The sequence below is a fragment of the uncultured Enterovirga sp. genome (genome assembly GCF_964242715.1).
Lineage (GTDB): Bacteria > Pseudomonadota > Alphaproteobacteria > Rhizobiales > Beijerinckiaceae > Enterovirga.
Genome location: NZ_CAXTAZ010000028.1, coordinates 1 through 57,495 on the forward strand (window position 1 = coordinate 1; position 57,495 = coordinate 57,495).

At 67.2% G+C, this 57,495-nt stretch carries 48 protein-coding genes and 1 pseudogene (1 of these 49 only partly in view); 15 read left to right on the forward strand and 34 right to left on the reverse strand.

What is annotated here, in order from left to right; all coding sequences use genetic code 11:
• The 3 genes from ACFE87_RS14470 to ACFE87_RS14480 form a co-directional block, all read right to left on the reverse strand.
• Positions 1–556, reverse strand: a 556-nt coding sequence (locus tag ACFE87_RS14470) for an alcohol dehydrogenase catalytic domain-containing protein (protein WP_375460351.1), incomplete at its 3' end; no start/stop codon positions are given.
• Between the two features lie 106 nt (positions 557–662).
• Positions 663–1,733 carry a polysaccharide biosynthesis/export family protein gene (locus tag ACFE87_RS14475; RefSeq protein ID WP_375460352.1) on the reverse strand — a complete coding sequence of 357 codons (1,071 nt, stop codon included), beginning with the start codon at positions 1,731–1,733 and terminating at the stop codon, positions 663–665.
• Between the two features lie 295 nt (positions 1,734–2,028).
• Positions 2,029–3,306, reverse strand: coding sequence for a glycosyltransferase family 4 protein (locus ACFE87_RS14480; protein ID WP_375460353.1), 1,278 nt, complete (start codon positions 3,304–3,306; stop codon positions 2,029–2,031).
• A 302-nt stretch (positions 3,307–3,608) separates the two neighbouring features.
• Between ACFE87_RS14480 and ACFE87_RS14485 the strand changes: the two genes are divergently transcribed.
• On the forward strand, positions 3,609–4,385 hold the full coding sequence (locus ACFE87_RS14485; protein WP_375460398.1) for an SDR family NAD(P)-dependent oxidoreductase: 777 nt from the start codon (positions 3,609–3,611) through the stop codon (positions 4,383–4,385).
• A gap of 6 nt (positions 4,386–4,391) precedes the next feature.
• Here ACFE87_RS14485 and rfbD read toward each other — a convergent pair whose 3' ends face one another.
• From rfbD to ACFE87_RS14545, 12 genes are all read right to left on the reverse strand, one after another.
• A complete protein-coding gene (gene rfbD / locus ACFE87_RS14490) occupies positions 4,392–5,264 on the reverse strand; it encodes a dTDP-4-dehydrorhamnose reductase (RefSeq protein WP_375460354.1) in 873 nt (290 codons plus the stop codon).
• Between the two features lie 6 nt (positions 5,265–5,270).
• The gene (gene rfbB, locus ACFE87_RS14495) at positions 5,271–6,338 is read right to left on the reverse strand and encodes a dTDP-glucose 4,6-dehydratase (RefSeq protein WP_375460399.1); all 1,068 of its coding nucleotides are present in this window, start codon (positions 6,336–6,338) and stop codon (positions 5,271–5,273) included.
• Positions 6,335–6,910, reverse strand: a complete 576-nt coding sequence (gene rfbC, locus ACFE87_RS14500; RefSeq protein ID WP_375460355.1) for a dTDP-4-dehydrorhamnose 3,5-epimerase — start codon at positions 6,908–6,910, stop codon at positions 6,335–6,337. Before rfbC ends, rfbB begins: the two co-directional genes overlap by 4 nt.
• A 67-nt stretch (positions 6,911–6,977) precedes the next feature.
• Positions 6,978–7,856 carry a glucose-1-phosphate thymidylyltransferase RfbA gene (gene rfbA / locus ACFE87_RS14505; protein WP_375460356.1) on the reverse strand — a complete coding sequence of 293 codons (879 nt, stop codon included), beginning with the start codon at positions 7,854–7,856 and terminating at the stop codon, positions 6,978–6,980.
• 67 nt (positions 7,857–7,923) lie between these two features.
• On the reverse strand, positions 7,924–9,210 hold the full coding sequence (locus tag ACFE87_RS14510; protein ID WP_375460357.1) for a TRAP transporter large permease: 1,287 nt from the start codon (positions 9,208–9,210) through the stop codon (positions 7,924–7,926).
• Positions 9,211–9,219: 9 nt separating this feature from the next.
• The gene (locus ACFE87_RS14515; RefSeq protein WP_375460358.1) at positions 9,220–9,807 is read right to left on the reverse strand and encodes a TRAP transporter small permease; all 588 of its coding nucleotides are present in this window, start codon (positions 9,805–9,807) and stop codon (positions 9,220–9,222) included.
• Complete coding sequence (locus ACFE87_RS14520; RefSeq protein ID WP_375460359.1) at positions 9,804–10,799, reverse strand: TRAP transporter substrate-binding protein; 996 nt, start codon at positions 10,797–10,799, stop codon at positions 9,804–9,806. Before ACFE87_RS14520 ends, ACFE87_RS14515 begins: the two co-directional genes overlap by 4 nt.
• Before the next feature lie 69 nt (positions 10,800–10,868).
• Positions 10,869–12,230, reverse strand: coding sequence for an NAD(P)H-dependent oxidoreductase (locus ACFE87_RS14525; protein ID WP_375460360.1), 1,362 nt, complete (start codon positions 12,228–12,230; stop codon positions 10,869–10,871).
• A 129-nt stretch (positions 12,231–12,359) separates the two neighbouring features.
• Complete coding sequence (locus ACFE87_RS14530; RefSeq protein ID WP_375460361.1) at positions 12,360–13,352, reverse strand: NAD(P)-dependent oxidoreductase; 993 nt, start codon at positions 13,350–13,352, stop codon at positions 12,360–12,362.
• A gap of 194 nt (positions 13,353–13,546) precedes the next feature.
• A complete protein-coding gene (locus tag ACFE87_RS14535; protein WP_375460362.1) occupies positions 13,547–14,008 on the reverse strand; it encodes a GNAT family N-acetyltransferase in 462 nt (153 codons plus the stop codon).
• Positions 14,009–14,085: 77 nt separating this feature from the next.
• Entirely contained in the window at positions 14,086–15,150 is a 1,065-nt protein-coding gene (uvsE, locus tag ACFE87_RS14540) for a UV DNA damage repair endonuclease UvsE (protein ID WP_375460363.1), read from the reverse strand.
• 25 nt (positions 15,151–15,175) lie between these two features.
• The gene (locus ACFE87_RS14545; RefSeq protein WP_375460364.1) at positions 15,176–15,385 is read right to left on the reverse strand and encodes a DUF2945 domain-containing protein; all 210 of its coding nucleotides are present in this window, start codon (positions 15,383–15,385) and stop codon (positions 15,176–15,178) included.
• 190 nt (positions 15,386–15,575) lie between these two features.
• On the opposite strand from ACFE87_RS14545, the gene ACFE87_RS14550 reads away from it, so the two are divergent.
• The 3 genes from ACFE87_RS14550 to ACFE87_RS14560 all read left to right on the forward strand — a co-directional run bounded on the left by ACFE87_RS14550 (position 15,576) and on the right by ACFE87_RS14560 (position 20,490).
• A complete protein-coding gene (locus ACFE87_RS14550) occupies positions 15,576–17,645 on the forward strand; it encodes a hydantoinase/oxoprolinase family protein (protein WP_375460365.1) in 2,070 nt (689 codons plus the stop codon).
• A gap of 130 nt (positions 17,646–17,775) precedes the next feature.
• Positions 17,776–19,392 (forward strand): hydantoinase B/oxoprolinase family protein, encoded by a 1,617-nt coding sequence (locus tag ACFE87_RS14555; protein ID WP_375460366.1) that lies wholly within the window; start codon positions 17,776–17,778, stop codon positions 19,390–19,392.
• A gap of 138 nt (positions 19,393–19,530) precedes the next feature.
• Complete coding sequence (locus tag ACFE87_RS14560) at positions 19,531–20,490, forward strand: TAXI family TRAP transporter solute-binding subunit (protein WP_375460367.1); 960 nt, start codon at positions 19,531–19,533, stop codon at positions 20,488–20,490.
• Positions 20,491–20,497: 7 nt separating this feature from the next.
• Here ACFE87_RS14560 and ACFE87_RS14565 read toward each other — a convergent pair whose 3' ends face one another.
• From ACFE87_RS14565 to ACFE87_RS14595, 7 genes are all read right to left on the reverse strand, one after another.
• Complete coding sequence (locus tag ACFE87_RS14565) at positions 20,498–22,138, reverse strand: ABC transporter ATP-binding protein (RefSeq protein ID WP_375460368.1); 1,641 nt, start codon at positions 22,136–22,138, stop codon at positions 20,498–20,500.
• Positions 22,135–23,025, reverse strand: a complete 891-nt coding sequence (locus ACFE87_RS14570) for an ABC transporter permease (RefSeq protein WP_375460369.1) — start codon at positions 23,023–23,025, stop codon at positions 22,135–22,137. Before ACFE87_RS14570 ends, ACFE87_RS14565 begins: the two co-directional genes overlap by 4 nt.
• Positions 23,022–23,963 (reverse strand): ABC transporter permease, encoded by a 942-nt coding sequence (locus ACFE87_RS14575; RefSeq protein ID WP_375460370.1) that lies wholly within the window; start codon positions 23,961–23,963, stop codon positions 23,022–23,024. Before ACFE87_RS14575 ends, ACFE87_RS14570 begins: the two co-directional genes overlap by 4 nt.
• A 13-nt stretch (positions 23,964–23,976) precedes the next feature.
• Complete coding sequence (locus ACFE87_RS14580; RefSeq protein WP_375460371.1) at positions 23,977–25,566, reverse strand: ABC transporter substrate-binding protein; 1,590 nt, start codon at positions 25,564–25,566, stop codon at positions 23,977–23,979.
• Positions 25,567–25,651: 85 nt separating this feature from the next.
• Positions 25,652–26,782, reverse strand: coding sequence for a M20/M25/M40 family metallo-hydrolase (locus tag ACFE87_RS14585; protein WP_375460372.1), 1,131 nt, complete (start codon positions 26,780–26,782; stop codon positions 25,652–25,654).
• Between the two features lie 10 nt (positions 26,783–26,792).
• A complete protein-coding gene (locus ACFE87_RS14590; RefSeq protein ID WP_375460373.1) occupies positions 26,793–28,268 on the reverse strand; it encodes a M81 family metallopeptidase in 1,476 nt (491 codons plus the stop codon).
• 133 nt (positions 28,269–28,401) lie between these two features.
• Positions 28,402–30,564 (reverse strand): CHASE2 domain-containing protein, encoded by a 2,163-nt coding sequence (locus ACFE87_RS14595; protein ID WP_375460400.1) that lies wholly within the window; start codon positions 30,562–30,564, stop codon positions 28,402–28,404.
• A gap of 636 nt (positions 30,565–31,200) precedes the next feature.
• On the opposite strand from ACFE87_RS14595, the gene ACFE87_RS14600 reads away from it, so the two are divergent.
• Together ACFE87_RS14600 and ACFE87_RS14605 are read left to right on the forward strand one after the other, a co-directional pair.
• The gene (locus tag ACFE87_RS14600; protein WP_375460374.1) at positions 31,201–32,973 is read left to right on the forward strand and encodes a type I secretion system permease/ATPase; all 1,773 of its coding nucleotides are present in this window, start codon (positions 31,201–31,203) and stop codon (positions 32,971–32,973) included.
• Positions 32,970–34,295 carry an HlyD family type I secretion periplasmic adaptor subunit gene (locus tag ACFE87_RS14605; RefSeq protein ID WP_375460375.1) on the forward strand — a complete coding sequence of 442 codons (1,326 nt, stop codon included), beginning with the start codon at positions 32,970–32,972 and terminating at the stop codon, positions 34,293–34,295. The genes ACFE87_RS14600 and ACFE87_RS14605 overlap by 4 nt, the downstream gene beginning before the upstream one ends.
• A 23-nt stretch (positions 34,296–34,318) precedes the next feature.
• On the opposite strand, the gene ACFE87_RS14610 is transcribed toward ACFE87_RS14605, so the two are convergent.
• Positions 34,319–35,704, reverse strand: a complete 1,386-nt coding sequence (locus ACFE87_RS14610; protein ID WP_375460376.1) for an MATE family efflux transporter — start codon at positions 35,702–35,704, stop codon at positions 34,319–34,321.
• Between the two features lie 69 nt (positions 35,705–35,773).
• On the opposite strand from ACFE87_RS14610, the gene ACFE87_RS14615 reads away from it, so the two are divergent.
• The gene (locus ACFE87_RS14615; RefSeq protein WP_375460377.1) at positions 35,774–36,211 is read left to right on the forward strand and encodes a MarR family winged helix-turn-helix transcriptional regulator; all 438 of its coding nucleotides are present in this window, start codon (positions 35,774–35,776) and stop codon (positions 36,209–36,211) included.
• Positions 36,212–36,219: 8 nt separating this feature from the next.
• On the opposite strand, the gene ACFE87_RS14620 is transcribed toward ACFE87_RS14615, so the two are convergent.
• From ACFE87_RS14620 to ACFE87_RS14630, 3 genes are all read right to left on the reverse strand, one after another.
• Entirely contained in the window at positions 36,220–36,840 is a 621-nt protein-coding gene (locus tag ACFE87_RS14620; RefSeq protein WP_375460378.1) for a glutathione S-transferase family protein, read from the reverse strand.
• A gap of 99 nt (positions 36,841–36,939) precedes the next feature.
• Entirely contained in the window at positions 36,940–37,221 is a 282-nt protein-coding gene (locus ACFE87_RS14625) for a DUF3072 domain-containing protein (protein ID WP_375460379.1), read from the reverse strand.
• A gap of 85 nt (positions 37,222–37,306) precedes the next feature.
• Entirely contained in the window at positions 37,307–38,194 is an 888-nt protein-coding gene (locus ACFE87_RS14630) for a branched-chain amino acid aminotransferase (protein ID WP_375460380.1), read from the reverse strand.
• A gap of 126 nt (positions 38,195–38,320) precedes the next feature.
• On the opposite strand from ACFE87_RS14630, the gene ACFE87_RS14635 reads away from it, so the two are divergent.
• Genes ACFE87_RS14635 through ACFE87_RS14645 form a run of 3 tightly spaced genes read left to right on the forward strand, consistent with a single transcriptional unit; the run spans position 38,321 to position 40,958 of the window.
• Complete coding sequence (locus tag ACFE87_RS14635) at positions 38,321–38,839, forward strand: MarR family winged helix-turn-helix transcriptional regulator (protein WP_375460381.1); 519 nt, start codon at positions 38,321–38,323, stop codon at positions 38,837–38,839.
• Positions 38,836–39,585 (forward strand): response regulator, encoded by a 750-nt coding sequence (locus tag ACFE87_RS14640; RefSeq protein WP_375460382.1) that lies wholly within the window; start codon positions 38,836–38,838, stop codon positions 39,583–39,585. The genes ACFE87_RS14635 and ACFE87_RS14640 overlap by 4 nt, the downstream gene beginning before the upstream one ends.
• Complete coding sequence (locus ACFE87_RS14645; protein WP_375460383.1) at positions 39,585–40,958, forward strand: ATP-binding protein; 1,374 nt, start codon at positions 39,585–39,587, stop codon at positions 40,956–40,958. Before ACFE87_RS14640 ends, ACFE87_RS14645 begins: the two co-directional genes overlap by 1 nt.
• 30 nt (positions 40,959–40,988) lie before the next feature.
• On the opposite strand, the gene ACFE87_RS14650 is transcribed toward ACFE87_RS14645, so the two are convergent.
• The 3 genes from ACFE87_RS14650 to ACFE87_RS14660 form a co-directional block, all read right to left on the reverse strand.
• Positions 40,989–42,965: a glycosyltransferase family 2 protein gene (locus ACFE87_RS14650; RefSeq protein ID WP_375460384.1), complete on the reverse strand. Its 1,977-nt coding sequence runs from the start codon at positions 42,963–42,965 to the stop codon at positions 40,989–40,991.
• 3 nt (positions 42,966–42,968) lie between these two features.
• Entirely contained in the window at positions 42,969–44,165 is a 1,197-nt protein-coding gene (locus ACFE87_RS14655) for a hypothetical protein (RefSeq protein ID WP_375460401.1), read from the reverse strand.
• 322 nt (positions 44,166–44,487) lie between these two features.
• Entirely contained in the window at positions 44,488–45,876 is a 1,389-nt protein-coding gene (locus tag ACFE87_RS14660; protein WP_375460385.1) for an HlyD family efflux transporter periplasmic adaptor subunit, read from the reverse strand.
• 377 nt (positions 45,877–46,253) lie between these two features.
• Here ACFE87_RS14660 and ACFE87_RS14665 point away from each other — a divergent pair.
• Positions 46,254–46,585 (forward strand): annotated as a pseudogene (locus tag ACFE87_RS14665) (arsenical resistance protein ArsH); the annotation flags it as partial.
• 152 nt (positions 46,586–46,737) lie between these two features.
• Here the strand turns inward: ACFE87_RS14665 and ACFE87_RS14670 are convergent.
• From ACFE87_RS14670 to ACFE87_RS14680, 3 genes are read right to left on the reverse strand one after another with little or no spacing between them, the layout of a single operon-like run.
• Positions 46,738–47,385, reverse strand: a complete 648-nt coding sequence (locus ACFE87_RS14670) for an ABC transporter ATP-binding protein (RefSeq protein ID WP_375460386.1) — start codon at positions 47,383–47,385, stop codon at positions 46,738–46,740.
• Positions 47,382–48,218: an ABC transporter permease gene (locus ACFE87_RS14675; protein WP_375460402.1), complete on the reverse strand. Its 837-nt coding sequence runs from the start codon at positions 48,216–48,218 to the stop codon at positions 47,382–47,384. The genes ACFE87_RS14670 and ACFE87_RS14675 overlap by 4 nt, the downstream gene beginning before the upstream one ends.
• Positions 48,208–49,362, reverse strand: coding sequence for a capsule biosynthesis protein (locus tag ACFE87_RS14680; protein ID WP_375460387.1), 1,155 nt, complete (start codon positions 49,360–49,362; stop codon positions 48,208–48,210). Before ACFE87_RS14680 ends, ACFE87_RS14675 begins: the two co-directional genes overlap by 11 nt.
• Before the next feature lie 533 nt (positions 49,363–49,895).
• On the opposite strand from ACFE87_RS14680, the gene ACFE87_RS14685 reads away from it, so the two are divergent.
• Both ACFE87_RS14685 and ACFE87_RS14690 read left to right on the forward strand, forming a co-directional pair.
• Positions 49,896–50,303 (forward strand): hypothetical protein, encoded by a 408-nt coding sequence (locus tag ACFE87_RS14685; protein ID WP_375460388.1) that lies wholly within the window; start codon positions 49,896–49,898, stop codon positions 50,301–50,303.
• A complete protein-coding gene (locus ACFE87_RS14690) occupies positions 50,300–51,913 on the forward strand; it encodes a hypothetical protein (RefSeq protein WP_375460389.1) in 1,614 nt (537 codons plus the stop codon). The genes ACFE87_RS14685 and ACFE87_RS14690 overlap by 4 nt, the downstream gene beginning before the upstream one ends.
• 19 nt (positions 51,914–51,932) lie before the next feature.
• Here the strand turns inward: ACFE87_RS14690 and ACFE87_RS14695 are convergent, their stop codons facing one another.
• Positions 51,933–53,267, reverse strand: a complete 1,335-nt coding sequence (locus ACFE87_RS14695) for a WavE lipopolysaccharide synthesis family protein (RefSeq protein WP_375460390.1) — start codon at positions 53,265–53,267, stop codon at positions 51,933–51,935.
• A 234-nt stretch (positions 53,268–53,501) separates the two neighbouring features.
• Entirely contained in the window at positions 53,502–54,545 is a 1,044-nt protein-coding gene (locus ACFE87_RS14700; protein ID WP_375460391.1) for a hypothetical protein, read from the reverse strand.
• A gap of 337 nt (positions 54,546–54,882) precedes the next feature.
• On the opposite strand from ACFE87_RS14700, the gene ACFE87_RS14705 reads away from it, so the two are divergent.
• The gene (locus tag ACFE87_RS14705; protein WP_375460392.1) at positions 54,883–55,857 is read left to right on the forward strand and encodes a TylF/MycF/NovP-related O-methyltransferase; all 975 of its coding nucleotides are present in this window, start codon (positions 54,883–54,885) and stop codon (positions 55,855–55,857) included.
• Positions 55,858–56,037: 180 nt separating this feature from the next.
• Positions 56,038–57,495, forward strand: partial view of a hypothetical protein gene (locus ACFE87_RS14710; protein WP_375460393.1) — the 5' end (the start) only. Its footprint extends 1,473 nt past the window's final position; the window shows 1,458 of its 2,931 coding nt (coding positions 1–1,458); its start codon is at positions 56,038–56,040; the stop codon falls past the right edge of the window.

Here is a 57,495-nt window from a genome sequence, read left to right on the forward strand (position 1 = left end):
TGTCGATCACCGCGCCGATACCCGTGGTCACGCCGCAGCCGATGTAGCAGATCTTGTCGAAGGGCGCGTCCTCGCGGACCTTCGCGACCGCGATCTCGGGCAGGACGGTGAAGTTCGAGAAGGTCGAGCAGCCCATATAGTGGAACACGGTTTCAATTGACCGGCCGACCGGCTCGCAGCGAAAGCGGCTCGTGCCGTCCGGCATCAAGCCCTGGCCCTGCGTCGACCGGATCGCCGTGCAGAGATTGGTGCGCCGCGAGAGGCAGCTTTTGCAGTTGCGGCATTCCGGCGTGTAGAGCGGGATGACGTGGTCGCCGGGCCGGACCGAGAGGACACCCGCGCCGACCTCGCGCACGATGCCCGCGCCTTCATGGCCGAGGATCGCCGGGAACTTGCCCTCGGAATCCAGGCCGGACAACGTGTAGGCATCGGTATGGCAGATGCCGGTCGCCATCACCTCGACGAGGACTTCGCCCGCTTTCGGGCCGTCGATCTCGATCGTCTCGATCGTGAGCGGCTTTCCGGCCTCCCAGGCGACGGCCGCGCGCGACTTCATGCTGCTCTCCGACTTCGAACCGCGCCTGTATCCGCGCGGACGCGCCAGCGATCAAGACGGATGACGTGACCGACGATGGGGCGGCACCCGGCCGCCCGTCGAGCCGTCAGCGAGCGACGGCGACGCCCGTGAGCACCGGTGAGGCGACGGTGCTGACCAGGGTCAGGAACTTCTGCAGCTCGGCGCCCGAGGCATTCGCCACGTAGAGCACGTCCTTGTCGCGCATGCGGAAGCTGCGGGCGAGGAAGTAGCTCTTCGTGTCGCGCAGGCTCAGCCGGTAGACGACCGGGATGAGCTGCTCGCGCCGGTCGATGGGACGGCCCGGAGAGATCGCCGCCACCGTCGTCGGCGGCTCGAAGCGCAGCAGGAAGACGCCGTCGGGGTCCGACTTCGAGTCGATGAGGCCGCCAGCCTTCGCGACGGCTTCCTCGAGCGACAGCGTGATGCGGCCGAAGGTCACGACCGTGTTCTGCCCGACGGCCCCGAAGGTCGTGAAGGTCTGCGGCTCCCGTACCAGGGTCAGGACGTCGCCGCCGCGCAGGAAAACGTTCTCCTGGGGCGTATCCAGGATGGTCTCCATCGGCACGGTCGCCGTGGTGCGACCGCGCGTCAGCCGGACGAAAGTCTCGTGAATGGCCCCGCGAACGCCGCCGGCCGCCGCCACGGCGTCGAGGACGCGGTCGCCGCGCGTGCTCAGCGGAACGCGGGCGCCGTTCGTGACCTCGCCCGTGATGGTGACGCTGTTCGAGATGTTGCGCGAGACGGTGACCAGCACCTGCGGCTCGATCGCCTTGCCGACCAGGCGCTGCAGGATCGTCTGCTCGACGTCGGGCGGAGACTGGCCGGCCACGACGATGCGTCCGGCATAGGGAACCGTGATCGCGCCGTCCCGGGCCACGACCTGTTCGGGAATGAGGGCCGACCGGGAGCCCGTCGTGATCGGACCGGTCGCGGGCGACGAGAACAATCCGCCGGCCGCGGCTTCCCAGATCGTGACGCGGACCTCGTCGCCGACGCCGATCTTGTTCTCCGGCGGCGGACGGTAATCGCCGAACCGCGCTCGCAGGGAGGGGCCGGGCAGGCGCGACAGGATCGAGACCGTCCGCTCGTCCACGTCGGTCACGACGTAGCGGCGCTCGAACTCGTTGTCCCCGTTCTTGAGGACCTCTTCCGTCATCGGTCCGGTGGTCGGCAGGCTCGAGCAGCCAGCGCTTCCCAGAAGGGCCGCGAGGATTCCAAGACCGAGGGTGGCGTTACGAGAGAATTCCACTACGCACCATGCTGAACGCGTCGGGAGGCATGCCACCGATGCGGCGGGCGTGATAGCCCCGACGCGGTCGCGCAGCGATTCCTCGAGACCCTGTCGCCTGCGCGACACACCCGCTCGGGGCGGCAGCCAGGCGCGCGTGACCTCAACAAAAGCGCAGGGATCGACGAAGGAAGCCTTAAGCCTACCCGTACGGTCGTGCCGGTCAGAGACGGTCGAGAACGTCGTCGGCTATCGCGAAATGGTGATCCCAGCTTGGCGCGGCGAAGCTGGTCCGGCGCGGCTCTTCCAGTCGGGCTGCAGCGGTGGCCAGGATCAGGTCGCGCCAGCCCGTCCCGTCCAGCGGATCCAGGAGGGTCGCGGCTCCGGAGGCGATTTCGCGATGGGCCGGAATGTCCGAGGCGATCACGGGCGTGCCGAGGCTCAGCGCCTCGACAACCGGGATGCCGTAGCCTTCCGCGAAGGACGGCATCAGCAGGGCGCGGGCCCCGGCCATCAATTCCGCCAGGCCCGAGGTCGGCAGCCCGGGCGCCTCGATGACATGGGGCCGGATGGCGGCGCAGCGATCAAGAAGGTCGCGCGCCGCCTCCGCTTCCCAGCCGCGCCGGCCGACGAGGACCAGCGCCGGCGTTTCGGGCCCGAGCGACGCGGCGAGGTCGCGCCAGATCTGGAGCAGGAGGAGATGGTTCTTGCGTGCCTCGATCGTCCCGCACACGACGAAATAGGGCCGGCGCCGTCCTGCGCGGGGCCGCATTCCTGGCGCGAAGGCGGCTTCGACCCCGAGCGGCGCCGCCCTGACGGGCACGATCGGAAGTCCCTCTTCCGCGCAGTGGCGACGGAAGCGGTCGGCCACGTCCTCGGAATTGACGATCACGGCCGCGGCCCGGCCGGCGATGGCGGACATGCGGCGCCGGTGGCGCTCGGCCTCGCCGGGAACGCCGTATTCCGGAAAGTCGATCGGGATCAGGTCGTGGACGAAGAAGACGGCCCGGATATCCGGGCGTCCGCCGAGCCAGCTCAAATAGTCGGGTCGATCCAGCCGGATGTGCGAGGTGTGAAGGTAGATCGCGTTCCGCGGGGCCTCGGTGGCGCGCCGCCACGCTGCCCCGCGCAGCGAGCGCAGCATGCGTCCCGCCGCGGGCGGGAGCGAACGGCTCGTCTCCGTCTCGGTCGGGGCGAGGGGTGGCGGCTCGGCGGGCTCGGCCTCGAGCCAGGCATGGACCCGCGCGAGCGCCGCACCATCCGCCGCGCTCGCGCCGCCGCCGCGCCAGCGCTCGGCCAGCATCCCGACCGTGGTGGCGGCCTCTCCGGCGGGCATGATCCGGACACCGAAGGGCGTTCCGGCCAGCGCCAGGTTCTGGCCCGCCCCCGGCCGCACATGCTCGGCATAGGCGATGTCGACGCGGTCGATGCCGGTCGGGGCCTTGTGCGCGATCCTGGTCAGGAGCCGGGTCGCATCGAACAGGATGGGGCGTCTCGCCATGGCGTGGGGTTGCCACGTCGGTGCCCTGCCGTAAATCGCGGCCAACGTCGTGGGCGGGGCTGGCGCGCTGCCGTTACGCGACCCCGTCAGGCCCTCTCACCGTCATTCCGGGGCTCGCCGAAGCGAGAGCCCGGACCCATAAAGGCTGGCGTTGCAAGCACATCCACCTTCGTCGGCACGTCGGGACCCGCGTGTTTATGGGTTCCGGGCTCGCCTGCGGCGCCCCGGAATGACGGGGGAGAGGTTCCGTGCAGAATCCCCTCCATGTTGCGGCAGCGGCCGCGGGCCGGCACAACGCCCGGATGAGCTTTCGACCAGTCCGGATCGTGATCACCGGCGCCTCCCGCGGGATCGGGGCGGCCCTGGCCGAGAACTATGCCGGTCCGGGCGTGAGCCTGGCCCTGATCGGCCGGCACGCGGAGGGGCTGGAGGGGATAGCCGCAGGCTGCCGGGCCCGGGGTGCGGCGGTCGAGACGATCCTGCTTGACGTCCGCCAGCGCGAGGCGCTGGCCCAAAGACTTCTCGGCCTGGACGACGCCGCGCCGGTCGACCTCGTCGTTGCCAATGCCGGCGTGGCATTGCCGACCGGCAATGGGGCCGTGGACCTGACTGTGTATGGCGAGATCGACGTGAACCTCGTCGGCGCGCTGAACACGATCCTGCCGCTCGCGCCCCGGATGGCGGCGCGGGGCCGAGGCCAGATCGCCCTGATGAGCTCGCTCGCGGCCTTCGCGCCGCTGCCGAGTTCGCCCGGTTACGGCGCCACCAAGGCCGCGCTCCTCGTCTACGGCCTCGCCTTGCGCGAGCGCCTGCGGGGTGCGGGGGTGCGGGTCAGCGTGATCTGCCCGGGCTATATCGATACGGAGATGGGGGAGCGCTACCGCGGCTGGCGGCCGCTCCACATGTCGGCCGGGGATGCTGCGCGTCGCATCCGGCGCGGCCTCGAACGGGACCGGGGCGTCATCGCCTTCCCGAGGCGTCTTGCCCTGGTCGCCCGGCTCGCCCCGCTGGTTCCGGAAAGGCTGCGCCGCATCGGGCTCGGCGCCTTCCGGTTCCGGCTCGACCCGACGGAAGGCTGAGCGCTCTCAGACGAGGACCGCGACGGCCTCGTCCAGCGCGGCCTGCCAGGGGCGTGGTTCGATGCCGAAATCGGCCCGGATCCGATCGGTCGCGAGGCGCGAATTGGCCGGCCGCCGCGCCGGTGTCGGGTAGTCCGCCGTCGTGATCGGGACGACGCGGCAGGACGGGCCACCCCGGCGCGCGGACGCCTCGAAGATCGCGGCCGCGAAATCGGCCCAGCTCGCCTCGCCGGCATTGACGAAATGATAGGTGCCGGTCGGCGCCGTTTCGTCCCGGGCCAGCCGCAGCACCATGTTCTGGAGCGCGTTCGCGAGGTCGCCCGCGAAGGTCGGGCAGCCGAACTGGTCGGCCACGACCCGGAGCTCGTCCCGGTCGGCCGCGAGCCGCAGCATGGTCCGCAGGAAGTTTGCCCGGTGGGGCGAGACCACCCAGGCGGTCCGGACGATGGCGTGGCGGGGATTGGCCGTCCTGACCGCCTGTTCGCCGCCCTCCTTCGAGGCCCCGTAGATCCCGACCGGCCCGACCGGGTCGTCCTCGCGGTAGAACCCGTCCTTGGTGCCGGCGAAGACGTAGTCGGTCGAGACATGCACGATCGGGATGCCGGCCCGGGCCGCGCCGTGCGCCAGGATCGCGGGCGCGAGCGCGTTCGCGGCCCAGGCCTGGCCGACCTCGCTCTCGGCCTTGTCGACGGCCGTATAGGCCCCGGACGAGATGATCGCGGACCAGGGTCGTGCGTCGACCGCTCGCTGGACGGAGGCGGGGTCGCCGAGGTCGAGCTCTGACCGCGCCGGGGCGTGAAGGCGGATGCCGTCCGGCCAGCCGAGCTGCTGGAGCGAGATGCCGACCTGTCCGGTCCCGCCGGTGAGGAGGATGTCCATCGGCGCTCAGCCGGCCTGTTTCAGGCCGAGGCGCTCGCCGCCATACTGGCCGGCCTGGATGGCGCGCCACCACGGCTCGTTCGCGAGATACCAGCCGACGGTCTTCCGCAGGCCGGTGTCGAAACTCTCCTGCGGAACCCAGCCGAGCTCGCCTTCGAGTTTCGAGGCGTCGATGGCATAGCGGAGGTCATGTCCCGGCCGGTCCGCCACGAAGGCGATCCCATCCGTGTAAGGCCGTCCGTCAGCACGCGGCCGCAACTCGTCCAGGATCGCGCAGATGGCCCGCACGACCTCGAGGTTCGTGCGCTCGGCCCGCCCGCCGACATTGTAGGTCTCGCCGGGCCGGCCTGCCTCGAAGACCCGCCGGATGGCCCGGACATGGTCCTCGACGAAGAGCCAGTCGCGGACATTGTCGCCGCGCCCGTAGACCGGAAGCGGCTCGCCGGCGAGCGCCTTCAGGATCATCAGCGGCACGAGCTTTTCGGGAAAGTGATAGGGCCCGTAATTGTTCGAGCAGTTGGTGACGAGGGTGGGCAGGCCGTAAGTGTGGTGCCAAGCCCGCACGATGTGGTCCGACCCGGCCTTCGAGGCCGAATAGGGCGAGCGCGGATCGTAGGGCGTCTCCTCGGTGAAGAAGCCGTCCGGTCCGAGCGAGCCGAAGACCTCGTCGGTCGAGACATGGTGGAAGCGGAAGCGCTCGCGCCGGGCCGGCTCCAGTCCCTTCCAATGCTGCGTCGCGGCGCGCAGCATCCGGTAGGTGCCGACGATATTCGTCTCGATGAAGGCGTCGGGCCCGTCGATCGAGCGGTCGACATGGCTCTCGGCCGCGAGATGCACGACGATGTCGGGGTCGAAACGGGCGAAGATCGCAGCAATGGCTGGGCCGTCGCAGATATCCGCCTGCACGAACTCATAGGTCGGCGCATCGGCAATGGGCTCCACCGAGGAGAGCGAGCCAGCATAGGTCAGCTTGTCGAGATTCAGGACCCGGTAGTCGCTCTCCGCCCCGAGGTGGCGGACGAGAGCGGAGCCGATGAAACCGGCGCCGCCGGTGACGAGAACGCGCGCGTTCAGGGAAGCCTCCCGCTCAGCCGAGATCGGGGGAGCGGCTCCCCGTCATAGGGGAAGGGACTGTCGAAATCGGCGAGCGCCGGGAGGCGGCGGTCCTTGTCGGACAGGACGGCGCCGCCGGGCGGCAAGGGCCAATCGATTCCGGCGCTGTCCCAGCGGATGCCACCGTCGCATTCGGGCGCGTAATAGTCCGTCACCTTATAGACGACCTCGCAATCCGGCTCGAGCGTCACGAAGGCGTGGGCGAAGCCGACCGGGACCCAGAGCTGCCACCCGTTCGCGGCCGTGAGCTCGGCCGAGACGTGCCGGCCGTAGGTCGGCGACCCGCGCCGCACGTCGACCGCGTAATCCATGATCCGCCCCGTCGTGCAGCGGACGAGCTTGCCCTGGCCGTGCGGCGGAACCTGGAAATGCAGACCCCGCAGGGTGCCGACGGGCCGGGACAGCGAATGGTTGTCCTGCACGAACGCGTCCGCGATCCCGAGCGCGGCCATGGCGCGATGGCTGTAGGTCTCGGAGAACCAGCCGCGCTCGTCCGCGAATCGGCGTGGCTTGATGAGGGTGACGCGGCTCATGGAGGTCCTGCGAGGCGGCGCTGGGTCTTAGCCGAACGAGGCCGTCCGGCCAATCCGCTGCCCGGGCTCAATGCTGCGGCGAGACCGCGATGCGCCTGAGATACTGGCCGTACTCGTTCCGCAGGCTCGAGGCGACCTCGAGCAGGTTGTCGGTCGAGATATAGCCCTGCCGCCAGGCGACCTCCTCCGGGCAGGCGATCTTGAGGCCCTGGCGATGCTCGATCGCCCGAACGAAAGCGCCGGCCTCGTGCATGGCGTCGACCGTGCCGGTGTCGAGCCAGGCCGTGCCGCGGGGCAGGATCTCGACATGCAGCTTGCGGCGTTCGAGGTAATGGGCGTTCACGGAGGTGATCTCGACCTCGCCGCGAGGTGAGGGCTTCACCGCTCGTGCGATCTCGACGACATCCTCGTCGTAGAAATAGAGGCCGGTCACGGCGAGGTCGCTCTTCGGGATCTCCGGCTTCTCCTCGATCGAGAGCGCGGTGCCTTGGCGGTCGACCTCGACGACGCCGAAGGCCCTCGCATCGGCGACCGGGTAGGCGAAGACGACGGCACCGCTCTTCAGCGCAGCCGCCCGCTCGAGCTGGCTCGTGAGGCCTGCCCCATAGAAGACGTTGTCGCCGAGTGCGAGGGCGCAGGGCCGGCCCGCGACAAAACTCTCTCCGATCAGGAAGGCCTGGGCGAGGCCCTTCGGCTCGGGCTGTTCCGCGTATTCGATCTGGATGCCCCACTGCGCGCCAGACCCGAGCAGCTCGCGAAACAACGGCAGATGAGCAGGCGTCGAGATGACCAGGATCTCCCGGATCCCGGCCAGCATCAGCGTCGTCAGGGGATAGTAGATCAGCGGCTTGTCGAAGATCGGCAGAAGCTGCTTCGAGACGGCGCGGGTGACCGGATAAAGCCTGGACCCGAGGCCTCCGGCCAGAATGATGCCCTTCTCGACCATGATCTCCTGCCGTGACCGCGACCGCCGCTTCTTCCACACTCACTCCAGACCGGCAAGCGCGGGTCGATCAGGGCCCGAGCAGCACCCGCGGTAGCCAGAGCACCGTGTCCGGCCACGCGGTGATGATGAGGAGCACCGCGACCCCGGCCGCGAAGAACGGCCCGAGTTCCTTCACCTCCTCCTCGATCTTGATGCCTGCGAAATTGGCGCAGATGTAGAGCAGGATGCCGACCGGCGGCGTGAGCAGGCCGAGGCAGAGATTGAACACCATCACGAGCCCGAAATGGACGAGGTCGATCCCGACCGCGGAGACCACCGGCACGAGGACCGGGATCAGGATCAGCATCGCGGGCAACGGCTCCATGAAGATGCCGATGACGAGAAGCAGGACGTTGATCAGCATCAGGATGGTGAGGGGGTCGCTCGACACGGCCGCGATCGCGGAGGCGAGCTGACGGGTGAGGCCCGAGACGGCGAGAAGCCAGCCGAATCCGGACGAGAGCGCGATGATGAACATGACGAGCGCGGTATCGAGCGCCGTCTGGACGAGGATCGGCCAGAGATCCGAGACCTTGAGCTGCCGGTAGACGAAGAAGCCGACGAGAAGGGCGTACATGACGGCGACCGTGGCGCTCTCCGTCACGGTCACGACGCCGCCGACCACGCCGAACAGGATAATGACCGGCATCAGGAGGGCCGGGATCGCCGGGACGGCAAGGCCCGGAAGTTCGCGCAGGGGCACGGCGCGCGTGGTCGGGTAGTTGCGCTTCACCGAGAGGATGTAGGCGGCCACCATCAGGGCGAGTCCGAGCAGGACACCGGGGATGATGCCCCCGATGAAGAGGGCGATGATCGACACGCCCTTGCCGACAGAAAGGCCGTAGATCACGAGCGGGATCGAAGGCGGAATGATCGGCCCGTTGACGCAGGCCGACGCCATCAGGGCCGCCGCGAAGCCCGGGCTGTATCCCTGCCGCTTCATCGCCGGGATCAGCACCTTGCCGAGCGCCGAGGCATCGGCCGCGGCCGAGCCCGACAGCCCGGAGAAGATCATGGCGGCCGTGACTGACGTCAGCGCGAGGCCGCCCCGGAACCGGCCGACCATGGCCATCGCGAGATCGATGATCCGGTGGGTGATGCCGCCGACATTCATCAGGTTGCCGGCCAGGATAAAGAACGGGATGGCGAGAAGCGCGTAGCTGTCCGCTCCGACGAGCGTGCGCTGCGCCATCAGGCTCATCGGCAGCGAGCCCTGCCACCAGATCGCGGCCACGACCGAAAGACCCATCGCGAAGGCGATCGGGACGGAGATCAGGACGAGCAGGAAAAAGCCGCCGATGAGGATCGTGCTCATGCGCCCTCCTCAGAAGTCGCCCGCGATGCCGGTCGGCTCGCGTTTCGTCGGATCGAGGATCTTCTCGACGAAGTAGAGCATCATCATCGCGCATGAGACCGGCGCGGAGAAATAGTACCAAGCCGGCGTAATATCGAGCGCACCGGTGGTGTTCGGCAGAACGTCGATGGTCAATTTCAGGCTGTAGATGAACAGGATGACGATGAAGGTGAGGTTGAGGAGTTCGATCACCCAATAGGATGCGGTCTTGAAACGACTCGGAAGCATGCCGACGAACATGTCGACCGCGATGTGGAGTTGCTGGCGATAGAGGATCGCGGCCCCGACGAAGGTGATCCAGATGAAGAGCATGTTCGAGACTTGCTCGATCCAGGCGATCGGCGCGTTCAGGAAATAGCGCCACCAGATCGCCGCCAGCGTGATGAGCACGATGGCAGCCATGGCGGTGCCGACCACCACCTTGCCGGCCTCGGTGACGAGGTCGCACAGGCGAAGGAACGAGCCGACCCGCGGACCGGGCTCGGCCGATCTGTCGCCTGTCGTCGGAGGGGCAGGCGGCCCGGCGAAACCGGGCCGGAATTGGGGGCCCGTGCTCACCCGACCTGCGCGAAGCGCTCGACCCACTTCTTGCCGGCGGGGAATTCGTCGACGAGCTTCTTCACCGAGGCCGCGAAGGCGCCCTTGTCGACTTCGGAGATGACGATCTTCTTGGCCTTGATCTTCTCGAGAATCTCCTTGTCGTCGGCCACGACCTTGGGGCGGAGCTCGGCCTCGCTGTCGCGCGCCGCCTGATCGACGGCCGCCTTCAACTCGGGCGTGAGCCGCTGGTAGGCCGCCTCCGACATGACGAGGCAATTGTCCTGCATCATGTGCTCGGTCATCGACAGATGCGTGTTGGCGTCGAAGATGCCCGAATTCCAGGTCAGGGCGATCGGATTCTCCTGGCCGTCGATGATGCTGGACTTCAGCGCCGCGAACACCTCCGGGAAGGGGAGGGGCGTCGGCGAGGCGCCGAACAGCTCGAAGGTGCGGCGCCAGAGCGCCGTCTCCGGAACCCGGATCTTCAGCCCCTTCATGTCGGCCGGGGTCTTGACGACCTTGTTGCAGCTGAGCTGCCGCGGCATGCGCGGGATCGCGGCGATGGGCCGGAGCTTCGCCACGGCAGCGACGTCCTTGATGTATTCGTCCCGCACCGTGTCCCAGACGCGGTCCTTATGCGGCACGTCCTTGAACAGGTAGGGGTGCGTCCAGACCTCGGCCGGACGGTACCAGCCGGCCAGGATGCCCTGGCCGGGGGTCGCCATGTGGACGGCACCCTGCAGCATGGCCTCGATATGCTCGCGCTCGCCGCCGAGCGCGCCGCCGTGGTGGTTGGTGAGCGTGATCTGGCCCTTCGACAATTCGCCGACACGCTTGGCGAAGAAGTCGATCGATTGGGCGATGAAATCCGTCGGCGCGACCGCCGTCGCCCCGATCCAGCTCATCTTCTGGGCCCGGACGAGGGATGGCATCGCGACGAGCGTGCCTGCCCCGGCGGCGGCGCCCAAGGCATGCCGACGCGTCAGTCCGCCGCTTCGCTGATCTGTCATGTTCCACTCCCGTTCGTCATGTCCGGCCCGTTCGGGCTCTGCATTAAAAAGTCCCGCGTTTCCTCACGCCTAGGCGTTCGGGCGCGCGAAGGCGGCCTCCATCTCGCGCCGCGTCCGGACGGCGAGGTCGTTCTCGTCGAACTCGACATCGTCCCACAGCAGGCGCTGACCCTCGGCGATGTCGCGCTTCAGCTTGACGTTGTGCGAGAGCCCGAGCGGCAGGTAGCCGTGTTCCAGCGAGGCCTCGGCAGGGGTCTGCTTGCCCCAGACGCAGAAGCCGCCTTCGCCGTCCAGCATCTCGCCGGCCTTGAGGCCCCGTTTCGCGGTCGCGACCACGTCGGAGTTGAAGCAGATCGGCGCGCCGGTCGCCTCCTTTCGGAGCGCGGCGGAGGCGACCGAGATGCCGAGTTCGAGCCCGATCATGTGGATCGGCCGGTACAGGGCCGCATACTGGCCGGTCTTGTCCGGCAGCATCGAATATTCGACGAAGCAGCGCCGCGAATAGTCGTTGTCCTGCGTCGCCTCGAAGACGACGTAGGTGCCCATGACGAGGTTGTGCGGCACGTCGGAGCCGTCGCGGTTCAGCGAGGATGTCACCTCGGTCACCCCGGAGCGCTCCAGAACGCCGCCGGCGCTCTTCGGCTTGCAGATCTCGGCCACGTCGAAACGGGAAGCCGGCGGGAAGCTCAGCCCTTCGGTTTGCGAATGCAGGCCCGTGGCGTTGCAGATCGCGGTCATCTCGATGCCGGACTTGGTGCCGTCGACGAAGGAGTTGAACATCTTCGGGTTGATCGAGGCGCGGTCCTCGTCACGGAACTTCATGTAGCGGTCGAGAATGCTCCAGACGGTGTCCGGCGTGGATTGATGATAGGTCGGGTGGTATCGCGTGCCCTTCCCGGCCGAGACGATCCGGAAGCCGGCGGCTTTCGCCCAATCCACATGCTCGCAGACGAGGGCGGGCTGGTCGCCCCAGGCGAGGGAATAGACCACCCCAGCGGCCTCGGCCTTGCGGGCGAGGATGGGTCCGGCGAGCGCATCGGCTTCGACATTGACCATGACGATATGCTTGCCGTTGTCGATCGCGGCCATGCAGAGCCGGATCCCGGTCCGCGGGTCGCCGGTCGCCTCCACGATCACCTCGATCGCCGGATGGGCGATCATCGCCTCGGTGTCGTTCGTCAGGAAGGTGCGGCCGCTCTTCACGGCGTCGTCGAGCGAGGTCGCGGCCGATTGCTCGTCGGGCCAGGAGGCCATGCGGAGCTGCGACTTCGCACGCTCGACATTCAGGTCGGCGATGGCGACGACATGCATGCCGTCCGTGGTCCGGGCCTGAGCCAGGAACATCGTCCCGAACTTACCGGCGCCGACGACTCCGACCGTCACCGGACGCCCGTCGGCCTGCCGCTTCAGCAGCATCTTATGAAGATTCACTCTGGCCTCGTTCTGCGTTTCGTCCCGCCCGGATCGGACCACGTTTGCCACGGGCCTTCAAGCGCGATTGTCCGACAACGGGCCAGTACGGCGTGCCTCGGCTCGAGTCGGCGGAAGACGACCGAGACGCTACCGCCTGAGCCGCTCGAGTCTCGTCGCGAGATCCGCGTTGACGGCGCCCGGTGGGATCTCTCCCGCAACCAGGGCCTTGACCTGGGCGACGGTGTCGAAGGCTTGGTGCTCGATCGCGGCCGTGGTCAGGCCCGCGGTATGAGGCGTCGCGATCACGTCAGCGCGGCGGGCGAGGGCCAGAGACGGACGCTGGTCCGGCGCGCGGCCGACATCCATCGCGGCGCCGGCGATGCGGCGCTCGTCCAGCGCCCGCTCGAGAGCGTCCTCATCGACGAGGTTGCCGCGCGACAGGTTCAGGAAAAAGGCGTCCGGTTTCATCTGCCCGAAGGCCGCCTCGTCGAACAGGTTCTCGGTCGCCTCGCTCGCGACCACGAGGCAGACGACGAAGTCGGACTGGGCAAGGAGGGCCGCCATCTCGACCTGTTCGACACCGGCCTCCTGCACCCTCGTGAAAGGATCGCTTGCCAGAACCCGCATGCCGAGCGCCACGCCGAGCGGCGCGAGTTCCCGGGCGATGGCGCCGTAACCGACGAGGCCCAGCGTCGAGCCCTTGAGCTGGCGGCCACGACGGACCGAAGCATCCCGGCCGCTCCGATATTCCACCACCGAATCGGAGATGTTGCGGGCGAGGTCGATCATGTAGCCGATCGCCATCTCGGCGACGGACACGGTGAAGCCGGGCGTCGCTCGCGTGCACAGGATGCCGAACCGGCTCGCCGTCTCGACCTCGACATTCCGGATGTCGACGGCGCAGCGCAGGAAGGCGACGAGGTCCGGCGCCTGTTCGAAGAAGCCGCCGAAGCCGGGCGTCTGCCGGTCCGAGACCACGATGGCGCAACCGGCCGCATGTTCGGCGAGGCCGGCTGCGTCGAGGACGCGTCCGGTCGGGTTCAGCCGCACCTCCGCGATCTCCTGCAGCGCCCTGACGGCGCGGGCGCCGTAATAATGCTCCAGCATCTCGGGGTCGTGCGTCAGGAAGACGGTCGGCATCGGGGCTCCGCAGGCAAGGCCGAAGCGTCCGGCGGGATGCCCGACCGCGTTCGGCAGCCCCATCGTCGGCGCTGGAAGGCGGCGGCCGTGTCGACGGGGCAGACGAGAAAGGGCCGGGATAGCCCAAGACGGGCCGCGCTGTCGCCTGGAATGGACGGTTTCACACGGCGTCGCTACACGGCGCCGCCGACCGGTCAGCGAGTCGGAAGCGCCTTGCCGAAATAGAGGGTGCCGGGAAGAGGGCTGTTCCAGTAGGGCGGGATCTCGGCGAAGCCAAGAGCGCGGTACAGGCGGATCGCAGCATCCATCTGCGGCAGCGTATCGAGGAGGATCTCGCGGTACCCCGCCGTCGCGGCGAAGCCTATGACGGCACGGGCCAGGCTCCGACCCGCTCCGGTGCCACGACCCTCAAGGCGCACGTAGAGCCGCTTGATCTCGCAGGCCCCGGGCCGATCGAGTGGCCGAAGGCCAATGCAGCCGAGAACCGTACCCTTCTCGTCGCGCGCCAAGAGGATCGTCCCCCGCGGTGGCGCATACTTTCCGGGTAGCGTCGCGAGTTCCGCGTCGAACCCTTGCAGCGCGAGATCGACCTCGAGAGAGCCGGCATAGTCGCGGAACAGGGCGCGAACCTGATCGAGGTCGCTATCCGTCTCCACAGGAGTGATCGCCAGGGCCACGAAACAACACCGGAACGTTTGCTGCCGGAGCCGTGTGGCCCGGGATTCCCAAACGATCAAGCGGCGACGTCCTGGGACTCCCCATTCCCATCGGCCGGTACCTCGAGCTCCGCTTCTTCCGCGACCAGGGCCTCGGCCAGATCGGCGCTGAGGCCGAACCGCGCCGCGACGTCCGGGGCGTAGCGCAGGAGGTCGGACCTGAGCTTGATCAGGCTCACGTCCTTGGCCTTACCCTCCAGCATCACGTCGAAGTCGAAGCCGGCGACGTCCCGCATGAAGCGCGCGAACTCGAAGGGGTTCGTGAAATCCGCATGACCCGTCCAGACCGGAGGGAGCTGGACGCTCTTCTTGCGTTTCGTCTTCGGGTCGATCCGTTGCAATTGCCGGAACTCGGTCCGGGGCGAGGAGAAATGCAGCTTCGGCATCACCCTCTCGGGCCAGGTCCTGAGGATGCGACCGACGGTCTCCACCATGTCGAGCCCTTCGGGGTTCAGGCACCAGTGATGCTGGTAGTCGAAGATCAGCCGGACGCCGGTCCGCTCGTGGATCCACAGGACATCGGCAGCGCTGAAGCGGAGATCGTCGTGCTCGAGCACGAGCCGCCGCCGGACATGCTCGGGCAGCGTGGACCAGGTCTCCACCCAACGGGCGCGGCTCGTTTCGAGATCGCCATAGACGCCCCCGACATGGGTGACGACGACCGCCTCTGGGCCGAGCTCCATCCGGTCGAGCATCTCGGATTGCGACGCGAGGTCGGCGATGCTCCTCCGGGTGAGATCCGGATCGGGGCTGTTCAGGAGCACATATTGCGAAGGATGGAAGGAGAGGCGGATGTCGAGGCGCCGCGCTTTCGCACCAATGGCTCTCAGTTCGGCATCGCTCTCCCGGACCATGCCATGGAATTGCGGCATGTCCGGGTGCGTCGCGTAGGGCGCGAGGTCGGAGGCCATCCGGTACATCCGGATCGCGTGCCGATCGAGATGGTCGAGGATCGCGTCCACCAATTCGAGCGACGTCCTGAGGTGCGGGCCCTTCTGCCAGCGCCGCGTGTCGTTGCTCTTGAGATCCGGGCGACGCATCACCTTGACGGGAAAGCCGAGCCGGAGCGGGCGCGGCGTCACGAAGAAGGGCTCCTGCGGATGGAACTCATCCTTTCTTCAGCGCATCCGGCTTGTGCACGGCCTCCTTGCCGGACTTGTCGCTCTTCACCCGGTATTGCGGCTCCTCCTTGCTGGCCTTGGCCGTATGGCCGCCCGCCTTCGTCGTGCCGGTCTCCTTCTTGACGACCTTGCCGTGGGTTTCGCCCTGAGGCGTGTCCCACGTCACCTTGTCTCCCACCTTGAGCGTCGTTGCCATGGATCGACCTCCTGCAGATGCACGACAACGCCGCGGCAAAGCGGGGTTCCGGGACCGCGGCCTCACGATCCCGTGCCGTCCGGACCCCGCACTTCACGCAAGACCGGAACCGGGTACGCGGCTTGCACCCGGCCGTGCTTCTCCGTCAGAAGCTGGCCGGGATTCTGAGCGTGAGGGGTATTGGGCGACGATGACGCGCTTATCGGTCGACATCGGCGGGACATTCACCGACCTCGTCCTCGAGACGGAGGGGCGCCGGCACGCCCGCAAGGTGCTGACCACGCCGCGCGCGCCGGAAGAGGCCGTGCTGGCCGGGACGCGGGCGCTCCTCGGCGATGCAGGCCGTGCCTTCGGCGATATCGCGGTCTTCGTCCACGGGACCACGCTCGCCACGAATGCCATCATCGAGCGGAAGGGCGCGCTGACGGCGCTCGTCGCGACGGAAGGATTCCGCGACGTCGTCGAGATCGCCGACGAGGGCCGCTACGATCAATACGACGTCTTCATCGACAAGCCGGTGCCGCTCGTGCCCCGGCGGCTCCGCTTCACCGTGCCGGAGCGCATCGACGTCGAGGGCCGGGTTCGGCTGCCGCTCGACGAGAGCGCGGTGCGTGCGGTCGCCGCGCAGCTCCGCGAGGCAGGCGTGCAGTCCGTCGCTGTTGCTTTGCTGCACGCCTATCGCAACGGCGATCACGAGCGCCGGATCCGCGACATCCTCCAGGCGGAATGTCCCGACCTCGCCGTGACGCTCGCCTCCGAGGTCGCCCCCGAGATCCGCGAATACGAGCGCACCTCCACGGCCATCGCGAACGCCTATGTCCAGCCCATGATGGCCGGCTATCTCGGCCGTCTTGCAAAGGCGTTCGCAGCCGAGGGTTCGCGCGCGCCGATCCACCTCATGACGTCCGGCGGCTCGCTCGCGAGCCTTGAGACGGCGCGGCGTTTCCCGATCCGGCTGGTCGAATCCGGCCCTGCCGGAGGCGCCATTCTGGCGGCCGGGATCGCGGCCGAGCGCGGGCTCGCGAAGGTGCTGTCCTTCGACATGGGCGGGACCACCGCGAAGATCTGCCTGATCGAGGATGCGAAGCCGCTGACGTCGCGCAGCTTCGAGGTCGACCGTGCCGCGCGCTTCCTCAAAGGCAGCGGATTGCCGGTCCGCATTCCGGTGATCGAGATGGTCGAGATCGGAGCGGGCGGCGGTTCGCTCGCCAGGCTCGACGCGCTCCGTCGGATCACCGTCGGGCCGGATTCTGCCGGCTCGGAGCCCGGGCCGGCCTGCTACGGCCGGGGCGGCACCATCCCGACGGTCACGGATGCCGATCTCGCCCTCGGCCGCATCGATCCGGGGCGATTTGCCGGTGGCTCGATCGCCCTTTCGCCGGCGGCCGCGGAAGCCGCTATCCATGCCGCGATCGGTGCTCCGCTCTCGCTCGACCTCCCGGCCGCTGCGTATGGCATCGTCGAGATCGTCGACGAGAACATGGCCAATGCCGCCCGGGTGCACGCGGTCGAGCGCGGTCTCGTCGCGGCCGACCACGTCCTCGTCGCCTTCGGCGGCGCGGCGCCGCTCCATGCCTCGCGGCTCGCCGAGAAGCTCGGTATCCGGCGCGTCGTGGTGCCGGCCGATGCCGGCGTGGGTTCCGCGATCGGTTTCCTCCGGGCGCCCGCCGCCTACGATCTCGTCCGCAGCCGCTACATGCGGCTCGACCGCTTCGATCTCGCGGCCGCGAACGATCTCCTGGCCGCCATGGCGGCAGAGGCCGGTGCGCTCGCAGCGAGCGCGGCGGGCTCTCGCCCGCTCACGGAGCGCCGGCTCTGCTTCATGCGCTATCTCGGTCAGGGCCACGAGATCCCGGTCGCTTTGCCCGGGCGCGACCTTACCGAGGCCGATATCGACGGCCTCAGGGCCTCGTTCGAAGCGGAATACGGGCAGCTATTCCAGCGGCCCATTCCCGGAGCGACGATCGAGGTCCTGAGCTGGGCCGTCCGGATCGGCACGGAAGAGGAGGCCGCCGACATCTTGCCCGACGCGGCGCCGTGTGCCGGCCCCGACGCGATCGGCCGGCGGCGCGTGATCCTCGATGGTGGTGGCGCGGCGACTGAGGTCGCGGTCTATGCCCGTTCCGACTTCGCGCCGGGCGGCACGATCCGGGGACCGGCGCTCATCGTGGAAGAGGGCACCTCCACCTTCGTGGGTGCCTTGTTCCGCGCCCAGATGGATGGGGGCGGGGCGCTTGTGCTGGAGCGCGTCTTGTCATGAGCGGTGCCTGCCTGATCCAGAATCCGCTCACCCCGGCGAAAGCCGGGGTCCAGCGCGCACGACACAGCTGGGTGCCGGCTTTCGCCGGCATGAGCGGCAGGGTGCGCTCATCCCGCGGAGGAGACCTCGCATGACAGCACAGCCCGGCGAGATCGAACTCCAGGTGATGTGGAGCCGCCTGATCTCGGTCGTCGAGGAACAGGCCCAGGTGCTGATCCGCACCGCCTTCAGCCCGATCGTGCGGGAATCCGGCGACCTCTCGGCCGGCATCTTCGACCGGCAGGGCCGGATGCTAGCCCAGGCCGTCACCGGCACGCCCGGCCACGTGAACTCGATGGCGGAGGCCGTCCACCATTTCATCGCCCGCTTCCCGCTCCACACGATGCGGGAGGGCGACATCTACATCACGAACGATCCCTGGATGGGGACGGGCCACCTCAACGATTTCGTCCTGACGACGCCCTGCTTCCATCGCGGCCGGCTCGTCGGGCTGTTCGCCTGCACGAGCCACCTCATGGATATCGGCGGGCTCGGCGTCGGCCCGGACGCGACCGACGTGTTCATGGAGGGGCTCTACATCCCCCACCTCAAGCTCGCCGAGGAGGGCCGCCTCAACGAGACCCTGATGGCGATGATCCGGGCCAATACTCGCCTGCCGGTCGATACGGAGGGCGACACCTATTCGCTCGCCGCCTGCAACGACATCGGCTGCCGCCGGCTCGTCGAGATGATGGAGGAGTTCGGGCTCGATGATCTCGACACGCTCGCCGACCATATCTGCAGCCGCTCCGAAACTGCGGTCAGGGAGGAGATCGCCCGGCTGCCGCGCGGGCGCTGGTCCTACGAGATGACGATCGACGGCTACGACGAGCCGGTCACGCTCCGGGCGACGACCACCGTCTCGAACGACGGCATCCACGTGGATTACGCCGGCACGAGCCCGGTGTCCGGGCGCGGCATCAACGTGCCCCACGCCTACACGACGGCCTACACGGTCTTCGGCCTCGGCTGCATCGTGGCCGCCCGCATTCCGAACAATGCCGGATCGCTGAAACCGCTCACGGTCTCCGCACCCGCCGGCTCGATCCTGCATGCCGAGAAGCCGGCTCCGGTCTCGGTGCGGCACATCACCGGGCAGATGCTGCCCGACATGGTCTTCGGCTGCCTGCGCCAGGCCGTGCCGGACCGCGTGCCGGCCGAGGGCACGTCCTGCCTCTGGAACCTGAACCTGCGCGGCCGCACCGCCGATGCGAACGGCAATTTCGGCTTCTCGACGACCTTCGTGTCGAATGGCGGCACCGGCGCCCGGCCCACCAAGGACGGGCTCTCGGCCACGGCCTACCCGTCCGGCGTGAAGGGGACGCCGGTCGAGATCGCCGAATCCCTCGTGCCGCTGATCTGGTGGCGGAAGGAGTTGCGGCCGGATTCCGGCGGAGCCGGGCGCCATCGCGGCGGGCACGGTCAGGTGATCGAGATCGGAAGCGCCATCGACGAGCCTTTCGAGCTTCTTGCCGCGCTCGACCGGATCGACCATCCCGCCCGCGGCCGTGACGGCGGCGGCGACGGCGCGCGCGGCACCATCCGGCTCGCATCGGGCCAGGGTCTTCGCGGAAAAGGCCTGCAGCGCATCCCGCCCGGCGATTGCCTGGTGCTGGAGACGCCGGGCGGCGGCGGATTCGGCGATCCGGCTGAGCGTGCGGCCGAGCGCGTCGCGCGGGATGCCGAGGATGGGCTGTCGCGGCCCTGATAGAGCGGGCGCGCTCCGTCTCCCGCAAGGGGGAAGCGGGCGGGCTTGAATGTCGCTCCTGCCCGGCGCTTGCCGCAAGGAAACCGCCGGTCCAGTCTCCCTCGCCCGACCGAGACGCGGGAACCGGAGAAGTCTGTCGTGGCCGCCAATGTCCTCGTCCCCCTGCTTCTCCTCGCCATGATCCTTCCCGCCTCGGCCCAGACGAGCGATCCCCCCGCGACCGTGATCCTCGGCACCGCAACGCCGGGTGGCGGGTTCCCGGTCTATGGCGCGGCCTTTGTCGAGACCGTTCGGGAGTTCGATCCGACGCTGATGGTCGAGCCCCGCAACACCAAGGGGTCGACCGAGAACATCCCGCTCCTCGAAGCCGGCGCAATCGATATCGGGCTGGTCCAGGGCGAGCCGGCCTACGAGGCCCTGTCCGGCAGCGGCGGTCGGCCCCCGTCGAGCCTCAAGGTCCTGGCGGCGATGTATTCGACGCCCGGGATGTTCGTCGTGCGGGCGGACAGCCCGGTTCGGACCATTGAGGATTTGCGCGGCAAGCGGGTCGCGCTCGGGGCCAAAGGCTCCGGGCTGACCATCCTCGGCCGTCTCGTGCTCGAGGCGCTTGGCCTCGATCCCGATCGGGACGTCGAGCCCGTCTATCTCGACCGGGCCGGCGACGGGCCGGCCATGGTGCTGGACGGTCGGGTCGCCGCGCTCTGGGGCGGCGGGATCGGCTGGCCGGGCTTCACGGCCCTCGCGGCCTCGCCGGGCGGGGCCCGCTTCGTTCCGCCCTCCGAGGACGGCATCGCCCGCATCCTTGCCAGGCACCCGACCATGCGGAGGCTGACCGTACCGGCAGGCATCTATCGCGGGCAGGACGCGCCGATCGCGTCCGTCGGTTCCTGGAGCCTCGTCCTGGTGCGGCCCGGTCTGGATGAGCTGGTGGCGTTCCGCCTCGCGCGCGCACTCGACCAGGGGCAGGCTGCGATCGCCCGCCGCCTGCCGCAAGCCTCCGAGACGACGCCGGCGAACACCGTCGCGGCCGTGCCGGCTGGGTGGCTGCATCCCGGCGTGGCGCGCTATCTCGCGGGCGCGGGGCACGGCCCGAGATAGGGCGGCTTTACGCCGGCACGCGCGCGGTCGGGAGTTCGGCGAAGCGGCCCTGGCCCGGCGCCGCGGCGAAAAGGGCCTGCGTGTAGCTGTGCTGCGGATCGCCGAAGATCGCCGCAGACGGTCCTATCTCGACGACCTTGCCGTTCAGCATCACGGCGACGCTGTCGCAGATCCGGGCCGCGACCCTGAGGTCGTGGGTGATGAAGAGGATCGCGAGACCGAATTTCTCCCGCACCGACTCGAGGAGGTCGAGCACCTGGCCCTGCACCGAGACGTCGAGGGCCGAGACGGCCTCGTCGGCGATCAGCAGCTCGGGTTCCATGGCGAGGGCGCGGGCGATCGCGATGCGCTGGCGCTGCCCGCCTGAGAATTCGTGCGGGAAGCGGTCGAGGCTTGCGGAATCCAGCCCGACGAGCTGCAAGAGGGAGCGGGCCCGCTCGTAGGCTTCGACACGGCCCGTGCCGTAATTCATGGGCCCCTCGACGATCGATTTCCCGATCGTCCGGCGCGGGTTCAGCGACCTGTACGGGTCCTGGAAAATTACCTGGATGCGGCGGCGGTAGGGGCGGAGGGCCCGGACTGGCTTCATGCCGATCTCTTCGCCGTCGAGCCGGATCTCGCCGCCGGACGGATCGACGAAGCGGGCGATGCAGCGGGCGAGGGTCGACTTGCCGGAGCCGGATTCGCCGACGATGCCCAGCGTCTCGCCGCGTCGGAGCGCGATCGTAACCTCGTCCAGCGCCTTGATCACGCGTTTCGGGCCGCGGCTGAAGAGGCCGTCGCCATAGACCTTCACGAGGTCCTGCGTGACGAGGATCGGCGCGGAATCGGTGATCGCGCGGGCGGGACCCGGTATCGCCTTCGGCACCGCGTTGATCAGCATCCGGGTATAGGCTTCCTGCGGCCGGGTCAGGATCTCGTCGGTCGAGCCTTCTTCCACGACGCGGCCGGCCCGCATGACGACCACCCGGTCCGCGATTTCGGCCACGACCCCGAAATCGTGGGTGATGAACAGGATGCCGGACGAGTGCCGCGCCTGGAGTTCGCGCATCAGCTTCAGGATCTGGGCCTGGGTGGTCACGTCGAGCGCGGTGGTGGGTTCGTCCGCGATGATGAGCGCGGGCTCGTTCGCGAGCGCCATCGCGATCATCACACGCTGGCGCTGGCCGCCGGAGAGCTGGTGCGGATAGGCCCGGGCGAGCGTGGCCGGGTCCGGCAGCCGGACGTCGTCCATCAGTTCGCGCACGCGCGCTGCCTTGTCGGCCCGGGACAGCTTCGTCGTGTGCCATTCCAGGGCCTCGGCGATCTGGTCTCCGACCGGGATGACGGGGTTCAGGGCCGTCATCGGCTCCTGGAAGATCATCGCCATGCGGCTGCCGCGCAGCTCGCGGAGCCGTCCCTTGCCGATCGCGAGCACATCCTCGCCCTGGAGCAGGATCCTGCCGCCGGTCGGTTTCAGGGCATTCGGCAGGAGGCCCATGATCGAAAAGGCCGTCACGGACTTCCCGGAGCCGGATTCACCCACGACGCAGACGATCTCGCGCGGGCGTACCGTGAGGCGGATGTCCTCGATCGCGTTCGGGCGCTCCGCTCCGCGAGGGAGCGCCACGGTGAGACGCTGGATGTCGAGAACCGGGGCTTCGCTCACCGCATGTTCCCCACGCGGCGGGCGAGACGGGGATCGAGCGTGTCGCGGAGACCGTCGCCCAGGATGTTGATCGCCAGCACGGTCGCGGCGACGCAGAGGCCCGGGAAGAGGATGATCCAGGGCGCGATCTGGAAGCTCTGGCGGCCCTCGGCCATGATGTTGCCCCAGCTCGGGATCTCGGTCGGGATGCCGGCGCCCAGGAAGGACAGGATCGCCTCGGTCAGGATCGCGGCGCCGCAGATATAGGTCGCCTGCACGATCAAGGGCGCGATCGTGTTCGGCAGAACGTGGCGCCAGAGCACGAGCGGCAGCGGCGTGCCGACGCCGATCGCGGCCTCGACATAGGGTTCCTCCCGGACCGTCAGTACGACCGAGCGGACGAGGCGGGCGACACGCGGGATCTCCGGGATGGTGATGGCCACGATGACGGTCCCGATCCCGGCGCCCGACAGCGTCACCATGGCGATGGCGAGCAGGATGGACGGGATCGCCATCACGCCGTCCATGATCCGCATGATGATCGCGTCGAGGATGCGGGTGTAGCCGGCGACGAGCCCGATCAGCGTGCCGATCGTGACCGAGACGGTCGCGACCGCGAAGCCGATCAGGAGAGACACGCGGGCCCCGTAGATGACGCGGCTGTAGACGTCGCGGCCGAACTGGTCGGTGCCGAGCCAAGCGACGCCTGACGGCGCCCGCAGGCGGAACCGAGGCCGGAGCAGGATGGGGTCGCCCGTCCCGAGAAGCGGGGCGGCGAGTGCCGCGAGGAGGACGATCGCGACGACGGCGAGGCCGATCAAGATGCCGGGATTGCGCAGGACGCGCGGCAGGCCGCGGGCGCGTCGCACGGGTGCCGGGGCGGCGAGGATGGGTTCGGCGGCAGTCAATACCGGATCCTCGGATCGAGGAAGGTGTAGGCGACGTCGATGCCGAGATTGATCAGCACGTAGAGGGCCGAGAAGAGGAGGATCACGCCCTGGATCACCGGGTAGTCCCGCGCCAGCACCGAATCCACCGTGAGGCGCCCGAGGCCCGGCAGGTTGAACACGCTCTCGGTGATGACCACCCCCGAGATCAGGAGCGCGATGCCGATGCCGATGACCGAGATGATCGGCACCGCGGCATTGCGGAGCGCGTGGTGGCTGAGGACCGAGCGCTCCCCGACGCCCTTGGCGCGGGCGGTCCGGACGTAATCCTCGCCCAGCGTCTCCAGCACGCTGGCCCGTGTGATGCGGGCGATGAGCGCGATGTAGATGACGGAGAGCGTCAGGGTCGGCAGGACCAGCCGCGAGATGAAAGGGCCGAAGCCTTGCGAGAGGCTGGAATAGCCCTGGACCGGGAAGAGGCGGAGCTCCATCGCTAGGCCGAAGATCCAGAGATAGCCGAGCACGAAGACCGGGATCGAGAACCCAATCACCGAGAGCGCCATCACGCTCCGGTCGATCCAGGTATTGTGCCGCCAGGCGGCCAGCACCCCGAGCGGCACGGCGACCACGATCGCGAACAGGATCGTCGTCGTGGCCAGCGCGAGGGTGGGCTCGATCCGCTCGCCGATCAGTTTCGCGACCGGCTGGTTCGAGATGATCGAGGTCCCGAGATCGCCGCGGAGGAGCCGCCAGATCCAGTCGGCGAACTGGATGAGGATCGGCTGGTCGAGCCCGAGCCGGGTGCGGATCGCCGCGATCTGCTCGGGCGTCGCGACGTCGCCGGCCAGGATCGCGGCCGGGTCGCCGGGCGCGAGTCTGAGAAGCAGGAAGACCACGGTCGCCACGACCCCCATGACCGGGATCGTGGCGAGGATACGGCCGGTGAGAAAGCGGCCCACGAGCTGACCCTGGCTATTTCTTCTCGATATTCCAGAAGACCGGCGCGGCCGCAGACAGAATGCCGGTGATGTTCTGCCGCGAGGCGATCGGGCTCGTATACATGCCGGTCGGGTAGTAGAAGCCGAGCTCGTAGGCGCGCTTCTGGACCTCGGCCGCGATCTGCTTCTGCTTCGCAGGGTCGCTTTCGCGGGCATAGCTGTCGCGCATCTTCTCGATCTGGGCATCCTCGGGCCAGCCGAAGAAGCCGCCGACCTTGCCGCGCGCATTCGTGCCGACATTGGCGACCGGGTTCAGCATGTCGGCATTGACCCAGGTCGTGTGGAAGACGTTCCAGCCGCCCTGGGCGACAGGGTCCTGCTTCGCGCGCCGGCCGACGAGCGTCTGCCAGTCCATCGATTGCAGGTCGACATTCATGCCGATCGCTCGCAGCGCCTGGGCGGTGACGGGTGCGAGCGGCGCGACGATGGCGAGGTCGGTCGGCTGCATCATGACGATGGGCTTCCCGTCATAGCCGCCCTCCTTCAGGAGCGCCTTCGCCTTGGCGACATCCTGTTTCGGGAAGCCGGCATCGGTCTCGTTCGGGGTGCCGCAGATGAACATGCCGGGGCAGGTCCGCATGTAGTCCGGCTGGCCGATCTGGGCGTCGAGGTAATCGTCCTGCTTGAGGGCCAGCATGACGGCCTGCCGGATCTTGACGTTGTCGAAGGGCGGCTGCGTCCAGTTCATCCGCATCATGCCGGAGAAGCCGAGCTTGTTGTAGTCCGTCAGGACGATGCCCTTCTCCTTCTTCAGGATCGGAATGAAATCGTGCGGCGGCTGCTCGATATAGTCGATCTCGCCATTGATGAGGGCGTTCACGGCCGACTGGTAGTCCGGGATGTTGATCCACTCGACCCGGTCGAGCTTCGCGACCTTGCCGCCCGCCATGAAATCGGCCGGCTCGGAACGCGGCACGTAGTCGGTGTTCTTCTCGTAGACGACCTTGAGGCCCGGCTGGAATTCGGCGGCCACGAAACGGAACGGCCCGGAGCCGATCTCCTCCTTCACGTTCTGGTCGGCCGGCGTCTCGGCCATGCGCTTCGGCATCATGAAGGGCACGTTCGAGGACGGCTTGCCGAGCGAGGCGAGGACGAGGCCGTAGGGCTCCTTCAGGACGAGCTTGAACGTCTTGTCGTCGGTCGCGACCATCTCCTTGGTGAAGTCCATGAGCTTCTGGCCCATGCCGTCGCGCTTGCCCCAGCGCTGGATGGACGCGATGCAATCCGCCGAGGTGACGGGCGCACCGTCATGCCATTTCAGCCCGTCCCGGAGGGTGAAGGTGTAGGTCAGCTTGTCGTCGGAGACGGTGAAATCCTTCACCATCTGCGGCTTGATCTCGAATTTCGAGTCCGTGGCAAACAGTGTGTCGTAGATCATGTAGCCGTGATTACGGGCGATATAGGCGGTCGTGATGATCGGGTCGGTGATCCGCAGGCCGGAATGCATCACGACCTTCAGGGCCGTCTTGCCCTGGGCAACGGCGGCGCCGGCGCCCAAGGCGACAGCCGCGGCGAGGGTCCAACCGAGAACGCGCGCGAGACGCGGGCCCCTACCTGATCTCATGACGTGCACTCCTCCGACCGCAGGCGACCTGATCGCCTCCCCGCATCATGCACGAGGCGGGCCAGAGGGCCAGATGCCTTCGTCCTCAGCGAAGCGTCGCGAGCAGCCCGGCGAAGAGCCTGGCCCGGTCGACCAGGCTCCGCACGTCGATATTCTCCTCGAGCGTATGGTGCTTCTCGCCGACGGGCCCGAGCCCATCGAGGGTCGGGATGCCCATCGCGCCCGTGAAATTGCCGTCGGAGCCGCCGCCGGCCGAGCCATGCGGCAGGTCCTGGCCGAGGGATTGGGCGATGGCCTTCGCGGTCTCGTAGAGGGCCATCGTGCCGGAATCCGGCTCCCAGACCGGGCGGGTCACGCCGCGGGTGACCGTGAAGGTGACGTCGTCCTGCGACCCGGAGAGGGCGAGCATGCGCTCGACGCCCCGATCGAGGTCGGCCTGCCGCTTCGCCATGGAGAGCGCCTGCCCGGTGCAGGTCGTCGGCACGCAATTCACCCAGGTGCCGCCCTGCACGACCCCGACCGAGAAGGTGCAATCCTCCGAGGTCATGGCCTCGATGTCGAGGAGCCGCCGCGCCATGGTCCGGATCGCCGAGCGGCCCTGGGCGAGGGTCGCGCCCGCGTGGCTCGGCCGGCCCGTGGCCTCGAGATCGAAGCGCGCGATCGCGTAGCGGCCGGTCACGACGCCGTTTTCGGCCCGGCCCGGCTCCGGCACGAGGATGTAGCGATGCCGCGCGGCTTCCGCCTCGATCAGGTCGCGGGTCGCAGGCGAGCCGATCTCCTCGTCCGAGGTGAACAGCACCGTGACGGGCAGGGGCGTGGCCTGCCCGGCGCGGGCGAGCTGCCGGATGGCTTCGAGGGCAAGGTAGTTCCCGCCTTTCATGTCTCCGATGGCGGGTCCGTAGCAGCGCTCGCCCTCACGCCGGAAGGGGAGCCGGGCGAGGGTGCCGACCGGATGGACCGTGTCCATGTGGCCGAGGACCAGGATGCCGGCCTCGTCCCGCCGGGGATGCGGGAAGTGGGCCCGCACGCAATCGCCGAGCCCCATCCGGCCCGGGATCGTCTCGACGCTGGCGCCCATGATGGCGAGGTCGCGGGCGGCGAGCGCCATCATCCGGTTCACGGCGGCGGCGTCATAGGTGGGGCTCTCGCATTCCACCCACAGCCGGAGTCCCGCCAGCATCGTGGCGGCGTCGAAGGGAAGCTCGCCTGGGTTCATGAAGGGTCTCTCATGGCTCGTTCGCGCCGGCGAAGGGGTCGGCCTGCCTAGGCCAGAAGGGCGTGACCCGCTTCGTATATGGTATGGAGGCGTAATCCGGCGGGACGGCGCCCGGGGCCGAGACGTAGCGGATCTCGCGGGCGATCGGCGCGAAGGCGGCGTGGAAATGCTGCATCGACTTCACGACGACGAGGCGCTTGTCGGCGAGGGTCAGCCCGAGGCCCGTGAAGGCGTCCGGAGCGAAGGTCTGCTGCCGGTTGGTGGTGAGGACGATGTGGATCCCGTCCGCCTCGACCCAGGCCGACGGGCCGAGTAGCGCGCGCCCGCCGCTCAGGCCGAACTGGCTGTGGTCGTCGGAGAGCGCCCGGACCGTGACCCTGAGATCGACCGGATGGCCGGAGGCGGGCCCGCATTTGCCGCCGATCCGAAGGTCGAAGGTCGCTCCGAGGCCCGCCTCGCGGCAGATCGCGACCGCAGTCGGATCCCAGTAGAGGCCGGTCGCGACATCGCGGATGCCGCGCTCGACGAGCCGGCGCAGGATCGCGGTCGAGTCCGAGGAGGCTCCGGCGCCGGCATTGTCCGCAACGTCGGCCAGCACGATCGGGCCTTCGCCTCCCGCGGCGAGACCGCGATCGATGCCCTGGTCGATGGTGTCGTAGGGTGTGTCCGTCGCGAGCCTGAGGTCGAAGAACTCGCCAGCCAGCGTCCGGGCGAGGGTCTCGGCTTTCCACTGGTCGCCGTCCGCCACGACCACGACCTTCGCGCCGACATCGGCGACGTCGGCCCAGGGGAATCCGTGGCCGAGCGAGACGGACAGGATGCCGTCCCGGCCCTCGAGCGCGCTCATGTGCTCGACGAAGGCCCGCATGGGCGGGAAGGAAGTCCGCCACATGCTGATCATCCGGCAATCGGCGAAGGCCGTGACCGGCCGGATCTCGCCCCGGGCCGTCGCCATGCAGATCCGGTAGAGTTCGGGCGCCCGCAGCCCGATGTCGGTGTGCGGGTATTCCTTGAAGAGGACCGTCGCGTCGGCATTCGTCCGCATGATCTCGGTCAGGTGGCAATGGAGGTCGAGCTCGATCCCGACCACAGCCTTCGGGCCGACGATGGCCCGGACGCGGGCGAGCGTGTCGCCCTCGCAATCGTCGTAGCCGTCCGCCACCATGGCCCCGTGCATGAAGAGAAGCACGACATCGACCGGCATCGCGGCTTCGAGGTCGGCCAGCAGCGTATCCCGCAGGTCCTCGTAGACCGACCGGAGCGTGGTGCCGCCCGGCTGCGCGAAGGTCGAGAGGCTCTCGGCCACCTCGTGCCCGTCGCGCTCGGCGAGCTCGCGCCAGGCGATCAACGGGATATTGCCGATCCGGGGCGGGTGCCGGCTGCCGTCGTCGCGAAAATACTCCCGCTCGAAGAAGGCCTTCCGGCCGGTCGGAAGCGGCGCGAAGGTGTTCGTCTCGGTCGCGAGCGTGGCGATGAAGAGCTTCACGGGAGGGTCCGGTTGGCGACAAAGGGCGAGCTTGCCCCGGGCCCGAAGGCGCGACAACCCGGCGCCAGCTGCGCTGCGTCATTCCAGAGCCGCATGGCAAAGCGCGAACGTGGGTTCGGGGAACCGGGTCCCGCTACTTCGTCTCCGCCACATAGACGCCCGCCCAGCCGGCCGGCGGCGGTTCCAGGTCGTAGGCGGCGATGCGCTCCATGTAGAGGTCGTAGAGGCCGTCGATGTCGAGCCCGGCCGCGAGTGCCTTGCAGGCGATTGCAAGGGAGAGCGCCTGGTCCCAATCCCGCGCCCGGTAGGCCGCGATCATCTCGGCATGGCCATTCGCGAGCGATGCGAAGGCGGGCTGCTCCCGGACGGAGGCGTCCCCGACGAGGGTCGAGATGATCTCCGGCTCGGTCTTGCCCTTGACCCGGATCAGGTCGACCTCGAGCACGGCGAACCGGTCCCGGATCGCGTCGGCCGTGGACGAGCCGAGGATGATGCGGATGCCGTAATTCTTCGACTGGCCCTCCAGCCGGGAGGCGAGATTCACGGTGTCGCCGAGGACGGAATAGTCGAAGCGCAAGTCGGAGCCCATATTGCCGACCACGCAGCGGCCCGTATTCAGCCCGATGCCCACATTGATCGGGACGAAGGCATGCCCGCCGACTTGCGTTGCTTCGGCCTCGCGCTCGGCATTGACCCGCCTCATCCGGGCGAGCATCTCGAGCGCGGCCCAGGCCGCATTCGCCTCCTGGTCGGGATCGTCGAGCGGCGCGTTCCAGAACGCCATGATGGCGTCGCCCATATACTTGTCGATCGTTCCCTTGCGGTTGAGGATCGCGTTCGTGAGCGGCGTGAGGAAGCGGTTCATCAGGGAGGTGAGCCCCTGGGGATCGTGCTTGAAGCTCTCCGAGATGCCCGTGAAGCCGCGCACGTCCGAAAACATGATGGTGAGGACGCGCTCCTCGCCGCCAAGCTTCAGCTTCTCCGGCGATTGGGCGAGCTGCTCGACGAGGGCGGGGGAGAGATACTGGCCGAAGGCGGACCGTATGCGGGCCCGTCCGAGCTGCTCGCGAAAGTAGTTCGTGAAGACGAGCGTCAGGTAGACGAGGAAGCTCGAGGCGAGCGGGAAGGTGGCGTCGAGCAGGATCCCGGAATGCGAGTAGCGGTACCATGAGGCCGCAGCCAGTGCAGCGGCCACCGCAGCTCCGAACAGGAGCAGGGTCACGGGGCCGAGGATCGGCGCGAACAGGATGATGGCGAAGGCGACCGCGATCGCGACCAGCAGTTCGATCACGACGGCGAAGTTCGGCACGACGAGGGTGGATCGGGTGAGGGCGCTTTCGAGAAGCTGCGCTTGGACCTCGACGCCCGGCATGGCGCGGTCGAGTGGGGTCGTCTTGTTGTCGAGGAGCCCGATCGCGGACGTGCCGACGAGCACGATCTTGTTCGTGAACCGGCCCGCCGGCACGGTCCCGGTCAGGACGTCCCGGGCCGAGACGAAGCGGGATGGATCGTGCGGGCTGAAATGCACCCAGATCTGCCCGTAGGAATCCGTCGGGAGTTCGAGGCCAGGCAGGACGACGCCCTGGATGCCGGCGGCGTCGCTCTTCACCAGGATCGCGCCCGCGCCCGTCAGGACGCGGAGGATGTCGAGGGTCAGGGTCGGGACGGTCTGCCCGTCCGCCTTCATCACCATCGGCACGCGCCGGACGATGCCGTCCGCTTCGGGCGCGATGGTGAAGAGCCCGCGGCCCGAAGCCGCCTGCTCCAGCACCGGCACGTTCCGCAGCAATCCCGGATAGCTTCTGATGAAGCGGGACGGGTCCGGCCCCATCATGGCGAAGCCGGTCTGGGGCAAGGGCTCCGAAACCGCGACCTCGACCCTCTCGGCGAGTGCGGTCTGGCCGAGGATGACCCGTGACGCCCGCATCGTGTCGGCCAGGACCTGATCGTTGGAGGGCAGGGCCCGCAACGCGTCGCGGGTGGCGGAATCGAGATTCGGCAAGGCATCCGCAACGAGCGCCGGAGAGAGCCGGTCCGGCTCGGCGAAGACGATGTCGAAGGCCACTACGATCGCGCCCATCCGGGTAAGGCGCGTCACGAGTTCGGCGACGCGCGTGCGGGGCCAAGGCCATTGACCGATCTCGCGCAGACTTGCCTCGTCGATGTCGACGATCAGGACCGGCTGCTGCGCCAGAGGCACCCGGGGCTTCAGCGCCTGATACGCGTCGAAGGTCCGCAGCCGGAGCGCCTCGACCGGCGGCGGGTCCCAGATTCGGACGGCGATCAGCAGCGCCATCAGCGCGCAGGCGAGGGCCCGGCCGAGGCCGAAGCGCCGGCCCCACCGCTTCCATCCAGGAAGCAAGGGGCGGCCGCGAGGCGCCGCCGGCGCCGTGTGCGCCCAGGACTCGCCGGCGGAGGCGGGACCATCGCGACGAAGCCGGGGCAGTGACGCGGACATGGTCGCGGCCTAGCTCGTCGACCGGACGGGGTTCAGCATCGCGGGCTCCTGAACCCCCGCTCCCGTGGCGGCGGCCTTCGCGTCGTCGATGGCGTGGCCTTCCGGTCGACGCGACCGAGTGTAGCATGTGGCCCATGACGGTCCACTCGCGAGGCGTCCGTCACGGAACCTTCATGGCTGTCATGCGACGAGGACGAGCGACGCTGCCCGGCGAGTTCGTGGCCCCGGTCCAATTCTTGAACTCGTACCAACTTGTCGCCGACATCTTTCTTAACGACGAGCATCGACCGGATCGCCGCGGCATCGCGTTGCGGGTCCGGTCGTGCGATTGTAGCAGCCACGATGAAGTGCCGGGGGGACGGCTTCGGCCGCCGTATCAGACCATGATCCAGCCGACGCTCTCTCCTCCTCGCAGGCCGACCTGTCACGTCAGCGGTGGACGCGGATCGCAGGCCGGAACGGCGGTCCACGCCCATGTCTGACCGGGCGCTGACCGCGCCGTCGGCCGCCGGCCCTGCCCCCGGGCCGTCCAACCTGAGCTCGATCCTGCTTCGGTTCCGAGGGGTGCTCCTCGCCGTTGCGGCCATGAGCGGGGTCGTGAACGTCCTCTACCTGACCGGCTCGTTCTTCATGCTCCAGGTTTATGACCGCGTGATCCCGAGCAGGTCCTTTCCGACGCTTATCGCCCTGTCGGTCCTGGCGCTCGCACTCTTCGCGTTCCAGGGGGTGATCGACTTCCTGCGAGGCCGCGTGCTCGTCCGCATGGCGGGCGCGCTCGACGCCGAACTCACGCCCAAGGTCTTCGGCATCGTGACGAGGATGCCGTTGCGGTTCAAATCGGTCGGCGACGGGCAGCAGCCGCTGCGCGACCTCGACACGGTCCGCAACTTCCTGATCGGAGCCGGGCTGATCGCCTTCTTCGACCTTCCCTGGATCCCGATCTACCTTTTCTTCTGCTTCATGTTCCATCCCGCGATCGGCTGGACCGTGGTGATCGGCGCCATCCTCCTCGGTGCGATCGCCTTCGCGACCGAGGTGAAGACCCGAGGGCCCGTGCAGCGCATGTCGAGTTTGGGCTCGCGGCGCGGTGCGCTGGCCGAAGCCGGGCGGCGCAACGCCGAAGTCGTGAACGCGATGGGAATGGGTCCTGGCCTCACCCGTATCTGGGGCGAGGTCAATGACCAGTACATGTCGCAGCAGCAGCGGAGTTCCGACGTCGGAGGCGGACTTGGCGCCCTCACGAAATTCTTTCGCATGGTTCTGCAATCGGGCGTGCTGGCGCTCGGCGCCTATCTCGTGATCGAGGGGCAGGCGTCGGGTGGGATCATCATCGCGAGTTCCATCCTGACCGCGCGCGCGCTGGCGCCCGTCGAACTCGCGATCGCGAATTGGCGCGGCTTCGTGGGCGCCCGGCAGGGTGCGAAACGGTTGTTCGCGACCCTCGCCGCCATGCCGGACCGGTCGGTCCCGGTCGCGTTGCCGGTGCCCAGCCAAAGCCTTCGGCTCGAAGCCGTGAGCGTGACCCCGCCCGGCGTGCCGCAATTTGTGGTGCAGGACGTGAGTTTCAGCCTGAAGGCGGGGCAGGGCCTCGGCATCATCGGCCCGTCCGCGTCAGGCAAGTCCTCGCTCGCGCGCGCCATCGTCGGTGCGTGGCCGCCGACCCGCGGAAAGATCCGACTGGACGGGGGCGCCTACGATCAATGGGAGCCGGCCATCCTCGGCCAGTATATCGGCTACCTGCCGCAGGACGTCGAACTCTTCGCCGGAACGGTGGCGGACAACATCGCCCGTTTCGCGCCCGTCTCGGACGACGCCGCCGTGATCGACGCGGCCCGCAAGGCCGGGGTCCACGACCTCATCCTGCGCCTGCCGGACGGCTACGGCACCGCGATCGGCGAGGGCGGGGCGGCGCTGTCGGCGGGCCAGCGCCAGCGTATCGGGCTTGCGCGCGCCCTCCATGGGGACCCCTTCCTCATCGTCCTCGACGAGCCGAACTCGAATCTGGACCAGGAGGGCGAGGAGGCGCTGACGCGGGCCATCGCCGGCGTCCGCGAACGGAATGGCATCGTGATCGTGGTCGCGCATCGCGGCTCCGCGCTCGCCGCCGTGGACCAGGTCATGGTCATGGCGGACGGCCGCGTTCAGGCGTTCGGCCCGAAGGAGGAGGTCCTCCAGAAGCTCCTTCGACCGGCGGGGCCGCCGCTGACCGTGGTGGGCGCCGCCGAAGCAGGAAAGGGCAGGGCATGATCTTATCCGCCGTCGAGCCTCCTCGCGACCTCTACAAGCCGGCGATCCGGCGCTACCTGCTCGGCGGGCTCGCCGCGACGGCCCTCCTCCTCGGAGGCGTGGGCGGCTGGGCCGCGACGACCCAGATCGCCGGGGCGGTCGTCGCCTCGGGCTCGCTCGTGGTCGAATCCAGCGTCAAGAAGGTTCAGCATCCCACCGGCGGCGTCGTCGGCGACCTCCGGGTCCGCGACGGGGACCATGTCGAGGCCGGCGCGATCCTGCTCCGGCTCGACGACACCCAGATGCGGGCGAACCTGGCCATCGTGACGAGCGCCCTCGACGAACTCTCAGCCCGCGGCGCGCGGGACGAGGCCGAGCGGGACGCCCGCGAGACGATCGCCTTCCCCGAAGACCTGCTCCAGCGCGCCGGCCGTGACCCGGTGGTCGCCCGGCTGATCGATGGCGAAACCCGCCTGTTCCGTATCCGGGCCGAGAGCCGCGAGGGCCAGAAGGCTCAGCTTCGCGAGCGCGCGGGCCAGCTCGACGAGGAGATCCGCGGGCTGATCGGCCAGGCGAAGGCGAAGGAGCGCGAGATCGCCTTCATCAAGCAGGAACTCGAAGGCGTCCGCGAATTGTGGCGCAAGAACCTGATCCAGCTGCCCCGCCTCACCGCGCTCGAGCGCGATGCCGTCCGGATCGAGGGCGAGTACGGTGCCCTTACCGCCCAGACCGCGCAGGCCAAGGGCAAGAAGGCCGAGATCGCACTCCAGATCATCCAGATCGATTCCGATCTCCGGAGCGAGGTCGGCAAGGACTTGGCCGAGATCAGGGGCAAGGTCTCCGAACTCAGCGAGAAGAAGGTCGCGGCCGAGGACACCCTGAAGCGGATCGACATCCGGTCGCCGCAATCCGGCACCGTCCACCAGCTCGCCGTGCACACGATCGGCGGCGTCGTCACGCAGAGCGAGCCGATCATGTTGATCGTGCCCGATGCGGACCAGCTCACCGCCGAGGTGAAGATCCAGCCCCAGGATATCGACCAGCTCCATCCTGGTCAGCGGGCGGTGATCCGCTTTGCGGCCTTCAACCAGCGCACCACCCCCGAATTCTCCGGCACGGTGAAGACCATCTCGGCCGACACCACCGCGGACCAGAAGACGGGCCTCACCTTCTACACGGTCCGGATCTCGCTCTCGCTCGAGGAGATCGCCCGGGCCGGCGACTTCCGGCTGGTCCCCGGCATGCCGGTCGAAACCTTCATCCGCACCGTCGACCGGACGGTGCTGTCCTACCTGATGAAACCCATGTCCGATCAGGTCCAGAAGGCGTGGCGGGAGCGCTGACCCGGACCGTCGGGTGTGAGCCCTTACTCGGCCGGCGCGGCCACGGGCGGGGTCTCTGACATTCGAGACCTGGGGAACCAGGCACCCTTCGCGACGGCCGCGGCATTGACGATCCCGATCGTGAGAAGACCCAGCCCGAGCGCGACGTAGACGCCGTCGAGACCGGCCCCGAGCCTGAGGGCGAGCCAGCCGCCACCGACCGAAACGAGGACCCGACCGAGCCCCGCGACGAGCGGCCAGCCCACCCGGCCAGCACCCTGCGACGCGAAATAGAGCGCGAGCCCGCCCCCGAAGAAGCCGTAGAAGGGTCCGACGATCTGCAGGTAGCGCGTGCCCGTGGCGATCATTGTCGGATCGTCGCCGAACAGGCCGAGCCAGGCTCCCGGGTTCAACGCGGCCGCAAGCCCGACGGCCTCGGTCAGCAGGCCGGCGATGAGCGCGCCGGTCCAGGCCGTGCGGAGCGCCCGCCGGCGGTCGCCCGCTCCGATCGCGGTCCCGACCATGGCGCCGAGGGGAGCACCCAGTCCGAAGACGAGTGGAACGAGGAGATATTCGAGCCTCGCTCCGGTTCCGAACCCGGCGACGGCCTCGGGTCCGAAGGCGCCGGCGAAGCCGGTCGCGGCCGCGATCGTGACGTTGGTCGTGAGGCTCACGATGGCGGACACGGTCCCGACGCGGAGGATCGCGGCGGCCGGCTCCCATCGGAAGCGAGGCGGGCGCCGCGAGGGCGCGAGCACGCCGCGGCCGGACCAGAGATAGGCGGCAAAGACGGCGGTGCCGACGACGTAATAGGCCACGAACGCGACCCCGCCGCCGACGATGCCGAGCGCCGGCACCGGGCCCCAGCCGAAGATCAGGGCCGGGGAGGCCGGGATCAGGATGGCGGCGCCCACGACCATGATGCCGGCCGGCAGCAGCATGTTGCCGGTTCCCCGGATCACGGCGGCGAGAGAGTTGAACAGCCAGACGAAGAGGGCGCCCGAGAAAACGACGCCCGAATAGGTGACCGCAGCCGCATAGGACTCGTCCCGGCCCCCCAGCGCGGCGTAGAGGCTCGGGCCGAAGAGCAGCGCCAGGATGGTCGTCGCCAAGCCGAAGCCGGTCGCGATGGCGAGCGCGTACCAGACCAGCGTGTCGGCTTCGGCCTGACGGCCGGCTCCGAGCGCTCGCGCGATGGCCGACATGATGCCGCCGCCCATCGCGCCGGCCGAGATCATCTGGATCAGCATCACAAGCGGGAAGACGAGCGCCATGCCGGCGAGCGCATCCGTCCCGAGAGCGGCCACGAAATAGGTCTCGATCAGGCCGATCGAGGCCTGGACCATCATCACGACGACGTTGGGTGCGGCGAGCCGCAGCAGCGTCGGGCCGATCGGGGCTTCGAGGAGGCGGCGGGTACGGGCGTCCATGGAGGCTCCTCAAGGCATGAGCGCATATACACGCTTTGGATCAGCGCGCATATGCGCTTATGGTGCGCCATGAGTACCGACATGCCCGCCGAGCGGGTCGCCTCAGGCTGCAACTGCTTTGCGATCCGGTCGGCAGCCCGGCAGGCGACCCAATTCTACGACCGCCACCTCGCGCCTTCGGGTCTCCGCACGACCCAATTCTCGCTCCTGGCGACGCTCGCCCGACTAGGCCCGCTCGCGATCAATGAACTCGCGGCCCGGATGGCCATGGACAGGACCACGATGGGCCGGGCGCTTCGCCCCCTCGAGCGCGAAGGGCTCGTCCGGATCGGACCCGGCCGGGACGGGCGCACGCGTGCGCTCGACGTCACCGACACCGGACGCGAGCGCGTGACCGCCGCTCAGCCGCTCTGGCGCGCCGCCCAGGACGCGTTCGAGGGCCGTTACGGGAAAGAGGAGGCGGCGGCCCTCAGGGCGGCGCTGGCCCGCGTGCACGAGCTGGCCTAACCCGCGGCTCAGCCCCCAAGACCCTCGTCGGCCAGCGCCTTCGCGACGGCGGGCCTCGCCTTCATCCGCGCGTAATGCGCGGCGCAATTGGCCGGCAGCTCCATACGCATGCGATCGGCGCCCCAGAACTCGACATAGAACAGGGCGGCGTCGGCGATCGAGAACGTCCCGGCGACGTAGTCGCGCCCGGCGAGTGTCTGGTCCATCACCTTCAGACCTTTTTCGAAGATCTCGCGCCCGCGTGCCTTCACGGCGTCGTGGTCGGCCTCGTTCGGCGCGAAATTCGCGGGCCGGAACATGCGCGAGAAGCCCTGCATGTGGATCGTGGACACCACGAAATCCATGGCTTCGAGCGCGCGCGCCTCGCCCTCGGGATCCTCGGGCAGCAGGTTCTTGTCCTTGTTCGTCCGCGCGAGCCAAGTCGCGATAGCCGGGAACTCGGTCAGGGCGGAGCCGTCGTCCCGCACCAGGGTCGGGACCTTCGACTTCGGATTGATGGCCGTGAAGGCGGGCTTGTATTGCTCGCCTTCCGACAGTGTGAGCTTCCCGAGTTCGTAGGGCTTGCCGATTTCCTCCATCAGCACGTGGATGCCGAGCGAGCAGGCGCCGGGAGCGTAATAGAGCTTCATGTCGTCCTCCGGGATGATGCGTGTCGATACGTCGATCCGGCGGCCGTGGCGAGGCCGGACCTCGACGTGCCGAGGCGCGGCCCCGGGAGAGACGAGCCGCTAGCGGCCGGTCTCCTGCTTCAGGTGATCGATGCGCTTCGAGGCCTCGGCCTTCTCGAGGTCGGGCTCGAAAGCGTCCGGGTCGTGCGCCTGTTCGGACAATGTCTTCAGGTAGGAGGCCTGGGCGCCCGTCATCGGCTCGTGGCCGGTCACCCAATCGTCCGGATCCTTGATCTGGTTCGAATTCGCGCCGTCCGGGGCGATCTTCGGATTGTCGGCTTCCGCCGCCGGGGCCCCCTGGGACTGGGCCTGCCCGCTCTTGTCGTTGCTGCTACCTGCCATCACGGCCTCGCGTGTTCCTGGAATGTTCCGGTCGAACGCGCGAGGCCGGACGGATGTTCCCGTCCGTTTCGGCTGGGACAGGCCGTCAGGCGGCATTCGCCTGGGGCCTCACAGCGGCGCTGTAATCCTCGACCAGGGTCTGGGAGATGTTGCCCGGCTGGAAGCGATGCGGGCCGATCTCGGAGACGGGCGTGACCTCGGCCCCGGTGCCGCAGATGAAGCATTCGTTGAAGGCCGACAGCTCGTCCGGCATGATCCGGTGCTCGACCGTCTCGATGCCGCGGCTCCGGGCGAGGTCGATCACGGTGCGTCGCGTGATGCCGTCGAGGAAGCAATCGGCGATCGGCGTGTGCAGCTGGCCGTCGCGGGTGAAGAACACGTTCGCGCCGGTGCATTCGGCGACCCGGCCCTGCCAGTCGAGCATGAGCGCGTCGGCATAGCCCTTACGTTCGGCCGCATGTTTCGAGAGCGTCGCGATCATGTAGAGGCCGGCCGCCTTGGCGGAGCTCGGGGCGGTGCGGGGATCGGGCCGACGCCATTCGGCCAGGTCGAGCCGGATGCCCTTCATCTTCGTCGCCATGTCGAACATCGACGGCCAAGGCCACACGCCGATCGCGACATGCACCGTCGCGCTCTGGGCAGCCACCGCCATCATCTCGGAGCCGCGCCAGGCGACGGGCCGCACATAGACATTCGGATCGCCGTTCTTCTCGACGCAGAGCGCCTTCGCGGCGTCGAGCTCGGCCACGGAATAGGGGATCTCGAAATCCATGATCTCGGCCGAGTGCCGGAAGCGTTCGGAATGCTCGGTCGACTTGAAGATCGTGCCGTCATAGGCGCGCTCGCCCTCGAAGACCGAGGAGCCGTAATGAAGGCCGTGCGAGAGGACGTGGAGCTTGGCGTCCTGCCACGGCACGAGCTCGCCGTCGAACCAGATCCAGCCCTCGCGCTGGTCGAAAGCCACCACGCTCATGCACGTCTCCTCTCCGCCGGATCGGGCGGGCCGCAGGAGTCCTCTCCCGTCTTCGGGCCCGACGGTTGACGGCTAGCCGGCACCCTGGAATATGTCAACAAAGCTGACATATCCTGCGAGGAGCCCGTGTCTGAAGCCTTCGGCCCCGTGGCGGCGCCGGTTTCAGCCGCGAGGGAAACCGCTCCCGCCTACGACCTGATCGAACTCTTCTTCTTCGCCTATCGGGACTTTGTCGGAGACCCCGACCGGGTGCTCGGCGAATTCGGTCTAGGCCGCGCCCATCACCGCGTGCTCCACTTCGTGGCGCGGCGGCCCGGCTTGCCGGTGGCCGACCTCCTGCACGTGCTGCAGATCACCAAGCAGAGCCTCAACCGCGTCCTCAAGGAGCTGATCGACCGCGACTATGTCGAGCAGCGGGCCGGCACGCTCGACCGCCGCCAGCGCCTACTCTTCCCGACCGAGGCCGGCCGCGACCTCGCCGCCCATCTCGCCCGGTTGCAGACGCGTCGCATCCGGCGGGCGCTCTCGGAGGACCCCGACGGCGAGATCGAGGACGCGGCGCGCCTGTTCCTGTCCGCCATGATCGACCCGGCGAACCGGGCCGAGATGCGCGAACTCGTCGGGGATGCTAATCGGGGCGGATGAGCGCGCCCCGCACCGAGCCGCCGGACCATGCTCCCCATGTCCTCGTCGTCGACGACGACCGCCGTCTGAGGGAACTCCTGTCACGCTTCCTCGGCGAGCGCGGCTACCGGGTGACGACGGCCGCGAGTGCCCCGGAAGCCCGCGCCAAATCCGAGAGCGTCGTCTTCGACGTCGTCGTGCTCGACGTGATGATGCCGGGAGAGACCGGTTTCGAGTTCATGCGCCGCCTCCGGACGGAGGGCTCGCGCGTCCCGATCCTCATGCTGACCGCGCAGGCCGAGCCGAACGACCGCATCCGGGGTCTCGAGATCGGCGCGGACGACTACCTGACGAAGCCCTTCGAGCCGCGCGAGCTGATCCTCCGGCTGGCGAACATCCTGAAGCGCGTCGTGCAGCCGGAGACGGAGACCAAGGCCGTCCCGGACGAGGTGCGGTTCGGCCCGTTCACCTTCCGGTTAGAGCGCGGCGAGCTCCGGCGCGGCGGCGAGGTCATCCGGATCACGGAGCGCGAGCGCGAAATCCTCGTGCTCCTCGGTCAGCGGGGTGGCGGAGAGGTGTCGCGCGAGGAGCTTTCGGGTGGGCCGGGCAGCGTCGCCGCCTCGCTCGGGCCGGCGGGGCCGATCGGCGAGCGGGCGGTTGACGTGCAGATGAACCGCCTGCGCCGCAAGATCGAGCTCGATCCGGCCAACCCGTCCTTCCTGCAGACCGTCCGGGGCGTCGGCTACCGCCTGGTCGTCGATCCCTGATGGCGACGCGCGCGCTCGCGCCGTCCCCGGTCCGCCTCCTGCGCGGGCTCCTCAAACGCGTCGGCGGGCGGGTCACGGCGGCGCTGCCGAAGGGGCTTTATGCCCGCTCTCTCATCATCATCATCACGCCGGTGGTGCTGCTGCAATCGGTCGTGGCCTATGTCTTCATGGAGCGGCATTGGCAGCTCGTGACGCAGCGCCTGTCCTCGGCCGTCACGGCCGACATCGCGGCCCTGATCGACGTGTATGAGAGCTATCCCCAGGACCCGAATGCCGACACGCTGTCGCGGATCGCGGCCGAGCGGCTCATCCTCGACCTGGAAATCCGCCGGGGCGATACTCTGCCGCCGCCCGGCCCGAAACCCTTCTTCTCGCTGCTCGACGAAGCCCTCTCGGACGAGATCCGCCGCCAGGTGCGGCGCCCCTTCTGGATCGACACCGTCGGGCGCTCGAACCTGATCGAGATCCGCGTCCAGCTGAAGGACGGCGTGATGCGGATCATGGCCCGGCGCAGCATGGCCTATGCGTCGAACTCGCATATCTTCCTCGTCTGGATGATCGGGACCTCGCTCGTCCTCCTCACGGTCGCGATCCTGCTGCTTCGGAACCAGATCCGGCCCATCCTGAAACTCGCGACCGCGGCCGAGGACTTTGGGCGCGGGCGGGAGATCGAGTTCCGGCCGCGGGGCGCCCGCGAGGTCCGCCAGGCCGGCCACGCCTTCATCGAGATGAAGCGCCGGATCGAGCGCGCGGTCGAGAGCCGCACAACGATGCTGAACGGCGTCAGCCACGACCTCCGCACCATCCTGACGCGGTTCCGGCTTTCGCTGGCGCTGATCGAGGAGACGGTCGAGACGGAGGATTTGAAGCGCGACATCGACGAGATGGGCCGGATGCTGGAAGGCTATCTCGCCTTCGCCCGCGGGGATCTCGGCGAGAGCGCCGCGCCGGCCGACCTCGCCACCCTTCTCGGGGAGCTGAAATCCGACGCGGAGCGGTCGGGCCACCAGACGACGCTCGAGATCAACGGCGAGACGACCGTGACGGTGCGGGTCGACGCTTTCCGCCGCCTCCTCTTCAACCTCGTCTCGAACGCGGCCCGGCATGGCGACCGTATCGCGATCTCGGCCAATCACGAGACCCGCTGGCTCGTGATCCATGTCGACGACGACGGACCCGGCATCCCGGCCGAGCAGCGCGAAGAGGTGTTCAAGCCCTTCGTCCGCCTCGACGAGGCCCGCAACCAGGACGAGGGCGGCTCGGGCCTCGGCCTCGCCATCGCCCGCGACATCGCTCGCTCGCATGGCGGGGACATCATCCTGGGCGACGGGCCACTCGGCGGCCTGAGGGCGACGGTGCGGCTCCCCGCCTAGGAAGCCGCCGCCATCGGGACCGCCTTGCCGCTAGCTCGCGAGGAAAGCGCGCCGAAACAGGCCTTGCAGCGCACCGGCCATGTTGGCGCTCGCGGCGATGCCGGGCATCGGCTGCGAGAACAGGAAGACCAGAAGCTGCCGTCGCTGTTCCGTGGTCATCATCAGCTTGAGGTCGACGGAGGGACCTGAGCCGCCATCCGCTGCGGCCGACACCCATCCGACGCTCGGCAGGTCGATCATCCATGGGGCGTCCGGGTCGAGGAGCGGGACGCGCGAGGAGAGGTTCACCGACGCGCGACCGAGCGACAACTCGGCAAGGGTCGCGTCCGTGGACAAGGAGCCCAGTCGAACGCGGACCGGCACCCGCATGGCGAAGGAGGTCTCGTGGCGGGGCAGCTCGAAGCAGACCAGGAAGGCCACGAAGGTGAGCAGCATCGAAACGCCGGCCCAGACCAGGTTGAAATAGTCGAGCGGCGACACCTCGGAGGCCGCATAGGGCCCGATATAGGCCCACGCGATGCTGCCGGCGGACAGGAGGGACATCCCCCCGAACAAGGCCGCCATCCGCCAGCGGACGATCGTCTGGGACCGGTCGCCGCCCTTGTCCGTCACCTTGAAGGGCCGGCCGAAAGGACGAACCAGCGCCGTGAGCAGCGTGATGCTGACGGCCAGCGCCGTGATCGTGTGCGTCACCTCCATGAAGAGCGGCAAGGTCCGCGAACGCGAAACCCAACCGTTGTAGCTCCACAGAGCCAGCAGCGTCGGGAGGCCGTAGCGCAGGAAGGAGAGATAATCGGCATGGAAGGCCGGCAGTCCGGCGAACCAATACAGGGCCGGGGCGATGAGCATGAGGACGATGAACGGCTTGCAGAGCCAGTTCAGCACGCCATGGAAGAACTGAACCCGCTGGATCAGCGTATAACCCGGGCCCCGCATCGGTCCGGCTTTCAACAGGGCCACCTGCATCGTACCCAGGCACCAGCGGGTCCGCTGGGAAACGTATTCGGGCAGCCCTTCCGCCGACAGGCCGACGCTGAGCCGCTCGTTGAGCCAGCGCGTCTTGTAGCCGCCTCGCATGAGGGAATTGGTGAGGTTCAGGTCCTCGCAGATCGCCTCGTGCGGAAAGCCGCCCATCTCGTTCAGGCGATCGCGCCGGACGACGAAGGACGTGCCAACGCAGAAGGCGCAGTCCCAGGCGTCCTTGGCCGGCTGAAAGATGTCGAAGAAGATGCGCTGGTCGTCCACCCAGCTCTGGGTGGCGTGAAGGTTATGCTGGATCGGGTCGGCGTTGTAGAAGAACTGTGGGGATTGCACGACGGCGACCGACGGATCGGAGAAGAACCCGACCATCCTCTTGAGCAGATTGGGCTGCGGCGCGAAGTCGGCGTCGAGCACCAGGATCAAGGGTGCGCCTCCGCCTTCCGCGGCAGAGGTAGCGAGCCCGTTATTGAGGTTGCCCGCCTTGGCCCCCTTGTTGTCCGCCCGGGTCACGTAGCGGGCACCGACCTCCTCGCAATAGTCCTTCAGCCATCCTCGGCGCGTGTCGTCGAGGACCCAGATCGTCTTGGGTCCGTAATCCATGGCGAGAGCCGGGAGGATCGACTTCTCGATGACGTCGAGCGGCTCGTTATACGTGCAGATGAACACGTCGACGGCCGGCCAGAACCCGGCCTCGGTGAGGCGCCGCTCGGACCGGTCCGCTTCGGCACTCCTGTCCGAGCGGCGGAACAGGATCACGATGGACAGCAGCGTGTAGGTGATCGCGATGGCTTCGAAGACGAAGAAGACGTAGGGCCACAGCGATTCCAGGGTCGGCTCGAGCCGCGGCAGCGTGTCGTGCCAGCGCCACGCCGCATAGGTGACGATCAGGGCAGCCGTGAGCGAGCCGAAAAGCGCCCGGTCGAACGCGCGCTCCGGCTTCAGGAGACCGGCGAGAGCGAAGAATCCGAGCACGATGCCGAGGTCGAAGCCCAGCACGGAGAAGACGTCGGCTGGTGAGGCGAACATGGGTCAGCTCGTCTTCCGGCCCGTGAAGGGGTTCCAGCCCGTGGCAGCCAGGACGGCCCAAGCTGTGGCGCCGAGATGGGGCCGGCGGAAATAGAAGAAGTCCGGGACGGTGCTGTGCGGCCCGATCTTGAGGCCGGTCGTCAGTCGCTCGCCCCGGGTCGCGAAAAGCCACCCCGATGGAGACTGGTCCTGCTGCAGGCCGTGCAGGAGCCGCTCCGATCGATCGTGGTCGCCGAGGACGCGATAGAGCAGTGCCGCCTGCCCGGTGCCCTCCACCCACAACCCGTCCTTGTCGTTGTCGAAGTCGAACCCGCCCTGGACGCCGAGCCGCTGCTCGGCGCAGGTGAGCGCAGGCCGCCAGGCGGCCGGCGCGTCGGTGAGAAGCAGCGGCCAGAGCTGAGTGTCGAGGGCAAGGTGCGTGTGGTCGGCGCCGACGCCTTCGGGCGTCGTCCCGAGAACGAAACAGCCCTCGCCGTGCAGGAAGGCCCGCTTCACGAAGCGACGCGCCGAGTGCGCCATTCCGGCGAGAGCAGGGTTGGGAGCGACGCGCGACAACCACTCCGCGGCAGCCGCGATATCGACGTTGTGTTCCGTCGAGGCCCAGGTGAGTTTCGCCTGCGCCTGGTCGAAGCCGTCGCGCCCTCCCGTGAACCCGATCTTGCCCGCGTCGCGAGCATTCTCGTCGATCCAACGCATCAATGAGCCGGCGCCGGCGAGGTAGCGGCGGTCCTGGGTGACCTGGTGGAGATTGAGCAAGGCGAGCGCTGCCCAGGCGACGTTGCCCGTCGAGGTACCATCCTGGTAGGCGTCCTCGGCCCAGAGCCCGGCATCCGCGTCCCACCAACCGGGCAGGAGCGCCTTTCCGCCGTCCGGGAGTGGGCCGGTCCTGTACGCGTTGCGGATCCGGCCGTCCTGGAAGGTCCGATCGGTCGCGGCGGCGCGCAAGAGAGCGTCTCCGATCTGCTTCGCCCTCTCGGTCTCGCCGCACGCGACGAGAGCCACGGCGGCCAGCGCATTGTCATAGACGAAGGCGGAGGACCGCAGAGCCTGTGGCACGTCGCTTTCGCGAGGACCGGGCCGGTAGCTTACGACGAACCCGGGCCGGCCTGCCGGCGCGGATGCGTCGACGGCCGAGGCCAGACTTTGGCACAGGGACTTCGCGAATGGACCATCGGAGGCCGCCGCCGAACCCGACGCCAGCGACAGCCCGAGCGCCGCAACGCCCCAGGTCCACCGGCGACGCGGCCGGGCCCTGTCCGCCTGCCCGGCGCGCAGGTTCCAGCCCATCACTGCTGGGACATCCCGATCTCGGCGACTGATCCGAGCCTCGGCGAGGTGCCGGACACGATATGATCGACCTCCTCGCAGAAGTTCGACCAGGTCGCCACGAACCATCCGCAGCGTCCGCAGGACACGAGAGCATCGGGATGGAGCGTTGCCGGGACGGAGATCGACGCGCTCCCGCAGGCCTGGCAGCTGAAGCCGTCCGCCGCCGGACCTGATCTGCTCCTGGCCACGAACATCAGAGCGTACCGGTCTGCGGCGGCTCCGCGTCCGGCAAGGAACGGGCATTGGCAGGCCCGGGGGTGAACGGGGCCGAGATGATGCCTGCCAGCCGATCCTGGAGATTTCTCCAAACGACCGAGACCGACGGCACCCAGCCATTGGCGCGCGAGATGGTCACCCATTGCCCGACATTGCAGGCCGTTCCGCCCTTGGCCCGGTCGGCGGAGAGCAGCCTGCGCCCGCCCGGGCCCTCGTCAGGCGCGACCAGCACGTATAATTCGCGCCGCTCCGTCTGCGGGAACGGAATGGCGTACAGGTCGTCGACCTTGTCCCCGGCCTTGGGGAGGATTTCCTTCACGGTTCCGAGCTGACCGGGCAGCAGGTCTCCGCCGCTGATCTCCACGCGGCTGCCGACCCTCAGGCTCTGGGCCTGTCGGTAGGAGAAGATGGACACGACGACGGTCCGGTCGCAATCGACGAGGGTCGCGAGGGTGTCGCCGGCGCTCACGTGGCGGCCCTCGGCCGCCCCAACATTCAGGATTTCGCCGACCATCGGCGTTTCGACGGCCGCGGCCGTCATGCTGAGAAGGCGCTCGCGTTCGGCATTCAACAGGTTCTGCTGGTCGCGCAGGCTCGCCTCAAGTTCCGTCTGCTCGATCGCGAGCCGCTGCGTGTCGAATTCGATGTCGCGCCGTTTCTGCGAAAGCGTGGCAAGACCGACCAGCTCGTCCCCGACGAACACGCCCTTGAGAAGGCCCTCATATTGCGTGACCTTCTGGCGAAGCTTGGCGGTCTGGGCATCCTGCTGATGGAGCGCGCCGGCGAGCTGTTGCTCGGTCGGTTTCAGCATCTCGGTGCTCGCGACGTTGCGCGCGACCATCGTGGCCTGTCGGTCCAGGACCGACTTCTTCTCCTGTCCGGACGAGACGGACGCAGCCACCCTCGACTGCAGCTCCACGATCTGCTGCCGGAAGATGGTTGCGAGTTGGCTGGATTGTTCCTGGATCGACTTGTCCAAGGCCGCGAGATACGCCGTATTCGATTCCCGCTTGCTCGCGGCTGCGAGACCCTTGCCCCGCGTCTCCGCTGCCTTGCCTTCGAGGGTGATCAGGGTCGATCTGTCGACTCGTGAGTTGGAGATGCGAGCGATGGTCTCCCCCCGACCGACCTCCTGGCCAGGTTTGACGGAGATCGTGTCCACGTCTCCCGCGACAGGCGCCGTGAGCAGGGCGACCGGCGCGTTCACGACGGCACGGTCCGACTGGTCCGCCACGAGAGGTGGTACGACCGCCGAGAGCATCAGCACCGCCAGGACGCTGGCGACGGAATAGCTCGACACGCGAACTAGGCCCTGGTGCCCGGCCCATTGAGAGCCGGGCTGCTGGACGCGGTTTGAGGCGTTCATTCGAGTCTCCTCGCGACAGTCACGGCCGAGTCCGTCGGCCCGAGATCGTCATTGTGCACCGCAGCAAACGATGAGCGAGGGAGAGGTTGCCTCAAATGTGATGTTGTTCTGAGCAGCGGACTGCAAATGCGCCACGGGCTCGCGGAAGCCACCCATTAAGGGTTTGTTAACGCTCTCATTTCTAAGCTAATGTCTGACTTGGTACGAAGCGGCTAGGGAAATTCGGTTAGCGGCCGGTTTTCCCTCCGGAGCTTGCTGCTGCTCGCTGCACTGCAGCAAGTTCTACCTAGGGCGCCATCTTAGGGCGGCGTTCGGCTGTCTGGCGGCCGAAAGTCTAGTCGGCGGGAGTTGGCTTCCCCCGGCCACCATGCCTGGCACCGCTCGATATCGGCAGAATTTCGCCGATCCAGGGCGCGACCCCGTCATGCAGGGTGAGCAGCGGTTCGATGCTTCAACGCCGTGACCAAGTCCTCGGCCGGAGATGCGGATGATCACGATCCCGAGCCACTCCTCCGTCGCCTAAGCCTTTGAGCAGTTCGACGATACGGGCCGTATGAGGCCTTCGCTCTATTGCGATCGTGTGGTGGACCTGATGGAAAAACTGGTGAAGTTCACGCTCCTGACGCGCCGGGAATCCGGCTATCTGACGGACCGCTACAGCGAACGGAAGGAAGATGCGGAGAAGTTGGCGGCCCGCGTCCGCCTTCGGCTATCTGACGTGGTCCGAGGCTCCGGCTCGCGAGCCGTTTCGAAAGCCGGCGTCACCGGCGGCGTGTGGTCCGGCCTGAACACCATCACAGCATGACTCTCGTGCGGAAAGCCGGGCGAAAAACCAACCCGTTCAGCCTCGCTCCGGCCCGCCTACAAGCCAGCATAAATGTCGATGCCGAGTTGCACGTCGAAGAACGTTTTGGCGCGGCCCTGGTGAAGAACCATGGCGCCGTTGCAATATTCCTTGATGATGCCAAAATCGTGCGAAACCAGGAGAAGGGCACGATCCGGCCGCTTCTCGAAGATCTCGTAGCGGCAGCGAGCATGGAATTTCTGGTCACCGACGAAGATGACCTCGTCGACGAGATAGCAATCGAAGTCGATCGCGAGCGACAAGCCGAAGGCTAGCCGCGCCCGCATACCGGAGGAATAGGTCCGGACGGGCGCTTTCAGGTGGTTCCCGAGTTCGGAGAAATCCTCGACGAATTCCTTGATCTCCGCGAATGCCTTGTCATAGACGCGGGCAATGAACTTGACGTTGTCGTAGCCCGTCAGGCTTCCCTGAAAGCCACCCGCCAAACCGAGGGGCCATGACATCGACATCTGTCGGTCGATACGGCCGCTCGTCGGGCGCTCGACACCCCCGATGATGCGGACGAGGGTCGACTTGCCGGCCCCGTTCCGGCCCAGCACGGCCAGCCGCTCACCCTGACGGACCTCGAAATTCACATGGTCCAGAACGCGCTTCGTCTGGTGTCCGACGCGGTAGTCCTTAACGATGGAAGTCCCGCGTATCATTCGACTTCAACGAACTTCCGCGCGTCTTTGGTCAAAAACAAGGCCATCGCCGTGAGCACTGCGCTCACATAGGCGAAATAGCTCGCCGAATAAAAGGTTGGAACGCCTGGCCCGAAATAGCCGCCGCGGATCATCTCCACGCCATTGACCGGGGGCATCCAGAGGATGATCTCGCGGAACTGATCAGGAATCCAATAGACCATGTAGAAGGTTCCGGAGAGCGGGATCATGATGTAGCTGATCGGGCTCCAGATCTTCTCGACCAGTTCGGACCGCTCCGACAAGGCCCCGACCAGCAGAGCCGTCGCGGCAGAATACCACGCGTAGAGGAGCCATCCGCCCAGCATCAAGCCGGGACTGTCCGGTATTTCAACGTATCCGGCGAAATAGAACACGATCAGGCAGAAACCGAAGGCGGCCGACGTCCCCAGTATTTCGACGACGATCCGAGCCGCATAAAGCGAGAGGATGGTGATGTGCCTGTGATACAGAAGGGCGGAGTTCGCCTGCATGCACCGCATCGTCCGCATGACCATGTGGCGATACATCAGCAGGGGCATGTAGCCGGTCATCAGGAACGGCACGATCGGCGTCTCGGAATGTCCGGAATGCTGGATCACCGACCAGAGCAGGATGACGGAGAGGCAGAACAGAGCCGGCTCGATGATGATCCAGGCGAAGCCGAGATTCTCGCGACCAAAGCGGGTGTAGATCTCCCGCAGGATCAGGGCGCCGGTGATCCGGACCTGGTTTCGAAGATCGGCGAGGAGCGAGGATTGCGGTGCTTCCCGCACCGTCACCAGCACCTCGGGAGCGGCCGCGTCAGCTGGCATGCTCACGCGCATTCACGATGACCAGCCACAGGATGGAATAGGCCAGGAAGGTGGTGCCGAACACGGTGAAGGTTGCGAGGAATCGGCGCGGATAGCGCGAGAGGTCGGCCAGATTGGGCTCAACGACGCGCTCCAGGTAGAGCTGCTTCCGCATCGCGTCGATACGGGCGGTCTCCAGCATCGCATTCGTCGCGGTGAGCGCCTTGGCGGCGAATTCCGCCTCAAGGGTCAGCCGCTCGAATTCGGCGAAGGTGCCGACGAGCGAGCCGTCATTGCCGAGAAGCTTGCTCCGTTCAATCGCAATCTGCTGTTCGAGAGCCGTCGCCCGGTCCCGAAGGGACTGGATCCCGGGATTACCCGGCGAGGCCGCGACCATCTGGGACAGCTGTGCCCTGGTCGCGGCCAACTCCCGCGACATGCCGCTCACCAACTCGACATAGGTCCTTGCTGTAGACCCCATGTCCACGAGGCCGACCGCGATGCGATAGGTGGTGAGAGCTTTCTGCGCGGCCGCAGATCGCTGCTCCGCCGTCTTGATTTCCCGGGCTGCAAGGGCGACGGCGTCGCCGAGCGCTCGCTCATTCATCCGGTTCACCAGGCGCTCGCTCGCCTGCAGCAGCGCCTCGGCCAGCCGGCGCGAATCGCCGGCCTCGAAGGAGCGGACCTTCAGGGTGTCGATGCCGGTGCTCGGATCGTGAACGACGTTCACAATCCCCTGGTAATGCTCGTAGAGTTCCTCGAAGCTATCGCCGGCATAGAAGGCCGGGAAGCGTGCCAGGAAGTCTGCGGAGGAGCGGCTGACCATTTCCCGAAAGCCGATCTTCTCGTCGACTTCGCGCAGGGCATCGCGCGACTTGATGAAATCGATGACGGAAAAGGAATCGTCGCGCCCTCCGCCAAGCCCGCTGCCCTGGAGGATGGCGCCAAGGCCCGACATGCCCTGCTTCTGTGCGCTCCGCACGACGAAGCGCGTTTCCGAGATGAACTGATTGGAGGCGATCAGGAAGAGGTAGAGCGCGGTCAGCGCCGTCGGCAGCGCCACGAGCATCAGAAACATGCCCCGCTTGCCGAACCGGAGCTTCCGGGCCGTGGGTGCGGGCGCACGCCCGGCGACCAGCGCCGTCCGCGCGCGACCTTGGATCAACCGACGAGCCTTCCCGAAGGGCGACAGCGGGCGCGCCTCCACCACAGGCTCCAACGCACCATGCCGCAAGCGCGTGCTCACGTCAGTCTCTGCCATGTGTCGTCCTGCTTCCGCTCCGCCCGTCATCCCGCGCCAGCTCGCACGCTCGGGGACAGGATCGTCACTCCGTCCCGTCACGTGTCTGCAAGGAATTCGGCCCTTTGATGACCCACTTAGCAGACTCGGTCCACCTTATGGGCGCGACGAGGCGGCGCAGACGGTGCCGCCTCCAATCCAGCGACAGCGTAGCACGGGCAAGCGCACCGCGAACCCCGAAGCGAAGGCCGTCCGGATCGTGCGTCCGCCACATGACAGGCAGGCGATGCCGTCGAACCGCCGGTCTCGATCGCCTTCGCACGGGTCCGTCCAGCGACCGTCACCTGCGTTGACGGTGCTGTCGCGCGCAGCCACTAGTCGGTGAAACCAGGGCCGGAGCAGACATGCGAGCTTCAGCCGGTCTATGGCCTTCCGTCCCGCCTGGGTGCCGCCCGTCCATGAAGCGTCTCATCGTCGACCTCGACCACACACTCTGTATGCCCGAGGGCGACCAGGATCAGGCGCAGGATCCCTCGCTGAGATACAGGCATGCGAAACCCGCGACTGAGGTCATCCGGCAACTGCGCCACTACCGCTCGCTCGGTTTCGAGATCGTCATCCATACCAGCCGGAACATGCGGACCTTTGCAGGGGACGTAGCGGCCATCCGCCAGCACACGCTGCCCATCGTCCTGGACTGGCTAGCCGAACACGACGTCCCCTATGACGAGATCGTTGTCGGCAAGCCATGGTGCGGGTTCGAGGGATTCTACATCGACGACCGGGCCATACGGCCGTCCGAGTTCGTGACGTTGAGCTACGACGAGATTGTATCCCTAATCCACAGGGAACGCGTGGGCGGATGAGCGATCCGCTCTTCCTCATTCTGAGCGGACGCTATGTCGGCCCGGAACTCGTGTCCGAATTCGGCCGCCTTCCGCCGAGTTTCCTGCCCAACGGCACGGAACGCCTCCTCGAGACGCAGGTCGCGTTCGCCCGCACGCTCACGACCAACATCGCCCTGACGCTTCCCTCCGACTTCGCCGTTCCGAGCTTCGATGCGAGCCGCCTGGCGCAGGATGCCGTGAAGGTGCTTCCCATGGATGACACCCAGACCCTGCCGGCGGGCATCGCGAATGCGCTGAAGACGCTGGGGCATTCGGGACGGCTTCTTCTCCTTTTCGGAGATACGCTCGTCACCTATCCGGAGCCCGGCTCGCGACCGGACACCTTCGCGACCGGAACGACCCAGCATCTAGCGATGTGGGCGGATTTCGACATCCTGGATGGCGCCGTGCGTTTCCAGCAGAGTGTCGGAACCGGCGGGCAATCCCGGACGGTCGTGGCCGGCTTCTTCGATTTCGCCGATTCGGCCCTGTTGCGGCGGCACGCGGGCGAGGCGGACGATTTCGTCGACGTGCTGAACGGATATGCCTCGGACCGGCCCCTGGAACCGGTCGAGACGATACGGTGGCTCGATTTCGGCCATCTCCACACCTATCACCGATCGCGTTGCACACAGTTCGCCGCCCGGGACTTCAACCGTGTCGTCGGCGACGGATTATCGGTCCGAAAGGCCGGCACGCCGGCCCGGAAGATCTTTGCCGAAGCCGCCTGGTTCCAGAACCTGCCTCCGCGTTTCCGTCCCTTTGTCCCGCATTTCATCGACCTGCACCGTCAGCCCGAGGTCGCCTACGAAACCGAGTATCTCTACCTTCCCCTTCTGTCCGAACTCTATTGTTTCGCGTCGCTTCCCTCGCAGTCCTGGGGAAACATCCTGGCGAGCTGCAAGACCTTCCTGGAATTGTGCCATCTCGCAAAGCCTTCTTCGTACGAGACCCTGCCCGACTATCCCGGCCGCTTCTTCGAGGACATGATCCTCGGTAAGACCTTCAAGCGCCTGGCGCAATTCGCGCAATCGGCCGGGCTTTCGCTCGATCAGCGATGGATGTTCGACGGCACCGACATGCCCTCTCTCAAGGACACGGCGGAGAGCCTGATCGCGCTCGTTGCGCCGACCAGAGAAGACGACATCTGCCTCTGGCATGGCGACTTTCATTTCGCGAACATCTTCTTCGATTTCCGCTCGCAGCGGGTGAAGGTCGTCGATCCGCGGGGTATGTTGTCCGATGGATCGATGACGATGTTCGGGGACGCGCGCTACGACATCGCCAAGCTGACCCATTCCACCGTCGGGATGTACGACCTACTCATGGCTGGCCGGTACGAGCTTCGCTATGACGGTCGCTACCACATCGCAATCGATTTCGGCCACGATCCGGAACGCGAGCGCTTCGTCGCCGAATATTCCGAGACCCGCATAGGCCGGTATGGGTGCGGCAGCGCCGAAACCCTGGCGCTGGTGGCCCTCCTGTTCCTGTCCATGCTCCCGCTGCACGAGGGCCAGCGCAACGTGCAATTGGCCATCCTGGCCAACGGCCTCAGGATGGCGAAGCTCGCTCACGCGGCGGCCTGAGCCCCCTCGTTCCGGGTCGCTACGGCGCCCCTCTGGACGAGCGGAGCTTGAGGCCGGAAGGCGTCACCTGTGTCGCCTGTGTCGCCTGTGTTGCCTGAGGCGGCTTCGGGGCGAGCCTCCTGGTATGCGCCCGCGATGGACGAGGGGTCCGCTCGTTCCGGGTATCGCCGGGTAGAGGCGTATCCATCGCGCGCAGCCCGGCCGTGGCCATGAGACGCCGCACGGGATCGAACAGGCGCCGGGCTTGGCCGAGCAAGAATTTTCCGGCGTTGATCGTGAGCTTTAGCCAACGCAAGCCCGGCTCTTCGCGGATCAGCAGGTGGACTTGGGCATAACGCGCCTGTTTCGAGAAGACGTCCGCAAAGCGTGTGTCCCTCGTCATCAGGGTGAGACGCAGCCATTCGGTGTAGGAGATGCATTGCAGATCGATGCGAGGGTCGCTGAAGGCACGATCATACTTCTCGATGATCACCTTGCATCGCACCATGTCGCAGACGAGAAAATCATCGAGGAGAATACGCATCGAGCGTTCCCGCGACGTCCAGTCGTTGTGATAGTCGAGGCGGATGTCGGGAAACTTCGCCCTCAGAAAACTGAAAGCGACGTGTTGCTCGACGGCGATCCTGACGCGGACACGCCGCTCGTAGACGTTCGAGCCTGGGGCGTGATCATGGGCGAGATAGTAGGTAGCATCTGATAGGGACATGAAACCTATGTCCCACATCGCCCGGATATCGGCCGTCAGACCGAAGTGGAACCAATCGCTGAAGTGGAACGGAAGACGCTCCAGCGTGAAGGGGTTCAGCGTGAAGAATTGCGAAATCATGACGCGCTGCGCCACGGCATTCGGGCCAGCCCGCGGCCGATCGACATTCTCGTGGTAGAAAGTCAGGAACTCTCGGTCCTGAAAGAAGAGATCGTTCCGAACGCGAAGCGTGTATGCGCCTGTCGCACGAGCTAGCCCGGCCTGGGCGGCCACGATCATCAGATTAATGTTGTTCGTCTTGTTGTCGAACTTGATCGGCGGAAGGGGGAGGGCGCCCACAGAGAGGATTACCTCGTCGCAGGCGTTCTCGATCTGGCGGAGGGCGGAATGCAGCAACCCGTCGGGCCGACGAGCGGGCGACAGGCTCAATCCCGTCAGCACGCCCCGCGGATCACGATCGCCCGTGACCACGTCGGTCACCGCGATAGATAACAAGATTTGCGCATGCGGAAACAATGTCCGCCAATGCAGGCAATGGTTCGCCGTTTCGACGATGTTCCAGTCGTACAAGCTGCCCTGGATGACGATGGACAAACCGCCGACTTTGTCCAGGGATGCTATCCAGGACGCGCAATCGACATCGACCAAGGTGACATCCTGAAGCTACGAGAGAGAAGTTGCCGTGCTGGACTGGGCATGTGCCCGCGACACCGTAGTGTAACAGGCCGAACTTTGGCGGCACAAGGCGTCTCCCTGTTAGACCTTTGCGGGTACCTGGCCCGCGGGCCTTCGCGGGACGGGTTCCCTCGGGCGTTCGAGGAGAGCCGGACGGCGATTGTGGGCGGGAGTCCTGGCCGACCGACGGATCATGGTTCGTGTTCGTCAGGCAACCGTGTCGAGAATGGGATCTCGCAAGTGGTTCCGGGTCACGTCGACGTAGCCGAGGGAGATCTCACCACCAAAGACTGCGCGATCGGCAAAAAGCCTCATCTCGATCATGCCTTGCGGGTTCGTTACTGCGAAATTCAGAAGAGTTTCGACCACGCCGCCCGAACTTGGCACGGTGAATGTGGTTCGGGCAAGGTCGTGGGGCGTCGTGCCGACCCACGACACCGCGTCGATCGTGAAAGGCGATCCGGCAAGGTCAGATGAGAACCGATGGACTGACCGAGCTTTCCAGGCGCCCGCCGCAAGGAAAATGTGAGGACCCTGCACGAGCAGCCGAGCCCGACCCGTTGCATCGATGCGGCCATCACCGATCGGCGCGCCCTCGAAATTGAAGAAATCTTTGGTCAGCAGGAGGCGGGTCTGATCCTCTTCTCCAAAAGTGCCGAGTCGCCCGAGCGCGGCCTCCAGCACGGCCCGCTCCTGCGATGACACGACTGGCTTCGGCGCGCCCTCCTCGCTTTGCCCGATCATCTCGGCCGGAGATTGCTCCAGGTAGGAGAAGGCCGGTTTGCAGTGTTGGTGCAGCATGCCGGCCTTCTCGCCGAGATCGCGCAATCCGAGAGCACGCGCAATGCGGGCGATCTCGGCGACCGGATCTGCGACGACCTCCTCTCTTCGGACGTGAACGACGTCCGGCATCGTGACTCCGCGCAAGGCAACACTCTCGGCCATCACACCCCGGATGGCGTTCAGATATCCCTCACCGAACCGAGGCATCCGAAAGTATGCCGACCTCAGCGGCTGGTCATGGGCGAACACGCAAGCCGTTCCGGCGCGTCGGACCGCGTTCAGGAGGATGGGATCGGGCCATGTCGACCGGACGATCAGGTCCGCTGGATTCGCGAGCAACTGCACCGCGAAATCCTCGATCGAGTTCAGCTTGGCTATCTCAGGGGGCCGCCCTTGGGACCCGATCAGAGCTGCCGTCAAATCGCAGCACCAGTCCGTCAAGAAGCCCTGAAGGCCGAACACGACCACGATCATCGCGGGTCTTCCCGACGCTCCACGGCATAGAAGCAACGCCACGGCACATGGTGCCGTGGCCATGAAGCCGGAGCGTGCAGCATGGGGTCCTCCTAGCACGGAGGTGAGAGGGTCACAAACGTGACCGCAGGCAGCAGCTCGCGGCTAGCGGGCCGCTTGGGGCGTTCCGAAGTTTGACCCCTGTCTCGAACCGTCGTATCCCGCCCGCCCTGGCCGTCACCGAGTGATACTCGTGCGCGACGGTCGAATGTATGTCCCTAACGGTTCTGCGAGTGAGGCTCGACCAGTGAGCCACGACCTGCGACCGGCGATCGATGGGCGGAGCAGGTCTATGAGATTCAACGGAGAGGGCGGTTATAACAACGCCCGTTTCACGGCCGACATGATCCGGGCCGCCGCTACTGACCTTTGGCAGAAGCACCCCGACAAGAAGTTGATCGTTGTGACCGACGGATGGGTGGCTTACCGCGGTCCATCTGTCCTGACGTATCCAGACGACAAGCACCGGATTGCTGGCGAAGCAGCCGGTTCCCTGTTTCTTCTCGCCATGGACAACGACGAGATAGCCGAGAAAGCTGTCCGCGACATTGTTGCTGCCGGGGGCAAGTATGTTCCGGTCGTCGTTGGCCTAGCTTCGTACCATCACCACAACTTCGTGTGGAGAAAAGCTGCCCACGAAGAGTCAATGTACCAGCGGGATCATGGTTATACGTACTGGGACATGGGCGATTTCGACAACTTGGCACAGGCCATTGAAATCACCAAGCACCTCGATGGATCCTACGTAGAAGTCGGAACGTTTCGGGGAAGCAGTGGCGGGGCGGCCTTGTGTTACATGCAGGCTGCCAAGATGAAGCGGAATTGTTTCTTCTTCGACGTGTTCGAAGGCTTCGACTATGAGGCCGCAAAGGAAAGCGCGGACGCGATCTGGTTCGGCACGCACAAGACAGAAGGGATGGACGCTGTCGCTAACCGGCTGACGCGATTCAGGAGCGACTTGCTCAACGTCACGGTCGAGCGGCGTAACATCATCACCGACCAGATACCGGAGAGCGTTGGACGGATCGCCGTCATCAATATCGACGTGGACATCTACGAGGGTATTTTGGCCGGCCTTGAAAAGTGTGCTCCCCGGATGCTGCCAGGCGGGATCATCATTCTCGAAGATGTCGGCCACACGCCAGGCCTCATCGGCGCGAAGGTAGCCCTTGAGGATTTCAAGGCGACGAACTTGGGTAAGCAGTTCACCGGCATCTATATGGCTAGCGGCCAGTATTGGTTGCTGAAGAAGGAGGGTGGAGGCTAGATCTTTTCCCCGTCCCGCTCACATCTGGCCTCCATCGCCACGCTTTCTGGGTGCGCCGAACTGACGGCGCGAATCGTCGTTATCGGCTGCGGCCGGACTTGGGTTCGCGCCGGGTTGCTGGGCGACCCTTGCTGAGCTAGGGCTCCCGCCGAGCCGTCTAAACGAGACCTGGGTTTATTGTTGAATCAGCTTCAGAGCGCGGTTGCTCCGCCGACCTGCACCGTCCTGACGCCGACCTGGTCAGGACATCTCGAGGAAGCGACCGCGCTCTTCGAGACCATCCGGGCGACCGAATCCACTCCGATCGACATCGTCATCGTGATCTCCGCCGAGGAGGTCGAGCTGTTCCGCGACGCGGTCGAACGGCTGCGGTGCCGTGTCTTCCTCATCGAGGATCTCGTGAAGGAATATACCGGCGTGGCGATCAGTGGCGCCAAGCTGCTGAAGCTCGTCGACCGCTACCGCTACCAGACCCTCAAGAAATTCCTGGCGATCGCGAAGCTGCAGGGGAACGTGCTGCTGATCGATAGCGAGTCGCGCGTCGTGCGCGACCTGAACCCTATTTTTGCGGGGGGACTTCCGGAGACCACGGTCTTCTTCACCGAACGGCCTTGGGGAGACATGCCGCGCGGGCTCGCCAAGGATGTCAATCACGAAGTCAACTTCCTGAGCGGGCGCCAGCAGCCCTTTTGGTATTTCGAATCCCTCAACTGGCTCTTCTCGAGCGACCTTGTGCGAGGGTTGCTGGCCGAGTTGAAGGAGGTGCACGGCGTGGGTTGGGCCTTTCGGCCTCGCCAACTTTTCGAGTCCCAGCTCTATTTCCAATATGCCCGACGAAATGGGGCGCCCTACCGCTTCATCGCCGCCGAAGAGTTTCTCGCCGGCCATTTTGGCGCGGCACGCGCGCAGGCCCTGATGCACGGGCTCTACCATTCGCCTCTCGTAGCCGTCGGGATCTTCGAGTACCTGGCGCGGTTCGTCACCCGGGAGGAATACGCGGCGTTCATCTCGAAGGATGAGGTTCTACGCCATTTTCGCCTCGTCCGGTACGAACCTTACGAATTCTACGACGTCATTGGCGACATCCGGAAGCGTACCGCATCGAGCGCGCATTTCTTCGGCGAAGCCGCGATGCATCGAGGCCCCCTGCTGCGGGGGCGGGCGGCGGTGCTGCTCTCGGGTCCGTTCACGAGCGAACAGGACGCCTACAACGCCCGTCGGTTCCTGGCCGGCGTGGATTGCGATGTGGTCGTCGCGATCGAAACGGGCCACCCCCTGATCGAGTTTGTCACGAGGGTGCTTCAGCCCGTCGCGATCGTCGAGATGGACCGGGCAGACCAGGGATCGCGATCGAGACTGGGCGGCCTGTTGGCAGCCTACGGAGCCTTCCTGCGGGTGGAAGCCTCCCGCCCCGACAGCTACGGCGTCCTTGTCGCCATGCGGCCCGACATCATGTCGATGCGCGGCCTGCGCGACCTTCTCTGGGATTCGTCCGAGACCGTCTCCGACCTGAGCGACATCGTCATCGTCCCGAACCGCTTTTGGGCGGAAGGGCTCAACGACCATCTCCTGGTTGGGCTGCGGCCTGCGATGGGTGCTCTGCTGGACCGTCTGTCGGCCGATGAAGGGCAGGCCACC

Excerpts from the sequence above, each read along its gene's own strand:
- ACFE87_RS14475 (WP_375460352.1), bottom strand. The coding sequence starts at position 1,733 with ATGACGGAAGAGGTCCTCAAGAACGGGGACAACGAGTTCGAGCGCCGC.
- ACFE87_RS14480 (WP_375460353.1), bottom strand. The coding sequence starts at position 3,306 with ATGGCGAGACGCCCCATCCTGTTCGATGCGACCCGGCTCCTGACCAGG.
- ACFE87_RS14485 (WP_375460398.1), top strand. The coding sequence starts at position 3,609 with ATGAGCTTTCGACCAGTCCGGATCGTGATCACCGGCGCCTCCCGCGGG.
- rfbD (WP_375460354.1), bottom strand. The coding sequence starts at position 5,264 with ATGGACATCCTCCTCACCGGCGGGACCGGACAGGTCGGCATCTCGCTC.
- rfbC (WP_375460355.1), bottom strand. The coding sequence starts at position 6,910 with ATGAGCCGCGTCACCCTCATCAAGCCACGCCGATTCGCGGACGAGCGC.
- rfbA (WP_375460356.1), bottom strand. The coding sequence starts at position 7,856 with ATGGTCGAGAAGGGCATCATTCTGGCCGGAGGCCTCGGGTCCAGGCTT.
- ACFE87_RS14510 (WP_375460357.1), bottom strand. The coding sequence starts at position 9,210 with ATGAGCACGATCCTCATCGGCGGCTTTTTCCTGCTCGTCCTGATCTCC.
- ACFE87_RS14520 (WP_375460359.1), bottom strand. The coding sequence starts at position 10,799 with ATGACAGATCAGCGAAGCGGCGGACTGACGCGTCGGCATGCCTTGGGC.
- ACFE87_RS14530 (WP_375460361.1), bottom strand. The coding sequence starts at position 13,352 with ATGCCGACCGTCTTCCTGACGCACGACCCCGAGATGCTGGAGCATTAT.
- ACFE87_RS14545 (WP_375460364.1), bottom strand. The coding sequence starts at position 15,385 with ATGGCAACGACGCTCAAGGTGGGAGACAAGGTGACGTGGGACACGCCT.
- ACFE87_RS14550 (WP_375460365.1), top strand. The coding sequence starts at position 15,576 with ATGACGCGCTTATCGGTCGACATCGGCGGGACATTCACCGACCTCGTC.
- ACFE87_RS14555 (WP_375460366.1), top strand. The coding sequence starts at position 17,776 with ATGACAGCACAGCCCGGCGAGATCGAACTCCAGGTGATGTGGAGCCGC.
- ACFE87_RS14580 (WP_375460371.1), bottom strand. The coding sequence starts at position 25,566 with ATGAGATCAGGTAGGGGCCCGCGTCTCGCGCGCGTTCTCGGTTGGACC.
- ACFE87_RS14585 (WP_375460372.1), bottom strand. The coding sequence starts at position 26,782 with ATGAACCCAGGCGAGCTTCCCTTCGACGCCGCCACGATGCTGGCGGGA.
- ACFE87_RS14595 (WP_375460400.1), bottom strand. The coding sequence starts at position 30,564 with ATGGCGCTGCTGATCGCCGTCCGAATCTGGGACCCGCCGCCGGTCGAG.
- ACFE87_RS14600 (WP_375460374.1), top strand. The coding sequence starts at position 31,201 with ATGTCTGACCGGGCGCTGACCGCGCCGTCGGCCGCCGGCCCTGCCCCC.
- ACFE87_RS14605 (WP_375460375.1), top strand. The coding sequence starts at position 32,970 with ATGATCTTATCCGCCGTCGAGCCTCCTCGCGACCTCTACAAGCCGGCG.
- ACFE87_RS14610 (WP_375460376.1), bottom strand. The coding sequence starts at position 35,704 with ATGGACGCCCGTACCCGCCGCCTCCTCGAAGCCCCGATCGGCCCGACG.
- ACFE87_RS14615 (WP_375460377.1), top strand. The coding sequence starts at position 35,774 with ATGAGTACCGACATGCCCGCCGAGCGGGTCGCCTCAGGCTGCAACTGC.
- ACFE87_RS14620 (WP_375460378.1), bottom strand. The coding sequence starts at position 36,840 with ATGAAGCTCTATTACGCTCCCGGCGCCTGCTCGCTCGGCATCCACGTG.
- ACFE87_RS14625 (WP_375460379.1), bottom strand. The coding sequence starts at position 37,221 with ATGGCAGGTAGCAGCAACGACAAGAGCGGGCAGGCCCAGTCCCAGGGG.
- ACFE87_RS14630 (WP_375460380.1), bottom strand. The coding sequence starts at position 38,194 with ATGAGCGTGGTGGCTTTCGACCAGCGCGAGGGCTGGATCTGGTTCGAC.
- ACFE87_RS14640 (WP_375460382.1), top strand. The coding sequence starts at position 38,836 with ATGAGCGCGCCCCGCACCGAGCCGCCGGACCATGCTCCCCATGTCCTC.
- ACFE87_RS14645 (WP_375460383.1), top strand. The coding sequence starts at position 39,585 with ATGGCGACGCGCGCGCTCGCGCCGTCCCCGGTCCGCCTCCTGCGCGGG.
- ACFE87_RS14650 (WP_375460384.1), bottom strand. The coding sequence starts at position 42,965 with ATGTTCGCCTCACCAGCCGACGTCTTCTCCGTGCTGGGCTTCGACCTC.
- ACFE87_RS14660 (WP_375460385.1), bottom strand. The coding sequence starts at position 45,876 with ATGAACGCCTCAAACCGCGTCCAGCAGCCCGGCTCTCAATGGGCCGGG.
- ACFE87_RS14670 (WP_375460386.1), bottom strand. The coding sequence starts at position 47,385 with ATGATACGCGGGACTTCCATCGTTAAGGACTACCGCGTCGGACACCAG.
- ACFE87_RS14675 (WP_375460402.1), bottom strand. The coding sequence starts at position 48,218 with ATGCCAGCTGACGCGGCCGCTCCCGAGGTGCTGGTGACGGTGCGGGAA.
- ACFE87_RS14685 (WP_375460388.1), top strand. The coding sequence starts at position 49,896 with ATGAAGCGTCTCATCGTCGACCTCGACCACACACTCTGTATGCCCGAG.
- ACFE87_RS14690 (WP_375460389.1), top strand. The coding sequence starts at position 50,300 with ATGAGCGATCCGCTCTTCCTCATTCTGAGCGGACGCTATGTCGGCCCG.
- ACFE87_RS14705 (WP_375460392.1), top strand. The coding sequence starts at position 54,883 with ATGAGATTCAACGGAGAGGGCGGTTATAACAACGCCCGTTTCACGGCC.